Source organism: Pseudoxanthomonas koreensis, from assembly GCF_010093225.1.
Taxonomy (GTDB): Bacteria; Pseudomonadota; Gammaproteobacteria; order Xanthomonadales; family Xanthomonadaceae; genus Pseudoxanthomonas; species Pseudoxanthomonas koreensis.
The window spans coordinates 1-42,719 of sequence record NZ_PDWM01000027.1 but is presented as its reverse complement, the minus strand read 5'-3'; the positions used below and the strand labels follow the sequence as shown (position 1 = coordinate 42,719).

Sequence of the window (42,719 nt, the reverse complement as noted above, 5' to 3'; positions counted from 1 at the left end):
CGCCGCGTGGGTCGTGCGGCGGGTCCGGAAGGGAGTGGAAGAGGGTAGCGCGCCGGCCCGCGGGCGGCCAGCGACGGCCGCGGACCGGCCCTTGCATTTAATTAAACCTGGAATAAATATGCGCCATGGCCCGCGATCCGCAGCCCCCCCGGCGCAGGAAGACCACCGGGGCCGCGACACCCGTCCGCGCCCCGCGGCGCGGCCGCGGCCGGCCCGCCGCCGATGCGCCCGAACTGCGCCCGCGCCTGCTCGATGCGGCGCTGGCCTGCTACGCCGGCAACGGCATCGCCGCGACCTCGCTGCGCGACATCGCGCGCCAGGCAGGGGTTACCCCGGCGCTGCTGCACTACTACTTCGGCGACCGCGCGCAGCTGCTCGACGCGGTGGTCGAGGAGCGCATCCTTCCGGTCATGGCGGGCGTGCATGCGGCGGTGGCCGATGCCGGCGACGATATCGGCGCGCTGGTCGTGGCCTTCGTCGATGGCATGGCCGCGACGATCGCACGCCACCCGTGGCTGCCGCCGCTGTGGGTGCGCGAGGTGGTGAGCGAGGGCGGCGCGCTGCGCGGCCTGCTCAGCGAGCGCATCGCGCCCTCGATCGCACGGCTGGTGGCGCAGCGTTTCGCCGCGGCGCAGGCGCGCGGCGAACTCAATCCGGCGCTCGACCCGCGCCTGCTGATGGTCTCGCTGGTCGGCCTGACCCTGTTTCCCGCGGCCGGCGCGCCGATCTGGCAGAAGCTGTACGACGCGACCGACCTGGGCGTCGACGATCTGCGCAGGCATGCGCTGGCGCTGCTGCACCGTGGACTGGAGTTGCCCCATGCCTGAGCGCAAGCCCTGGATTCCCCTCGTCGCCTGCCTGCTGCTCGGCGCCTGCCGCGCCGACCCGCCGCAGGCGCTGGGCACCCGGGAATGGGACCGGGTGACCCGGCCGGCGCCCGCCGCCGAGCGGATCCTGCGCATCGAGGTGCGCGAAGGCGAGCAGGTCGCCGCCGGCACGCCGCTGCTGCAGCTGGAACCGGCCACCGGCCAGGCCGAACTGGCCGCGCTGCAGGCCCAGGCGCAGCGGAGCGGGCAGGCGCTGCAGGAACTGCGCACCGGTCCGCGCGAAGAGGACATCGCCCAGGCCCGCGCCAACCTGGCCAGCGCCCGCGTCCTGGCCCAGGACGCGCAGACCTACTACGAACGCCTGCGGCCGCTGGGTGATCGCCAACTGGTTGCCGCGGCGGTGGTGGACCGCGCCCGCGCCGACGCCTCCAGCGCCGCCGCGCAGGCGCGCCCGGCCGAGGCCGCGCTGCTGGAGCTGGAGCGCGGCACCCGGGTCGGGCAGGTCGCCCAGGGCGAGGCCGCGCTCGCCGCCGCCCAAGCGCAGGCGCAGGCCCGCGCGGTGACGCTGGACAAGCTCGACGTGGTCGCGCCGCGCGCCGGCCGCGTCGAAAGCCTGCCGTACAAGGCCGGCGACCAGGCCCCGGTCGGTGCGCCGCTGGCGGTGCTGCTGGTCGGCGAGGCGCCGCATGCGCGGGTCTACATCCCCGAGCCGCTGCGTGCCGGGGTACAGGTCGGCCAGCGCGCCACGGTGCGGCTGGGCGCGGACGGCGGGCGCAGCTTCGAGGGGCGGGGACGCATGGTCCGCAGCGAACCGGTGTTCACCCCCTACTACGCGCTGACAGGGAAAGACGCGGCCCGGCTCAGCTACCTGGCCGAGGTGCAGCTGGAAGGCGAGGGCGTGGCGGAACTGCCGGCCGGGCTGCCGCTGCGCGTGGAGTTCGATGGCCAGCGCTGAGCCGCTGCCGGACGGCCGCGATGGCGCGGTGCAGGAGATCGCGATCCGCGCGCGCGGACTGACCCGGCGTTTCGGCGCGCTGGTGGCGGTGGACCATCTCGACCTGCAGGTCCCGCGCCGCCACGTCTACGGTTTCCTCGGGCCGAACGGTTCGGGCAAGTCGACCGCCATCCGCATGCTGTGCGGCCTGCTGACGCCCAGCGAGGGCGAGATCGAGGTACTGGGCCTGCGCGTGCCCGAGCAGGCCGAGGCGCTGCGTGGCCGGATCGGCTACATGACCCAGAAGTTCTCGCTGTTCGAGGACCTGACGGTGCGCGAGAACCTGGAATTCCTCGCCGCCGTCCAGGACCTGCCCGGGCCGCGGGCGCGGCAGCGGATCGACGCGCTGGTCGAGCAGTCCCGCTTCGGCGACCGCCAGCGGCAGCTGGCCGGGACCCTGAGCGGCGGGCAGAAGCAGCGCCTGGCCCTGGCCGGCGCGGTGATCCACGAACCGGAGCTGCTGTTCCTCGACGAGCCGACCAGCGCGGTCGACCCGGAATCGCGGCGCGACTTCTGGGAAAAGCTGTTCGAACTGGCCGACGCCGGCACCACGCTGATGGTGTCCACCCACTACATGGACGAGGCCGAACGCTGCCACCGGCTGGCGATCCTCGACCGCGGCGCGCTGGTGGCCGACGGCTCGCCCGCCGAGCTGACCGGTGCGCTGGCGGGGCGCACGCTGCTGGTCGAGGCGCGCGACCCGCGGCGCGCGAAGCAGGCGCTGTTGGCCGTTCCCGGCGTGGCCAGCGTGGCCCAGATCGGCAACAGCCTGCGCGTGCTGCTGGACCGGGCGGACGCGGCGGCCGATGCCGGCGCGGCGCTGCAGCGGGCCGGCGTGGCCGCTGGCGTGGAGCCGTCCACGCCGAGCCTGGAGGATGTCTTCGTCGCCGCCACGCGTGGCCGCGCAGCCGCCGGGGACGCGGCATGAAGCTGCGCAGGCTGCAGGCGGTCATGCTCAAGGAGCTGCGGCAAATGCGCCGCGACCGGATCACGCTGGCGATGATCGTCGCCATGCCGGTGATGCAGCTGCTGCTGTTCGGCTACGCGATCAACACCACCCTGCGCGACCTGCCGGTGGGCATCGTCGACCAGGCCGGCACCAGCGCCTCGCGCGCGCTGGTGATGGACATGGTCGCCACCACCGTGGTCCGGCCGGCGCGCTTCGAGCAGGCGCCGCAGCAGGCGATGGACGCGATCCGTCGTGGCGAGTACGGCATCGGCATCGTCGTCCCGCCGGACTTCGAGCGCCGCCGCGCCGAAGGCCGCGAGCAGGTCCAGGTGCTGGTCGATGCCAGCGACACCGCGACCCAGGCCGCGGCCGCGCAGCTGGCGCAGGTGCCGGTGGAAGACGCGCCGCGCACGTCGTCCCCGGCCACCCGCGCCCTGTCCCAGGCACCCATCAGCGTGGTCGCCTTCTACAACCCCGAGCGGCGTTCGGCGGTGAGCATCGTGCCGGGCCTGATCGGGGTGATCCTGACCATGACCATGGTCCTGTTCACCGGCGTGTCGATCGTGCGCGAGCGCGAGCGGGGCAACATGGAACTGCTGATCGCCACGCCGGTGAGCAGCACCGAGCTGATGGTGGGGAAGGTGCTGCCCTATGCCGCCATCGGCCTGGTGCAGACCACGATGGTGCTGGGGCTGGGCATGTGGCTGTTCGACGTCCCGCTCAACGGCAGCGTGCTGGATGTGTACCTCGCCGCCGTGCTGCTGATCCTCGCCAACCTGACCCTGGGCCTGCTGATTTCCACCCGCGCCAGGTCGCAGTTCCAGGCCATGCAGATCACCTTCTTCGTGTTCCTGCCCTCGATCCTGCTGTCGGGCTTCATGTTCCCGTTCGCGGGCATGCCGGTGGCGGTCCAGTGGCTGGCCGAGGTGTTGCCGCTGACCCATTTCCTGCGCCTGGTGCGCGGCATCATGCTGCGCGGCGCCAGCCTGTGGGAGCTGTGGCCGGACGTGCTGGCGCTGGTGGCCTTCACCACGGTGATGATGGCCGCGGCGATCCTGCGTTTCCGCAAGCGGCTGGACTGACCTCCGCCGGGGTCAGGCGCCGGCGTCGCTCGTGGCCACCCGTCCGCGCAGCGAATTGGTCAGCGCTTCGGTGATCACCACGTCGACGAACTGGCCGACCAGGCGCGGATGGCCAGCGAAGTTCACCGAGCGCATGTTCTCGGTCTTGCCGGTCAGCTCGTCCGGGTTCTTCCTCGAAGGGCCCTCGACCAGCACCGTCTGCACCGTGCCGACCATCGCCCGCGAAATCGTGGCCGAATGCGCGTTGATGTGCCGCTGCAGCCGCTCCAGCCGCGCGTGCTTGATCGCGTCGGGGGTGTCGTCTTCGAGGTCGGCCGCGGGCGTGCCCGGGCGGCGCGAGTAGATGAAGGAGAACGACTGGTCGAAGCCCACGTCCTCGATCAGCTTCATGGTCTTGTCGAAATCGGCGTCGGTCTCGCCGGGGAAGCCGACGATGAAGTCCGAGCTGATCGAGATATCCGGCCGCACCGCACGCAGCTTGCGGATCTTCTGCTTGAACTCCAGCGCGGTGTAGCCGCGCTTCATCGCCGACAGCACGCGGTCGCTGCCGGCCTGCACCGGCAGGTGCAGGTAGTTGGCCAGCTGCGGCACGTCGCGGTAGGCCTCCACCAGCGAGTCGGAGAACTCCAGCGGGTGCGAGGTGGTGAAGCGGATCCGGCCGATGCCCTCGACCTGGGCGATGGTGCGGATCAGCAGGCCGAGATCGGCGAAGTCCCCGCCTTCGCCCATGGGGCCGCGGTAGGCGTTGACGTTCTGCCCGAGCAGGTTGACCTCGCGCACCCCCTGCGCGGCCAGCTGCGCGACTTCGACCAGCACGTCCTCGAACGGGCGGCTGACCTCGGTGCCGCGGGTGTAGGGCACCACGCAGAACGAGCAGTACTTCGAGCAGCCTTCCATGATCGAGACGAACGCGCTCGGGCCCTCGGCGCGTGGCTCGGGCAGGCGGTCGAACTTCTCGATCTCCGGGAAGCTGATGTCCACCTGCGGCCGGTCCTGCTCGCGGCGGGCGCGGATCAGCTCGGGCAGCCGGTGCAGGGTCTGCGGGCCGAACACCAGGTCCACGTACGGCGCGCGCTTGACGATCGCTTCGCCCTCCTGCGAGGCCACGCAGCCGCCGACGCCGATGATCACCTCGCGGCCGCGGCCCTTCAGCGCCTTCCAGCGGCCGAGCTGGCTGAACACCTTCTCCTGCGCCTTCTCGCGGATCGAGCAGGTGTTGACCAGGACCACGTCCGCCTGCTCGGGGTCGTCGGTCAGCTCCAGGCCCTCGTGCTCGGCCAGCACGTCGGCCATCCGCGCCGAGTCGTACTCGTTCATCTGGCAACCGTGGGTCTTGATGTAGAGCTTGCCCCGGGCCCCCCCGGGGATGGCGCGCGGGGCGGCGCCCGGCAGCGGGACCAGGACGGGGGCAGGGGAGTCGACGGGCGCGATGGCGGCGTCCGGACGGGCGTCCGGCGTGGCGTTCATCCCGGTCATGGCGGTTAATCCAGGCGGGCAGGGGCGCGCATTGTAAGCCCGGATCACCGCGGCGGACGGCCGATCCGTGCCGCCGGGCACGTTTTTCCGCTTGTCGGACAATGGCTTGGCAATAGCTGGGGAAGCCGGGATACTCCGCGCCATGAAGGGGTTGTTGGGGAACGTGGGCGCCATGCTGCTGGCGCTGGCTGCCTTGCCGGCCAGTGCGGGCACGCTGTACCGCTGCGTCGGCGCCGACGGGGTCCCGGCGTACGTGGCCAAGCGCGTGCCCGGCTCGAAGTGCGAGGTCTCCACCCGCTACACCCCGGACCGCAGCCGCCCGCGCACGGCCAAGGTCGCGCCGCCGCCAGTGGCAGCCCCGGTCGCGACCACCGTGGCCACCACCCCGGCCACCGCCCCGGCCACCGACGGGCCTGCGCTGATGACCCCGGCAGTGCACCGCTCCGACGCGATCGCCCCGCCTCCGGTGCCGGCCGCGCGCGCGGCCGCGCCGCGCCGGGTCAGCGGCCAGGTCTATTCGTACATGCAGGACGGCGTGCGCCACTTCAGCAGCCGTCCGCCGACCCGCGGGACGGCCGCCGGACCGGTGCGCACCATCGCCTACAGCTACATCGAGAAGTGCTACGCCTGCGCGGTCAATCCTGGCGTCAGCTTCGCCACCGTCCGCCTCAACACCGTCTCCTACCAGGCCGAGATTGCCGCCGCGGCGCGCGAGTTCGGGGTTGAGGAGGCGGTCGTGCGGGCGATCATCCATGCCGAATCGGCGTTCAACCCCGCCGCGCTGTCGCATGCCGGGGCGCAGGGGCTGATGCAATTGATGCCGGCCACCGCGCGCCGGTTCGGGGTCGCCGACAGCTACGACGCCAGCCAGAACATCCGCGGCGGGGTCCAGTACCTGGCCTGGCTGCTCAAGCGTTTCAACGGTGACCTGACCCTGGCCGCGGCCGGCTACAACGCCGGCGAAGGCGCGGTGGACCGCTACCAGGGCGTGCCCCCGTACAGCGAAACCCAGCGCTACGTGCAGCGGGTCGGCACGCTGGCCGAGCGCTATCGCGGCGTGCAGGCCGCGCGCTGACGCGTGGTCCGGCGCACCGGCGCCATTGTCGGCCCGTTAAGCCATCCGCTACACTTCGGCGTCTTTCGCGGCCGGACCGTCCTCCGACGGGCCCCTGCCGTAGGCAGCCAACGCTACCAGCAGAAGATTTTCGGAGTGCCGGATGGCCAACGATGATGTCCACAAGCCCGTGAATGCGGGCCGACGCCGGTTCCTGACCGCCACCACCGTTGCGGTGGGCGCCGTCGGAGCCGGCTTCGCCGCAGTCCCGTTCATCAAGTCGTGGAACCCCAGCGCCCGGGCCAAGCTCGCCGGCGCCCCGGTCACCGCCGACATCAGCGCCCTGCAGGAAGGCCAGCGCCTGATCCTGGAGTGGCGCGGCCAGCCGATCTGGATCGTCAAGCGCTCCAAGGCCATCCTCGACGCCCTGCCGACCCTGGACGGCCACCTGCGCGACCCGCAGTCGGAGAACCCCGACCAGCAGCCGGCCTACGTGCTGGCCGCCAACCCGGAGCTGCGCTCGCTCAAGCCGGAGATCTCGGTCCTGGTCGGCCTGTGCACCCACCTGGGCTGCTCGCCGGAGATGGCCGCCGAGATCCGCCCCGAGCCGTTCGACCCGGAATGGAAGGGCGGCTACTTCTGCCCCTGCCACAAGTCGCGCTTCGACATGGCCGGGCGCGTGTTCCAGGGCGTGCCGGCGCCGACCAACCTGGTCGTGCCGCCGCACCATTACGCCGACGACAACACGATTGTCGTGGGCGTCGATCCGCAGGGGGCGTAAGCGATGGCGAACATCTTCACCCGCACCGCCACCGGCGCGATGGACTGGGTCAACGCGCGTGCACCGGCGCTCATGCCGATGTACCGCAAGCACATGACCGAGTACTACGCGCCGAAGAACTTCAACATCTGGTACATCTTCGGCGTGCTGTCGATGGTGGTGCTGGTCAACCAGATCGTCACCGGCATCTTCCTGACGATGCACTACAAGCCGAGCGCGGCGGAAGCCTTCGCCTCGGTCGAGTACATCATGCGCGACGTGGAGTGGGGCTGGCTGATCCGCTACATGCACAGCACCGGCGCGTCGATCTTCTTCATCGTCGTCTACCTGCACATGTTCCGCGGCCTGATGTACGGCTCCTACCAGAAGCCGCGCGAGCTGGTGTGGATCCTGGGCATGCTGATCTACCTGGTGCTGATGGCCGAGGCCTTCATGGGCTACGTGCTGCCGTGGGGCCAGATGTCGTTCTGGGGCGCCAAGGTGATCATCTCGCTGTTCGGCGCGGTGCCGGTGATCGGCCAGGGCCTGACCGAGTGGATCATGGGCGACTACCTGCCCTCCGACGCCACCCTTGGCCGGTTCTTCGCCCTGCACGTGATCGCACTGCCGCTGGTGCTGCTGCTGCTGGTGGTGCTGCACCTGGGCGCGCTGCACGAAGTGGGCTCGAACAACCCGGACGGCGTGGAGATCAAGAAGGGGCCGAAGGGCAACCGCTGGTCGCCGACCGCGCCGGCCGACGGCATCCCGTTCCACCCGTACTACACGGTGAAGGACACGTTCTACGTGTTCGCGATGCTGATCATCGCCTCGTTCGTCATCTTCTTCGCCCCGGCGTTCGGCGGCTGGTTCCTCGAGCACGACAACTTCACCGAGGCCAACCGCCTGGTGACGCCCGAGCACATCAAGCCGGTGTGGTACTACACCCCGTTCTACGCGATGTTGCGCGTGGTGCCGGACAAGCTGGGCGGCGTGCTGGTGATGTTCGGCGCGATCATCGTGCTGTTCTTCCTGCCGTGGCTGGACCGCGCCAAGGTCAAGTCCTACCGCTACCGCGGCTGGCTGTCGTGGGTGCTGCTGCTGGCCTTCGCCTTTACCTTCGTGTGGCTGGGCAAGATCGGCGCCGGCCCCGGCACCGATCCGGTGGAGACGGTCATCGGCCGGTTCCTGACCGCCTATTACTTCCTTTTCTTCCTGACCATGCCGCTGTGGACCAAGCTGGACAAGACCAGGCCGGTGCCGGAACGGGTGACGACGCATGACTAAGAAGTGGATTGCCCTGCTGGCCTCCGCCGCCACCGGGCTGCTGTTCTCCGCCGCCGCGCTGGCCGCCTCCGGCGGAAACCTGCTGCAGGCCGGCAACGACCTGTCCGACCAGGCCTCGCTGCAGCGCGGCGCGCAGCTGTACATGAACTACTGCTCCGGCTGCCACTCGTTGAAGTTCCTGCGCTACTCGCGCATGGCCGACGACCTGGGGCTGACCGAGGAAGAGGTGATGTCCAGCCTCAACTTCACCGGCGCCAAGTTCGGCGAGCAGGTCCAGGTGACCATGCGCGATGCCGACGGCACCGAGTGGTTCGGCAAGATGCCGCCGGACCTGAGCCTGATCTCGCGTGTGCGCGGCAGCGACTGGCTGTACACCTACCTCAAGTCGTTCTACCTGGACGAGTCGCGGCCGCTGGGCTGGAACAACCAGCTGTTCCCGAACGTGTCCATGCCCAACCCGCTGTGGGAGCTGCAGGGCCTGCAGCATGCCGAGTTCGGTGAGCCCGACGCGGCCGGCACCCGCCATCCCGAGCGGCTGATGGTCACCTCGGCCGGGCGCCAGTCGGCGGCCGACTTCGACCAGTCGGTGCGCGACATCACCAATTTCCTCGAGTACGCCGGCGAGCCGGCCGCGCTGAAGCGGCAGGCGCTGGGCGTGTGGGTGATCCTGTTCCTGGTCGCGCTGACCTTCCTGGCCTACCTGCTCAAGCAGGAGTACTGGTCGGACGTGCACTGAAGCCGGCGCGTCCTTCGGGGCGCGTGCGTGCCACGGGCCAGGGCCGGGGTCTTCCCGGCCTTGCGCTTTTCCGGCGCGGCCCGGCACACTCGGGGAAATGTGGCGACTGCCGGCGAGGGGCCTGGCAGCGTCGGTACGGCCGGCGGATTCCGGCCGTCTCGGAGGCCTAGATGGCGGCGAGCGTGCGCATGCGCAATACCCTGACGTTGTTCTCCTCGGTCGATGATGTGCTCTGCCACCGGGTGCGCCTGGTCCTCGCGGCCAAGGGTGTCACCTACGACCTGGTCCCGGTGGACGCGCAGAACCCGCCCGAGGACCTGATCCACCTCAACCCGTACCACTCCGTGCCGACCCTGGTCGAGCGTGAGCTGGTGCTGTACGCCGCGTCGGTGGTGAGCGAGTACCTGGACGAGCGCTACCCGCACCCGCCGCTGATGCCGGTGGACCCGCTCTCGCGGGCGAGGCTGCGCCTGGCGATGCTGCGGATCGAGCACGACTGGGTGCCGCAGGTGCAGGCGATCCAGCTGGGCAACCGGCAGCAGGCCGAGGCCGGGCGCAAGCGCCTGAAGGAACTGCTGACCGAATCGCTGCCGCTGTTCCGCGCCAGCAAGTTCTTCCTCAACCCCGAGATGAGCCTGGCCGACTGCGCGATGGCGCCGATCATCTGGCGCCTGCAGGCGCTGGACGTGCCGCTGCCGAAGGACGGCAAGCCGATCGAGGACTACGGCAACCGGATCTTCCGCAACCCGGGGTTCCTGCGCAGCCTCACCGACCAGGAAAGGAAGCTGCGCGAGATGCCGGGCTGACCGGCGTAGACTGGGCGCATGAGCGATGAAGCGCCGCGCATGACCAGCTACCGCCCGTACCTGCTGCGGGCGCTGACCGAGTGGATCAACGACAACGGCATGACCCCGCACATCCTGGTGGATGCGGGCGTGCCGGGCGTGCGCGTGCCGCCCGGGTCGGTGCGCGAGGGCAAGGTCGTGCTCAACATCGCCGACCGCGCCGTGGCCGGGCTGCACATGGACAACGAGTGGATCGGCTTCACCGCCCGCTTCGGCGGCGTCAGCCAGCCGGTCAGCGTGCCGGTGGGCGCGGTGCTGGCGGTGTACGCGCGCGAGACCGGCCAGGGCATGGTCCTGCCCGAGGAAACCGGCGCCCCGCATCCGCAGGAAGGCGACCACGACGAAGCGCCCGGCGCCGAAGGCCACGACGGCCCCGAACCCCCGCCCGCCGGCCCGGCCGACCCCCCGCCCCGCAAGCACCCGCACCTGCGCGTGGTCAAGTAGCGCGCTACGCGCCCGGGTCGCGTCCCTCGAACGGGATCACCCGCGCGCCGGTCGACGGCCCCACGAACGACACCAGCCGGTCCCCGCGCAGGACCAGGCGCCCGACGTGGCGCTCGACCCCGTCGTGCGAATAGTCGAAGCGGAAGCTGCGCTCCAGCCCCAGCCAGCCGTCCTCGCGCCGGTACAGGCGCATGCCGCTGGCGTGCACGCTCTGGTCCAGCCACTGCACGTCGGCCGCGGCACAGGCATCGCGGCCGAGCACTTCGGCGCGTTCGGCGGCCGCGCGCGCGGCGTTCCACCACGCGGCTGCGGCGGCGCCGGCGATCATCAGCAGGATCAGGCTGGGCATGCGCGCACTGTAGCGGATGCCATCGCGGCGGCGCACGCATGCTGCACGGCCGGCACGCCTCCGCGGATCAGTCGTCCTCCGGTGGCTCGGGTGGCACGCCGGTCGGCTGCGTCGGCGCGGGCGCCGGTGCCGGCGTGGCTGTGGGAGGCGGGGCCGGTGCAGCCGCCGCAGGAGCACGCCACGCTGTTGCCGGAGTGGTAGCTGGCGAGGTTGCCGGTGCACTGGACGGCACCTGTACCTGCGGGGCTGCGGCCGGAGGGGCCGGAGCAGCTGGTGCTGCCACTGCCGTCGCGCCCGGCGCCTGCGTGGGCGGCGACGGAAGCGTCGCCGGTGATGCCACCCGGAAGTAGCTGCCCAACTGTGATTGCGGCTTGAGCCTGAGCAGCACGGCCCAGTCGCGGTGGTTGAAGCTGCACGCAGCCGGATCGCCCGGGCGGCAGTACGCCGCTGCCCTGGCGGCGTCCTCCGCGCCGGCGTAAGCCGCCTGTCCGCCGCGATCGTCGGCCGCATAGACCGGCGTGCCCGGCGCCGCCCGTGCCGGCGCGCGCAGCGCCGAGGCCAGCAGCCGGCCATCGCGGTCCAGCGGCAGCTTGCGCATCACCACCGAATTGAGCACGTTGCCGCCGACCAGGTACAGCTTGCCGTCGCCATTGAAGCTGGCGGCGACCACGATCTCGCAGTGCGATTGCGTCGGCATGCGCCCGCCGCCGCCCAATGCCTGGCGCAGGCCTTCCGCGCCGAGGCCCTCGTCGCTCGACCTGAGGAAGCACAGCAGGTCGCCCGGCGCCGGCCGGGACGAGAACGGGTCGGCGTACAGGTAGGGACTGCCCTGCGGATCGCGCCAGGCGCGGGCGATGTAGTCGATGTGTCGCGGCGACCCGCCGAAGCCATACAGCGGCGAGCGCGCCATCACCCATGAGATGAAGGCGGCCGACCACGGGTTGTCGACGATGAAGGCGCGACAGTCGTTGTCCGCGTCGCGGCTGGCGTACGCGTACTGGCAGCTGGATGCGCCCGGGGTGGCGGCCAGCGAGGAAAGCGTGCCGCTCTCGCGCCAGTAGCGCACGACCTGGCGCCAGGCGGGGGTGGAACCATCGGCCAGTCGCGTGCGTTCGGCCTCGGTCACTCCCAGCGAGAGCAGCCGGCCGTCGGTTTCGATGAAGGCGTCATACCACTGCCGGTGTTCCTGGCAGGCGGTGCGGACGATCGCCGCCGCCGTGCGCCCCGCCGCGGCGGCGGCCGCGGAGTTGCACACGTCCGCGGTCGGACCGACCAGGCCCGGCGCCATCTGCGCACGTGCCGGCAGCGGCCACGTCGCGACCGCGACCGCGATGGCAGCGGCAGCCGCGAGCACGAACTTCCGTGGCAGCAGGATCCAGTGGTGGCTTCGCATCGCGTGGCGTCCTTTCCCCGGGCCCGGATCGAGCTTAGCCGCTGCCGGTGCAGGTGGCGTGAGCCCGGCCGCGCAAGCATCGCCGCAGGAACAACGCAGCGCACGGCCCCCTGCGGCCACCATCCGCACCGCCGGCCCTTCTGTAGGAGCCCGCATGAGGGCGACCCGACGCCGTCGGAAGGCACCGTGTCGGCAGGAAACAGCAGGCCCCGGAAGCGCCGCGTTCAAAGCCGCTGCGATGAGCGGCCCGGGGTCGCCCTCATGCGGGCTCCTACAGAGGAGCCGGCGGCGGGCCCAGCTTCATCGACAGGTCGATGGCGCGCACGTGCTTGGTGAGGCCGCCGATGGAGATGAAGTCCACCCCGTCGGCGGCGATCGCGCGCAGCCCGGCCAGGTCCACGCCGCCGGAAACCTCCAGCGGGATGCGGCCGTCGAACGGCGCCGAGCGGGCGATGCGCACCGCTTCCCGGCGCTGCTCCGGATCGAAGTCGTCGATCAGCACGCGGTCGCAGCCGGCGGCCAGCGCCTCGCGCAATTGCTCCAGGGTCTCCACTTCCACGATCAGCGGCAGCGCCGGCTGCGCGGCGCGCGCGCTGGCGATCGCGGCAGCCACCGAGCCGGCGACGCGGACGTGGTTCTCCTTGAGCATCACCGCGTCGTACAGGCCGATGCGGTGGTTGCCGCCGCCGCCGGCGCGCACCGCGTACTTCTGCGCCAGGCGCAGCCCGGGCAGGGTCTTGCGCGTGTCCAGGATCACCGTGCCGGTGCCGCGCACCGCGTCCACGTGCGCGGCGGTGGCGGTGGCGGTGCCGGACAGGGTCTGCAGGAAGTTCAGCGCGGTGCGCTCGGCGCTGACCAGGGCGCGACTGCGGCCCTCGAGCAGGGCCAGCACGGTGCCGGCGGCCACGCGCTGGCCCTCGGCCACGCGCCAGTCGATCTGTACCCCGGGATCGAGCATGTGGTGGCAGGCGTCGAACCACGGCCGGCCGGCGACGACCGCGTCCTCCTTGCACAGCAGGTAGGCGCGTTCGGGCACGTCGGGCAGCAGCGCGGCAGTGACGTCGCCGTTGCCCAGGTCCTCGGCCAGCGCGCGGCGGACGTCGTCCAGCACGCCGGCCGGGTCGGGCGGCACGGGCGCGTTCGCCGCGGCCTCCGGCTTCGGGGCCGGGTGGCGGTCCGGCGCGGGCACGCGGTCGGGCGGGACGGGCAGCGGCATGCCGCCGGCCTCAGGCGGACGGGAAGCCGGCCACCTGCGCGGTGGCCAGCGCTTCCTCGGCCAGCAGCACCGGGATGCCGTCGTCGACCCGGTACACCTGGCGGCGGTCGCGGGTGACCAGCGCCTCGCGCAGCGGCTCGGCCTGCGCGCTGCCATCGGCCCGCTGCACCTGGCCGGCGGAGATGGCGCGGTTCAGCGCTTCCAGGCCGCGCGGTTCGAGCAGCGCCAGCGGCTGGCGGGTGTCGGGCGAGCACAGCAGGTCGAGCAGCTTGCGGTCCATGGCGGGCGGGGCGGGTCGCGGGGAAGGTGGCTAGAATACGGCCTCGCCACCGAGGACGGCCATGCCAGCCCAGCCCAACCCGACCGCAGCCCCCCTGATCGGCGTCGTCATGGGGTCACGCTCCGACTGGGAAACCATGCAGCACGCCGTGCAGAAGCTCGACGCGCTGGGCGTGCCGCACGAGGTCAGGGTGGTGTCCGCGCACCGCACCCCGGACGTGCTGTTCGAATACGCCGCCAGCGCCCGGGCGCGCGGCCTGCGCGCGATCATCGCCGGCGCCGGCGGGGCGGCCCACCTGCCGGGCATGCTCGCGTCCAAGACCGCGCTGCCGGTGCTGGGCGTGCCGGTGCAGAGCAAGGCGCTGAATGGCATGGATTCGCTGCTGTCGATCGTGCAGATGCCGGCCGGGATCCCGGTCGCGACCTTCGCCATCGGCAATGCCGGCGCGGCCAACGCCGGCCTGTTCGCCGCCGCGCTGCTGGCCGCCGACCACCCCGCGATCGCCGCCGCACTGGACGCGTTCCGCCAGCGCCAGAGCGACGACGTCATCGCCCACGACGACCCGCGGCAATGAACGCTGGCATCGCGCCTGCCCGCGCCGCGGGCCCGTACGCAATACACGTGCGCCGGGTGGCGGCATGAACCGCCTCACCGTCGGCATCCTCGGCGGCGGCCAGCTGGCGCGCATGATGGCGCTGTCCGGCGCGCCGCTGGGCCTGCGCTTCCTGGTCATGGACACCGTGGCCGACGCCTGCGCCGGCCAGTTCGCGCCGCTGCTGGTCGGCGACTACCGCGACGAGGCCGCGCTGGGCGAGTTCGCCGCGCGGGTCGACGTGGCTACCTTCGATTTCGAGAACGTGCCGGCCGAGAGCGCCGAATGGCTGTCCGCGCGGGTGCCGGTGTTCCCCAGCCCGCGCGCGCTGGCAGTGGCGCAGGACCGGCTGGCCGAGAAGACCCTGTTCCGCGAGCAGGGCATCCCGGTGCCGGCGTTCGCCGCCATTTCCAGCCGCGAAGAACTGGATGCGGCGCTGGCCACCGTAGGCGTGCCGTGCATCCTCAAGACCCGCCGCCTGGGCTACGACGGCAAGGGCCAGTTCCGGATCCGCGCGCTGGCCGACGCCGACGCGGCCTGGGACGCGCTGGGCGCGCAGGCGGCGACCGTCGGCCTGATCGTCGAGGCCTTCGTCCCGTTCGAGCGCGAGCTCAGCGTGGTCGCCGTGCGCGGCCGCGACGGCGAGTTCCGCACCTGGCCGCTTACGGAGAACTGGCACGTCGACGGCGTGCTCTCGGCCAGCCTGGCGCCGGCGCGCGCCGATGCCGCGCTGGCGGAGACCGCGATCGGTTACGCGCGCCGGCTGGCCGAGCGGCTGGACTACGTCGGCGTGTTCGCGCTGGAGCTGTTCTGCCGCGACGGCGTGCTGCTGGCCAACGAACTGGCGCCGCGCGTGCACAACTCCGGGCACTGGACCATCGAAGGCGCCGAGACTTCGCAGTTCCAGAACCACCTGCGCGCGGTGCTGGGCCTGCCACTGGGCGACACCGGCGCGCTGGGCCATGCCTGCATGCTCAACTGGATCGGTGCGATGCCCGCCGCCGGCGCGGTGCTGGGCGAGCCCGGCGGCCACTGGCACGACTACGGCAAGGAACCGCGCGAAGGACGCAAGGTCGGCCACGCCACCCTGCGTGCCGACGCGCCGCAGGCGCTGGCGACAGCGCTGGAGCAGGTGGGTCGCGCATTGGGCCGCGAAGCCCAGGTCGCCCCGCCCGTGGCCGCATTGCGCGGCGCCTGAGCCCCTTCTGTAGGAGCCCGCATGAGGGCGACCCTGCGTCGGGAACGTGGGGTTCAACGCGTGCCTTCCGGATCGATCGCGTTGAGCGTGGTGCCGGGACAGGGCGTCGGGTCGCCCTCATGCGGGCTCCTACAAAAAAACGCGGGAAGGCAGCCGGCTAGACCAGCCGCTTCCCGGCCGCCTCCCAGTCCACAACCTTCCAGAACGCCTCCAGGTACTCGGCGCGCGCGTCGCGGCGGTCCAGGTAGTAAGCGTGTTCCCACACGTCGCAGGCCAGCAGCGGCACGTCCGCGCCGGTCAGCGGGGTGGCGGCGCCACGGGTGGCGACGATCCCGGGGTTGCCGTCCGGGTGCTGCACCAGCCACACCCAGCCCGAACCGGGCAACGCCAGCGCCATCCGGGTGAACTCCTCGCGGAAGCGGGTGAAGTCGCCGTACTGGCGCGCCAGCAGTTCGGCCAGGCGGCCGCCCGGCTCGCCGCCGCCGCGCGGCGACAGGCAGGTCCAGTAGAAGCCGTGGTTCCAGGCCTGCGCGGCCTGTTCGGCCAGCCGCCCGCGGGCCTGGCGCACCACCTGTTCCAGCGCCAGCTCCTCCAGCCCGGAGCCTTCGAGCAGCCGGTTGGTCTCCTCGACGTAGGCCCGGTGGTGGCTGCCATGGTGCAGCTCCAGGGTCGCGGCGGGGATGTGCGGCTCCAGCGTGGCGTGGGCGTAGGGCAGGGCGGGCAGTTCGATCGGCATGGCTTCGCAGGCAGGGGCGACGGGAGGCGGCCGCGTCGGCGGGGCCGCGCGCAGGGCTACAATTGCGCTTTCAGTCTAGCCGACCCGGGGCCGTGTCCCGGCGTCCAGGAGAGTTGCAGTGGCGGTGATGGAGCGCATCCAGGCCGAGGTCGAGGGCCATCCGATCGTGCTGTTCATGAAGGGCACCCCGGCCTGGCCGATGTGCGGTTTCTCCGCGCGCGCGGTGCAGGCGCTGCAGGCCGCCGGCGCCGAGGCGCTGCACACGGTCAACGTGCTCGAGGAGCCGGAAGTGCGCGCCAACCTGCCGCGCTATTCGAACTGGCCGACCTTCCCGCAGCTGTTCCTGCACGGCGAACTGATCGGCGGCTGCGACATCACCCTGGAGCTGCTGGAGTCCGGCGAGCTGCAGCGCCTGGTCAGCGAAGCGCAGAGCCAGTGAGCCTGCTCGGACTGCCCACCGCCGCGCCGCGCCCGCTGGCCGGCCGCGTGATCCTGCTCGCCGGCGCCCACGGCGGCCTCGGCGCCGCCGCGGCGAAGGCCTGCGCCGCCGCCGGCGCGACCCTGGTCCTGCTCGGCCGCAAGGTGCCGAAGCTCAACCGCGTGTACGACGCCGTCGCCCAGGCCGGCCCGGAGCCGCTGCTGTATCCGCTGGACCTGGAAGGCGCCACGCCCGACGCCTACGCCGAGCTGGCCGAACGCATCCAGGCCGAACTGGGCCGCCTCGACGGCGTGCTCTGCTGCGCCGCCGAGTTCCAGGGGCTCACGCCGCTGGAGCACATGGACCCGGCGGTGTTCGCCCGTGCCCTGCACGTCACCCTGACCGCGCCGTGGTGGCTGGTCCAGGCCTGCCTGCCGCTGCTGCGGCAGGCGCCGGATGCGGCGGTGGTGTTCACCCTCGACGACCCGGCCCGGGTCGGCCAGGCCTACTGGGGCGGCTAGGGCGCGGCCCAGCACGGCCTGCGTGCGCTGGTGGGCATGCTCGCCGCCGAACTGGCCGGCACCTCCGTGCGCGTGGCCGGGCTGCAGCCCGGGCCGATGCGCACGCCGTTGCGCGCCCGCGCCTATGCCGACGACCTGGCCGCGGACCTGCGCGATCCCGATACGTACGCAGGTGCCTGCGTCACCCTGCTGTCGCCGGCCGGCGCGGCGCACCGTGGCAGCGTCTGGGCCCCGTCGCCTGTGGAGGGCATGGCATGACGATCCTCTCCGCCACGCTGCTGCTGTTCCTGATCCTGGACCCGCTCGGCAACGTGCCGGTGTTCCTGAGCGTGCTCAAGCCGCTGTCGCCGCAGCGGCAGCGCGTGGTGATCGCGCGCGAACTGCTGATCGCGCTGGCGGTGCTGATGCTGTTCCTGTGGTGCGGCAAGTTCGCCCTGGAGGCGATGCACCTGCGCCAGGAGTCAGTGTCGATCGCCGGCGGCATCGTCCTGTTCCTGATCGGCATCCGCATGATCTTCCCGCGCCCGGAAGGGCTGATGGGCGAGATCCCCGACGGCGAGCCCTTCATCGTGCCGCTGGCCATCCCGCTGGTCGCCGGCCCCTCCGGCATGGCCGCGGTGATGCTGCTGGGCAGCAAGGAACCGGAGCGGCTGGGCGAGTGGAGCCTGGCCCTGCTGCTGGCCTGGGCGGCCACCGCCGCGATCCTGCTGGCTTCGCCGCTGCTGTACCGGCTGCTGGGCCGACGCGCGCTGGCGGCCGTCGAGCGGCTGATGGGGATGCTGCTGGTGGCCATTTCGGTGCAGATGCTGCTCGATGGCCTCGCCGCGTACCTGACGACGGCGGCATGACCGTTGCGAGTCCGTGGCGGCCGTCCTTCGGCCAATCCAGACGGAAAAGGCAATGGACGTATGGGGTTGCCTTCTGCTGCACCGCAATAGATTTTTGTCACGTCGCCGTCACACTTCGCTCCTAGCATGTTAATCTGGTGTTAACCCCTGTGACCCGCTCGCAGGGAAGCCACCGCCGTCCGCATGGGCTCCCGCCCGATCGCCACTCCAATCCCGAGGCTCTTCCATGACTGATTCCCGTCGACTCCGGATGTCCAAGCTCACCCTGGGCCTGGTCGCCGCACTCGCCGCCGCTCCCGCTTTCGCGCAGAGCACCTCCGCCGGTGTCGGCGGCGTGGTCACCGGTACCAGCGGCCAGCCGGTCGCCGGCGCCGAGGTGACCATCACCCACGTCGAATCGGGCACGGTCAGCCGCGCCACCACCGATGCCAGCGGCCGCTTCAGCGCCCGCGGCCTGCGCGTGGGCGGCCCGTACACCGTCACCATCACCAAGCCGGGCGAAGGCACCAAGACCGAAGAGGGCGTGTTCCTGGGCCTGAACCAGGTCGGCGTGGTCAACGCCACCCTCGGCGGCGACATCGCCACGCTGGAAGGCGTGACCGCGGTCGGCGTCGCCGGCGGCTCGCAGGTGTTCAGCGCGTCCAAGATGGGCGCCGGCACCAACGTCACCCTCGAGCAGATCGAGACGCTGCCGTCGATCAACCGCAATATCCAGGACTTCGTCCGCCTCGACCCGCGCATCAGCCAGTCCGACAAGGCCCGCGGCGAGATCTCGGTGGGCGGCCAGAACCCGCGCTACAACGCGATCCGCATCGACGGCATCAACACCAGCGATACGTTCGGCCTGGAATCGAACAACTTCCCGACGATCCGCCAGCCGGTGTCGATGGATGCCATCGAGGCGATCAACGTCGACATCTCCAACTACGACACCACCATCACCGGCGCCACCGGCGCGGTGATCGACGCGGTCACCAAGTCCGGCACCAACGAGTTCCACGGTTCGGTCTACGGCGTGTACCGCGATGCCGACATGGTCGGCGACAACCCGACCAGCGGCGCGCCGTTCACCGGCTTCAACGACGAGCGGACCTACGGCGCCACCTTCGGCGGCCCGATCCTGAAGGACAAGCTGTTCTTCTTCGTGAACTACGAGAAGTTCGAGCGCGACCGCGCCGCCTCCTCGTTCGGTCCGATCGGTTCTGACGCCACCAACATCGTCAATATCACCCAGGCGCAGATCGACGAGGCCAAGCAGATCGCGCAGGACGTCTACGGCGTGGACATCGGCAGCACCGATGCGCCGAGCAGCACCAAGCAGGAGATCGAGGAGTACGCCGCCAAGATCGACTGGAACATCAGCGAAGACCACCGCCTCTCCGCCCGTTTCTCCAAGCTCGAGCAGGTCGACCCGATCCTCGCCGGTTCCAGCAATACCTCGCTGAGCTTCGACAGCCGCTGGTACTCCATCGTCAAGAACGTCGACACCTCGGTGGTGCAGCTGTTCAGCGACTGGTCCGACAACTTCACCACCGAGTTCAAGATCGGCCGTCGCACCTACGATTCGCTGAGCAACGTCAATGCGCGCCTGCCCGAAGTCAGCATCGGCTTCGGTACGGCCAACGACCCGGACCTGGCGGCGGCGCCGTACCTGAACTTCGGTACCGACCAGTTCCGCCACGGCAACGAGATCCGGACCACCACCGACACCGCGTTCGGCGCGGCGAACTGGTACGTGGGCGACCACACCGTGAAGTTCGGCTTCGACTACGAAGAGAACGACGTCTTCAACCTGTACGCGCAGAACATCTGGGGCAGCTACAGCTTCGCCAACCTGGATGCCTTCCGCAACGGCGAGTACGGCTCGTACACGCTGAACGCGCCGGTGCCGGGCAACAGCATGGATTCGGTCGAGATGCGCTACCGGCACCGCAACACCGGCCTGTTCGTGCAGGACAGCTGGGCGGTCAACTACAACCTGACCCTGCTGTTCGGCCTGCGCGCCGACCTGCCGGACCTGGATGACGTGCCGGTGCACAACCTGCTGGTGCAGGAAGTGTATGGCCTGGACAACCGCAACACCCTCGACAACGCGCTGATCCAGCCGCGCTTCGGCTTCAACTACGCCTTCGACGGCGAGCGCCCGGCCCAGCTGCGCGGTGGCGTGGGCCTGTTCCAGGGTGCCGCGGCCAACGTGTGGGTGGGCAACTCCTACCAGAACACCGGCTTCGGCCTGATCGGCTACAACGCCTTCCCGAGCGGCATCACCGGCGTCAGCCAGGCCAACCGCGAGCTGATCTGGGCCAGCCTGCCGGTGACCATGGATCCGGACAACCCGACTACGCCGGCGCCGGCGGCGGGCTACAGCATGATGGTCAACCTCATGGAGGATGACATCGAGCAGCCTTCGGTGTGGAAGGCCAACCTGGCATTCGACACCGAGCTGCCGTGGCACGGCATCGTCGCGTCCGCCGAGCTGTTGCTGACCAAGGTCAACAACGCGCTGCACTTCGAGCGCCTGGACCTGGGCACCCCGACCTACACCAATGGCGTCGACGGTCGCAACCTGTACTGGCGCAACCTGTACGGCACCGCCAGCGGCACGCGCGCCAACGGTGGCACCTACAACGGGCTCACCATCGCCCAGATCGCCGACACCATCCCCGGCTACGAGAACGTGACCGGCTGGCATGGCGACGGCGTGGTGCTGATGAAGAACACCGACAAGGGTCGCTCGACGCAGTTCACCGTCGGCCTCGACAAGCCCATCGTCGATACCTGGGGCTGGTCGCTGTTCTACACCTACACCAATGCCACCGAGGTCAGCCCGCTGACGTCGTCGCGCGCGATCTCCAACTGGTCGAACAAGGCGATCTTCGATCCCAACGAGGACGTGGCCGCGCAGTCGAACTACGAGATCCGGGATCGCATCCTGGGCACGCTGTCGTTCCGCAAGGCGTTCTTCGGCGACAACTACACCACCTTCTCGGCGATCTACGAAGGCCGTTCGGGCACGCCGGTGAGCTGGCGCTACCTCAACGACATGAACGGCGACGGCTACACCAACGACCTCCTGTACGTGCCCTCCGGCCCCGGCGACGTGCTGTTCAGCGGCGGCGCGGCGATGGAGGCCTCGTTCTTCGAGTGGCTGGGCCGCAATCCCGCCCTGGCGCGCTACCAGGGCCAGGTCGCCGAGCGCAACAGCGATCGCAACCCCTGGGTCAACAACCTCGACATCCGCATCAGCCAGGAACTGCCGGGCTTCTTCAAGGGGCACAAGTCGGAGATCTGGCTGGACGTGATGAACGTGGGCAACCTGATCAACAAGGACTGGGGCCACATCGCGTACCAGACGCCGTACAGCGACATGCGCGCGGTGCGTTTCGTCGGCCTCGACCAGGCCACCGGCAAGTACGTCTACAACTTCGATCCGAACGCGGTGTTCACCCGCTTCCTGACCGTGCCGGAATCGCAGTGGTCGCTGCAGGTGGGCCTCCGCTACAGCTTCTGATCCGGCCGGTCCGGCGGATGCGTCACACGAACGGCCGGGGCAACCCGGCCGTTCGCTTTCCTGGCGCCCGCACGATGCGCCGGGCGCTGCGCTGCGGTAGAGTCGGCGGCCGTTTCCCCGGTTTCGAAAAGGCTCCATGAACGATACGGCCACGACCACCACGCTGCCCGTGCAGGACGCACGCATCTACCCGCGCGGCGGACTGGACGTGCTTTCAAGGACCGAAGTGGCGCGCCTGCGCGACGCTTCCAGCGGTGGCATGCATGACCTGCTGCGCCGCTGCGCGCTGGCGGTGCTGACCAGCGGCAGCGCCAGCGACGACCCGCGCGCGGCACGCGACCTGTACCCGGACTTCGACATCCAGGTCACCCAGCAGGACCGCGGCGTGCGCATCGACCTGGCCAACGCGCCGGGCATGGCCTTCGTCGACGGCGAGATCATCCGCGGCGTGGCCGAACTGCTGTTCGCCACCGTGCGCGACCTGGCCTGGACCGCGATCGAGCTGGGCGAGGACTGCGCCGGCGCCGACCTGGAAAGCTCGGCCGGGATCACCGACTCGGTGTTCGGCCTGCTGCGCAACGCGCGCATCCTGCAGCCCTCGGACCCCAACCTGGTGGTGTGCTGGGGCGGCCACTCGATCTCGCGCGACGAATACATCTACACCAAGCAGGTCGGCTACGAGCTGGGCCTGCGCGGGCTGGACATCTGCACCGGCTGCGGCCCGGGCGCGATGAAGGGGCCGATGAAGGGCGCGACGATCGCCCACGCCAAGCAGCGCAAGCACCGCACCCGCTACATCGGCATCACCGAGCCGGGGATCATCGCCGCCGAATCGCCGAACCCGATCGTCAACCACCTGGTGATCATGCCGGACATCGAGAAGCGGCTGGAGGCGTTCGTGCGCCTGGGCCACGGCATCATCGTCTTCCCCGGCGGCGTCGGCACCGCCGAGGAGATCCTGTACCTGCTCGGCATCCTGCTGCGCGAGGAGAACGCCGGGCTGGCGTTCCCGCTGATCCTCACCGGCCCGACCATCGCCGCGCCGTACTTCGAGCAGATCGACCGCTTCCTGCGCCTGACCCTGGGCGAAGCGGCGACCTCGCGCTACGAGATCGTGATCGGCGACCCGGCCGCGGTGGCGAAGAAGATGGGCGCCGGCATCCGCAAGGTGCGCGAGGCGCGCATCGCGCACAAGGACTCGTTCTACTTCAACTGGGGCGTGGACATCCCGCTGGAGTACCAGCGCCCGTTCGTGCCCAGCCACGAAGCGATGGCCGCGCTGGACCTGCACCACGGCCGCCCGCCGTCGGCGCTGGCCGCCGACCTGCGCCGCGCGTTCTCCGGGATCGTGGCCGGCAACGTCAAGGAGGACGGCATGCGCCGGATCGAGCAGCACGGCCCGTTCGAGATCCACGGCGCCCCGGACATGATGCAGGCGCTGGATGGGCTGCTGCGGGCGTTCGTGGAGCAGCGGCGGATGAAGATCGCGGGCGAGTACCGGCCGTGTTACCGGGTGGTGGCCTGAGTCCCGCTCGACGGTACCCCTCCGCCCCTCCGGCCGGATCGACCGTTCGTCCCGGGGCCGCTTGCGCCGCGCCCCGGCCGGGCTAGGCTGCGAGGCATCACGCTGGGGAACAACCGCATGTCGCCCGAACGCCAGACTGGCTTCACCCTGGTCGAGCTGATGATCACCATCGCCGTGCTGGCGATCCTGCTCGGCCTGGCCCTGCCCAGCTTCCAGGGCAGCCTGCGCTCGAACCGGGTGGCCACCACCAGCAACGAAGTGCTGGCCTCGATGTCGCTGGCCAGGACCGAAGCCATTCGTGGCATTGGCCGCGCCGGGGTGTGTCCCAGCGCGTCCGGAACGGCGTGCGTGGCCAATACCGACTGGGCCGCGGGCTGGGTCGTCTGGCATGAGGTCCCGGCGGCCGGCGGACCGGTGTTCACCGTGGTGAAGGTCATCCAGCCCAAGCAGCGGACCACGGTCACCGGGCCGGCGGACGGAATCGTGTTCACCGCGCAGGGTCGCGCGCAGGCAGGCGCCACCCAGGTCGGCGTCGCCCCGTCCGATGCCGCCGCCCCGGCGCGCTGCATCCGGGTCGGGGTCACCGGGCAGTCGCGGATCGAGCAGGGGGCGTGTTCATGAATCGACGTTGCTACCGGCTGGGACGCGGTCACGCCGCCGGCTTCAGCCTGATCGAGGTGATGGTCGCCGTGCTGGTGCTGGGTCTGGGCCTGCTCGGCTTCGCCCTGCTGCAGACGATGAGCGTGCGCTTCACCCAGAGTGCCAACCAGCGCACCCAGGCCACCAACCTGGCTTACGACATGCTCGACCAGATGCGGGCCAACCGGATCGCGGCCGGGCAGTACGTCGGCGCCTACAACGCGGCCACGGCCGGGGCCGGCTGCCTGCCCAACGCGCAGGTGTCGGCCGGTGCCTACAAGAGCGTCTGGGAATGCCGCATGGGCAAGGCCCTGGGCGCAGGTGCCACCGCGACCGTCCAGTTCGCCAACGGCGTCGCCACGGTGTCCATCACCTGGGGCGACGAGCGCTGGAACGACGCCGATGGCGATGGCACGGTCAGTGCCGCCGAGGGCAACCGCACATTCGCCACGGTGACGCGCCTGTGAACATGACATCCCGCCGCCATAGCCAGGGTTTGTCGCTGATCGAGCTGATGATCGCGCTGCTGATCGGCACCATCCTCCTGCTCGGAGTGGTGCAGGTGTTCGGCGCCTCGCGCACGGCCTACCAGTTGTCCGAGGGCATGTCGCGCACCCAGGAGAACGCACGCTTCGCCCTGGATTACCTGCAGCGCGACATCCGCATGGCCGGCCACTTCGGCTGCGTCAACGACCAGGCGCGCAACCAGAGTGCCGGCGGACTGGTCTCGCATTTCACCGTCAACGGGCCGGCCGATTTCGGCTTCTCCGTGCGCGGCTACGACGACGCCACCCCTCCCGGCATCGTGCTGGCGCCGGCGCGCGTGGCCGGAACCGACGCGATCGTTTTGCGTTACCTGGGAGGCGATGGCGTTCCGGTCACGGCCATCGACGCCGCGGGCCGGACCATCGACATCAATCCGGCGCGCTGGGCCTCGCTCACCGTCGCCGGGACGCCAGACCCGGTCCTGTTCGGCGTGGGCGATTGCGCCTATGCCGACGTGTTCGAAGCCACGGCCACCAGTGCCGCGGCCGGCCGCGTCACCGCGCCGGCGACCGTGGACCTGGGGCGGTATTCGGCCAGTGCCGATGGCGGTCCGACCATGCTGTACCGTGCCGAGGCGCTGGTCTACTACATCGGCCTGGGCGCCGGTGGCCAGCCGTCGTTGTGGCGTGCCCGCATCAATGCCAATGGCACCACCGCCAGCGAAGAGCTGGTGGAGGGCATCGAGAACCTGCAGTTCCGCTACGGCATCGACCGCAACGCGGCCCCGGCGCTCCCCAGCGGCTATATCGCCACCCAGGGCACGGCCACCGACGTCGGCGCGACTGCGGACCGCTGGCTCCGGATCGGCCAGGTGCAGGTTGGCCTGCTCGCTTCCAGCCCGAACCGCGCCGCGTCCGTGCAGGCCAGCCAGATCACGCCGATGCTGCTGGGCGAGGCCCAGGCGCCGGCGGCCGACGGGCGCTATCGCGCCGTGTACGAATCCACCATCGCTTTGCGCAACCGTCTCTACGGGAACTGACCGCCATGCATCCGAAGCCCAAGTCCCATGGATTCCGGCCCGGCTCGGGGCGTCCTTCGCGCCAGGGCGGTGCGGCGCTGTACGTGGCGCTGATGATCCTGGTCCTGCTGGCCCTGATCGGCATCGTTGGCATGCAGGTGGCCGGATTGCAGGAGCGCATGGCTGCCAACTACCTGGCGACCAACGTGGCATTCCAGACCGCTGAAGCCGACGTGCGCCTGCGCGAGTGCTTCATCGAGGGCGTGGTCAACCGCGATGGTTTGTGCGCCGCGGGTACTGCGCCTATCCAGCAAACCTGCGATGACGGCTTCGACCCCAGCGACTGGGCTGCGGGCCTGTCCACTTTGGTGCCGCAGGCAAACTGGGTCAGCATCCGCGAGATCGGCCAGTGCATTTCCGGCAATGCCGGCATGGACATGGGTGTCCGACCGGTCACCGAGGATCCCAACCGGATCTTCCAGGTCACCACCTACGCCACCAATCCTGCGGCCACCGCCAATGCGGCGGTCGACACCATCTTCCGACCCTGAGGAGCCAGTCATGGCATCCCGTCGCACCCGACTCATCACCGTCTCTGCCGCGGTCGCCGCACTTGCGGGCGGCTATGGCCTGTATCTGGCTTCGGCACAGGTGACGCCGCCGGAACTGGCGCAGGCGCCGATGAACATCACCAACGTGATCCCGCCGGCGTTCATCATGGCGGTGGACAACTCGGGGTCGATGAGCACCGACGAGACGTTGTTCAGGACGCCGACCGGCCCTGGCTATCTGCACAATACCAACCGCAGTTTTTTCGACACGTCGACGGGAAGCCTGCGCCAGTCCGGTGGGACCAGTATCACCAAGCATATGGATGGCGGTTACAACGCTGATTTCTACGGTGCCCTGCGCAACCCAGCCTACAACCGGGCTTTTTTCAACCCGCATTCGACCTACCTGCCGTGGCGCACATCGACCGGCACGCTGGAGGCTGACTCTCCGACGAATGCGGCAAGTGAGGATCCGCGAGGCTCGGGGAAGGGGGCTGCAAACCCGTTCACTACGTACGATTTCACCACCTACCTGGCTACAACCGAGAACTGGCCGAATGGAAAGGTGATTCCGGAAGGAACCTGGGTCTACAACGACAGTACCTGCACCCGCGCGCCGGGCAGCAGCACGACAGAATACAAATGGATTCAATATGCGACCGAAAAGGCGCTGACGGCCGATTGCAACAATGTCCAGTTCCGCTACTACCCGGCACGGGTGTACCTGGACACGGACGCCACGCCGCCGCCTGGTTTTGATATCAGCAAGCGCGTGCTGGTCAAGGGAGCGGGTCCGCTGGGTGCGGACATGTACCGCTACGACTACGTGGCGTCGAATTTCACCACCGGCGGCGCGGCGGCGGTGCAGAACTTCGCCAACTGGTGGACATATTACGGCAACCGCAACCGCGCGATGATCGCCGCAATGACGCACTCGGTGTCGGATTTCACCAAGATGCGGATCGGCTATTTCCAGATCAATACGCCGCCGGCGTCACAAGGCGATGCCAATGATGCGAATGTCACGATGCGTGACATGGGTGTCCAGGGGGACCGCGACGAACTCTACAAGGCGATGCGCAACCTCAATGCGTCAGGCAACACGCCAACGCGGCGCGCTACCGCCCGCCTGGTCAGGCAGTTCATGCGTACCGATGCCAATGCGCCGATCAAGCTGCAGTGCCAGAAGAATGGCGGCATGCTGTTCACCGACGGCTACACGAACGATATCGATTCTTCCGGCTACTGGAACGTGGGCGACGTCGATGGCGCGTTGCAGGAGCCCTACGGTGGCGGTGTCGCATCGTCGAACACCATCGCCGACTACGCGATGTACGGCTACAACACCAACCTGCGCACGGACCTGACCGCCGGCATGGTGCCAGTGCCGCAGGCTTGCTCGGGATCGCCTCCCAACGGCATGGACTGCAACAAGAACCTGCACATGAACTTCTACGGCGTCACCTTGGGTGCACGCGGTACGGTGTTCGACGTGGACATGCCGGCGACCAACGACCCCTATGCCAATCCGCCGGCGTGGGGCGCGACCGGAACCATGAATACCAACCCGGCGAACGTCGACGACATCTGGCACGCGGCGCTGAACTCGCGTGGCGAGTTCATCAACGCCGCTTCGCCTGCCGACATCACCGAAGCGATGCGCCGCATCCTGGCTTCCGTGAACGAAGGCGCCACCCCGTCCGGCACGCTGGGCGTCACCGGCGCGCGCGTGGGTGCCGGATCGCTGATCGTCGAGCCCCGCTACGAATCCACCAACAACGGCACCGACTGGTACAGCAAGCTGGATGCCATCAAGGTCAGCAGCGATCCGATCACCGGCGAGGTGACCCTGGTGAATGCCTGGGAGGCCAGTGCGCGGATCGAGGCGCAGGGCGCAGCCGCAAGGACCATCCGCCACGGCGTGACCACCACCAGCGAAGTGCCGGCGGTGGTGGATTTCAACGCCGCCAACCTGACCCTTGCCAGCCTGTGTTCGGCTGCGGATCCGCTCAGGACCGTGGCCTGCAGCACCGCCTCGATCTCGGCCCTGGCCGGCGGCGGCATGAACATCAACCGCGCCGTCGCCTACCTGCGTGGCAGTCGCACCGATGAGGGGATATTGCGCACCCGCACCTCGATCCTTGGCGACATCGTCAATTCCTCGCCTGTGGTTACCGTGCCCACCGACGACTACGGCTACAGGACTCTTGGCGGGACCCTGGGTTCGACCTACGCGGACTATCTCACCAGCAAGGCGACCACGGCCCGTCCGCTGGTGCTGTTCGGGGCCAACGACGGCATGTTCCACGTCGTGGATGGCCGCGACAGCGGCAGTGGCGGCCAGGAGGACTTCGCCTACATCCCGGCCACGGCCCTGGGGCACATGGGCAACCTGTTGTTCCCGTACGTCGCCGCGGACAAGAACAACCAGAAGTTCGAACATCGCTACTTCGTCGACGGGCCGGTGACCGTTTCCGACGCTTTCATCGGCGGGAGCTGGAAGACGGTTGCCGTGGGTACCTCGGGGGCGGGTGGTCGCAGTGTGTTCGCGCTGGATATCACCAATCCGTCGGCGATCACCGTGTTGTGGGAGATCAACGACCGCATCGCCAGCAAGCCGGCCATCACCAACAACATCGGCTATGTGCTCGGCAAGCCGGTGATCGTGCCGTTCAAGAACACCGCGGGGACGGTGACCTGGAAGGCCATCTTCGGCAACGGCTACAACAGCACCAGCCAGCAGGCCAGCCTGTTCGTGGTCGACCTGGCCACGGGTAGCACCACCACCATCGTCGCATCCGAGACCCCGGTGCCTGCCTACAATGGCTTGGGCAATGTGTCGGTGGTGGATCTCAAGCGGCGCAACGCCGGTAACACCGCCTGGATCAACGGCGGTGACGGCTATGCCGACACGGTGTATTCAGCCGACCAGAATGGCGCGGTGTGGAAGTTCGACCTGCTGACCAACGCGGTGGCGCTGGGCGGAAGCCCGCTGTTCGCGGCCACCAACGCTGGCGGACAGCGCCAGTCGATCACCGGTGGCCTGACCGTGGCCAGGGGTCCTGGCGGCGGCGTGATGGTCTACTTCGGCACCGGAAGCTTTGCGTTCACCGGTGACCCGCTCGATCAGGGCATCCAGTCCATGTACGGCGTGCTCGACAAGGACGTGGCGGGTGCCGGGCGTGGCCAGTTGCTGCAACAGACGGTCGGGGTCGACGCGGGTAGTTTCCGCGAGACGAGCAACAACTTGATGACGGCCGGCAAGTCGGGCTGGTACATCGACCTGCCTGCGGGTGAGCGTTTTGTCGGCTATCCCAGGATCGAAAGCGGGATGGTGTTTTTCCCCACCTACGAACCGTCGGTGGCCCAGGCCTCGGACTGCTCCGTGGCGGGCAAGAACTGGCTCTACGGCCTGAACACCCTGAGCGGTGGCGCGGCGATGACCTACGTGCGCATGGGTTCCCCGACCGGCCCGCAACCGGCCTCGGCCACCGGCGCGGTGGCGCTGAACACGGGCGGTACTGCACCGGTCAAGGACGTGGCGGTGTTGACCACGCCGCGGGTGGGGCCGCTGGCGGCGGGCGCAAGCCAGGCTGAGATCGATGCGGCGCTGGGTGCGCAGTGCTCGATGGTGGTGCGGGTGGCCGGTGCGCCGCCGATGTACCTGCCGCGGCCGTGCGGCAGGCAGTCCTGGAGGCAGGTGCGATGAACCGGAGGGGGCACATGGACAGCGCGATTACCTTGAGCGGGAACGCCAGGCGCGTGGCTGGGGGTTTCACCCTGATCGAACTGATGATCGTGGTGGCGGTCGTGGCGATCCTCGCCTCGATCGCGGTGCCCTCCTACCAGGAGCAGATCCGCAAGTCGCGGCGTGCACAGGCCAAGGCCGACATCGTCGAGTACATGCAGATGGCCGAGCGCTACTTCACGGTCAACAACACCTATGTCGGCTTCGCCCTGCCCGTGGCGGTTTCCCCGCGCGAGGCCGGGGCGACGCCACGCTACGATCTGGCTGCCAGCACCCAGACCGCCACGGCGCTGGTGCTGACCGCCACCGCGCGGCCGTCGCAGGCCAGTGACCGTTGCGGCAACCTGTCGGTCAGCAACACCGGCCTGAAGACCGAAAGCGGGACGGCGACGCTGGCCGAATGCTGGTGAGCGGGCCGCGACACAACCGCCGGAAATAGAAGAAAGGCCGCGATTGCTCGCGGCCTTTCCGTATATGGCGCCCGAAGTTGGACTCGAACCAACGACCCCCTGATTAACAGCAAGCCGGCCATTATGCCGCAACCTGTTGTTTGGCCAAGGGTTCCCGGCGCAGTCATCATATAAGTGATTGTTTTCATTGCCAAATAGCCCCAAATGGGTGCAGCATTGGTGCTCAATGGCACCAAGCCATTGGGGCACACCGGCGGGTTGCTGGCGGGTTTTCTAGAATGGCCGGGACCGGCTGGGTGTGCGACAGCCACCTAGCGGAGACCCTGCGCAATGTCCAAGCAAGCCCCTCAGCAGCGCCAGTTCGCCTTCACGGCCAAGGCGCTGGCCGCCCTGCCGCCCGACCCGCAGCGCGACTACCTAGTGCGCGACGCCCAAACGCCGGGGCTGGCCCTGTGCGTCACCAAGGGCGGGCATAAGTCGTTCCGGTTCTGCTACACGGCGGACGAGCTAGACAAGCACGGCAAGCGAATCCAGAAACGGAAGGACATCGGCATCACCTTTCAGCCCAGCTACGGCAGCCTAGAAGCTGCGCGGGCCAAGGTGGTGATGCTCCAGGGCGAGTTGCAGCAGCAACGCGTGACCGAGCAGCCGGTGCGGGTGCTGTCCCCACGTGAGCAGCGGCAGCAGGCCGAGGCCGAGCGCATTGCCGCCGAGCGCGAAGCCGCCAAGCACGCCGACATGGGGCAGCTGACCACGCGGTACATGGAAGAGCACGCCAAGCTGCACAAGCGCAGCTGGAAAGAGGACGAGCGACGCATCAACAACTGGCTTATCCCGTGGGTGGGCACACGCAAGGCGAAAGACCTGACCCGAGAGGAGATCAAGGCGGAGCTAAGGGCCATCGCCACCGGCGACCGCAAGCACGGCATACCGCCGCGTGCTGCCGAGGCCAACGCCCGCACCGCGTTGATCGGCAAGATCTATTCGTTTGCGGTGGACGCCGAGCTGATCCCGTACAACAGCAACCCGGCTGTGCGTCTGCCCAGGTGGAAGGTGCCGCCACGCGACCGCGCTTTGCAGACTGGCCGAGAGTTCCGGGTGTTCTGGCGGCTGACGGACCCGGATGGCTACCTAACAAGGCCACGCCCCGAAGGGCGGCAGCGGTACGCATGGCGGCATCCGCATCTAGACGGTGATATGGCGCAGGTGCTTCGCCTTATCGCCATGACGGGCTGCCGCATCCAAGAGATAACGGCGCTGCGCTGGCGCGAAGTCGATCTAGATGAGGGGCATATCGTGCTGCCCGTCGCCCGCGTCAAGAACAAGCGGGAACACATGCTGCCCCTGATTGAGCCGGCCGTTGCGCTGCTGCGGCAGCTTAAGGAAACCAGCGGTGGCGGCAAGTTCGTGTTCCCCGGAGCCAACAAGGGCGGCAGCTTGGACTATCACCGCATCGATCGGCGGCTCAACGCTATCTCGGCCGAGCTACTGCCACGCATCGGCATGGAGAAGTTCACACCCCACGATCTGCGCCGCACTGTGGAAACCGGCATGGCTGCTGCGCGCGTGCCAAAGGAGTACCGCGACCGCGTGTTAAACCACGTGGACAGCAGCGTAGGTGGCAAGAACTACAACAAATGGGACTACATCGACGAGAAGCGCGAAGCGCTGCAGAAGTGGTGGGCGCGGTTTGAAACGCTGCGGGATGCACCGCTGGCGCCGCCGCAGCCTAGCAACGTAGTGCCCATGAAGCGGAGGGCCAAGGCATGACTACCAAGCAACGGGCGTTGGAGGCATTGGAGGTCGCGGAGCGTGATCTGGCGGATTACGCCGACCAGATTGCTGGACCGGATTGGCACGACCATATGACTGCCGAACAGGTTGTGCTGGCGGCCGCAGAAGGTGCTGGCGACAAGCCGTGGTGGCTGCTGCTGAAGGCGCTCGAAGGAGTGTTGCGGCTGGATGCTGCGGAGACTGAAGACCCAAAGCAGCGGGAGCAACTGGAGCAAGACGCTGCCGAGCTAAGCAAGTATGTCGCCAAAGCGGTGCAGGCCATGCGGAAGTTCTCTGCCAAGCCGGTGTCAAAGCTTGAAGCTCTGAACGATATTGAGCGGCGGCTTCACGTGGACCAATACAGCCGGCTGAAGCGCCTAGCTGATAACGGCCATGGCTCAGAGTTGATCTATCGTTTCGATGGGGATGACAAGGCTGGTCAGTACAAGCGCGATGCAGTGCGGGTGCTGCTGCGCTATTGGGCAGCGCAAGCTGCCGCACAAGGCAACGCGGCGAGCGCAAGCGCGCTGCGGAGAATTGCAGCTATACGTACAGCCAAGCTCGACGGAGCCCTTGCGCCGGAGCGCGTCAAACTTGCGGATGCGCAGCAAAAGACTAATCCCGGCCAGTGGAAGACTGATCCAGCGCAAGACTGGTACCGCAACGTATGGCTACGCTTTCGCGGCGATTTCGAGCGAGAGAACGCTGGCAGCTATGCCACACAGAGCAAACTAGAGAATGCAGCGCGGGCGGAGTTCGCCGCTATACACCACATGGACCGGCGCACGCTGAAGGATCGAATTGACAATGGCATGGTGTCATTGGGCTTGAAGGCCCGCCGGGGTAAGCGCGCCTAGCTAGCGGCAGGCCGCTGGCGGGTTTTTGGGCGCAGCCAGAAAGCAGGCTTCGCTCGCAGTCCTGCTTTTTCTAGGCTCCTCCTACGACGAGCCACCTTGCATTAGGTTTTGTGGCGATTACTTAGGGCGCGCAAGTGTGCGCGTCGCGCGCCGCAGCCCCACCCGACGATGAGTCTCGCACCACAAATGGTGGTGTATTCACAACTCATCGGAGGATGGTATGTCTATCGACGATCTTGATCAGAAGCCTCTGCTGCACGACTACATGTCGCAGCAGGAAGTTGCCGAGCAGCTCGGCGTCACCGTCGAAACCCTGCGCCGCTGGCGCGTGCATGGCGCGGGACCACGCTGGTTCCGCTTCGGCCTCGGCATGCGGCTGATGTACAACCGCCAGGACGTAAAGGACTGGATCGAGCAGCAGCGCGAAGCTGCCCAGCCGAGTGCAGAAATCCGTGGGCGCGCCCAATGGGCGTCCGACGAAACGGTTCCGCAGGTAGCCGACCGCGTCTCGAACAGGAACAAAGCCCGCTGGACCGGGGAGATGGCCGCGCCGTCGCGCAGGAAGTCGCGGGGTCACGACTGATGAGCCACTTCCGCCCACCGTATCCCTACGGACACGACAAGCAATTCGCGTACTCAAGGGGCTGGCAAACCGTTCCCCACTCGCGTCGGTTCACGCTGGAGGAGCTGCGAATCGGTCGGCCCGCTACGCCGCCGGACAGCATGCGGCAGGCGCTGAAGGAAATCGAAGATGACGCGAATCGGCCGCACCTGCACCGCGCGCAGTACTTCCGCAAGTGGCACTACGGCGAATACCTGCCCATGGCAATCGTTGCGCACCCGTTCAGCCCGGAGTTCGAGGGCTGGATGCACCACGAGTCATCGCTGCCGTTCGAGAGCCATGCGGCTTGGGCAGCAACGCACGGATTGATCGCCACTCGGCTGCCGCATAGCTGGCTAAACGTAGTCGGCATCGGCGTCATGTACATGCGCCCCCACACCGAGATCGAAGACGCGGAGTACCGATGAGCACGCAACGAAACAAGGCGGGAATCCGCGCGGTGAGGGATGACAGTGGCGAGCCGAAAGCCACCCCGCCAAAGCGCCGCAGCCGTGCCACTGCTGGCAAGGCGGGCGATCTGAAGGCGGCAATGCTGACCAAGCTGGCAGAGTCAGCCCTGACGGCTGACGACGCTCGCGCGCTGGGGCTACTGCCATGCACCGCGCAGGACGCAGCGGCGCTCGACCTCTCCAAGCACTTCGCGGGCTTCAAGATTCCGTACTTCGATCTCGACGGCCAGCAGACGGAGTTCTACCGCTACCGCTATTTGGAATCGACCAAGACGGGCTTCGCTGCGCTCACTAACGCCAAGTCCCAGCGGTATGCCCAGCCTGCGGGCAGCATGAACGAGCTTTACCTGCCGCCGCTGGCCACGGGCACAACCTGGCGAACCATCGCTGACAACCCTGCCATTCCGCTCGTTATCACTGAGGGCGAATTGAAGGCTGCCTGTGCTACCAAGAAGGGCTTCCCGACAGTGGGCCTTGGCGGAGTGTGGAACTTCAAATCGAAGGACGCGCCACTACTGCCCATGTTCGAGCAGTTCGCGTGGGACGGGCGAACCGTGCATATCTGCTACGACAGTGATGCCGTGACCAATCCCAAGGTAAAGAAGGCGGAGAGCGCCCTTGCGCGGGAACTGGCGTTGCTGGGTGCGCGGCCTTACATCGTGCGCCTGCCGTTTGTAGAACGCGACGGAAGCAAGAAGACCGGACTGGATGACTACCTTGTGGGGCAGGGTTCCAAGTCGTTCAAGAACCTGCTGGAAGAGGCTGCCGAATGGCAGCACGACGACGCTAGCCCTTTCAGCGACCTAGGCAACGCCTACCGTGTGCAGCGCAGCTTTAGCGACTGTCTCGCCTACGCGCCCGGTATGGAATGGCTAGTGTGGGACGGCGTGCGCTGGCACCCGTCGAATCTCGCAGCACAGAAGATGCTCTATGACTTGGGCCGCATCATCCGCGAGGAAGCTGCCGCCACCGAGGACCGCGACAAGGCCGACGCACTGTGGAAGCACGCGCATAAGTCGGAGAACGCCGGCAAGATTGACGCCGCGCTAAAGCTGGCCGCACCGCTGTTGGAGCGGCGCGCTGACTCGTTCGACTCCGATCCTTACCTGCTCGGCTGCAACAACGGCGCCGTGGACCTGCGCACGGGCAAGCTGACGCCGGCGAACCCGGAACTGCTTATCACCAAGACCACGGGACACGACTACGACGCAGAGGCGGGCTGCCCTACGTGGATGGCGTTCCTGCATCGCATCTTCCGCGGCCATCCTGAAATGGTGCCTTTCATGCAGCAGCTTGCGGGCTACTGGCTGACAGGCCTGACCGATCCGCCCTATTTGGCGGTGTTGTATGGCGGTGGCGAGAACGGCAAGACCTCGCTGGTAGAGGCATTGCAGTACGTGCTTGGCGACTACGCCGACAGCGCGCCGCGCGGACTGCTCATGACCAAGAGCGCAAAGAACAACTCCGAGACGGAGCTAGCCAAGTTGCAGGGCAAGCGATTCGTGACCACTGCGGAGACGAACGAGGGTGGGCGGCTGGACGAGGAACTGGTGAAGGCGATGACCGGCGGCGACCAGATTGCAGCGCGCAGGCTCTACGGCCATCCCTTCACCTTCAGCCCCACGCACAAGCTAGCGCTCACCACCAACCACAAGCCCATCGTGCGTGGCACAGACAGCGGCATTTGGCGGCGTCTGCTGCTGATTCCCTTCGAAGAGTCCATCCCCAAGAGCGAGCAAGACCCAAAGCTGCGGAACAAGCTGCGCGCTGAGGCACAGGGCATTCTCGCGTGGGCGGTGGCTGGCGCACGGCGGTTCCTGACCGACAGCAAGATCAAACTGCCGCAGGTCATCGTGGAAGCGACGAAGGAATACCGCACGGAGAGCGACGTGATCGGCATGTTCCTTGAAGAAATGTGCGTCGTTGACAGGAAGGGAACCGTGTTGTCTGGCGCGCTGTACATGGCCTACGAGGGATGGGCCGAAACGAATGGCGAGCATGTGCTGTCGCGCCGCGCGCTCACGTCGCGGTTGCAGGATCGCGGCTTTGCACCGACCAAGGTTGGCAAGAACGGCGACCGCGCATGGCGCGGCCTGACGCTGCGCAACGGCAGCAAGTTCTAGGCGCTAGCGGGGCCTGCTGGCACGTGCCCAGGCTCCGCAGGCGTCCGCCAGCGGGCCGCGCTGGCCTTGGGTGCCACCACCCACCAGTGCAGGGAGCAAACGGGCCAGCCGGAGCGGCTGCGGGCAGTCTTCCAGCGCAATTGCGCAATAAAAACAGGCGGGCGCAAGCGGGCGCAGGCGGGCGCAACGGGGGTGACATTGCGCCCGCCACCAAACCCTATGTTTTTAGCTCTCTTACAGACTAATTTTTACTTGGCGGGCGTAGCGGGCGGAAGAAAAGTGGTTTGAAATTGAAATGGGTGTTCTCCTAAGGGAGAAGTGCCAAATTAGCGCCGCTGCGCCCGCCAGCGCCCGCCAGCCAACCCCGCACTTGCAACCGTGCAATTGCACCTTAGGGATGGTTTGGTGGCGACTATCCGCGAAACCCTAGCGAAGTAGCTGCGCGCGTCGCACCTTCGACGCCGGTCGGCACACAAAACCCGCCAGCAACCCGCCTGCTAACGCCCCGGCACTCAGCGGGCGGCCTTGCGGCCGTTTGGCGGGCGTAGCGGGCGCAAAACAGGGGCGCGGCACACCACTAGCACGCTCGCAGCGCGCGCTCGCGCGTGGCAGCCACCCGGCTGACTTTGGCGTCCGGGCCGGCCAAATGGCCCCACCAGCGGAGCACCTAATTGCTGAGTTCCCGGCATCCGAACAGACGGCACAGGGGCGGCGCGCAACCTTCTGCGTCGCGCGCCGTTTGCCTTGTGCACCGTTGTGGCGCAATCCCACCCGGCCCTAGGAGGGCACCACAATGCCTGCACAGCAACGCAACAACACCATCCGCCGCGAACCATTTCACGACGTAAGCGAAGCCCTGTTCAAGGAGAACTTCGCGGCGCATGGAACGAAGCCCGCCGATCAACTGCTAGGCAACTGCTACGACATTCGCGTCAATGCCGTGCAGCAGTGCATGGACCTGGTCAACAGCACGCGCCGGGTGTACGCCAACCCAACGCTCAACTCTGTGCAGCAGGACATCGAAGTCGGCAAGCTGCTGAAGCCTCGCGTGACTGAGCGCGTCAATGGCTTCAATGCGCTGCACCAGCGCGTTATGGAGCGGCGCGGCGAAGTGACCCGCGAGATCGACAGCAAGCTGCGGCCCACCACCAGCTACGAGGCATCCCTCGACTCTGAAATTCGCGCGTACCTGCGCAGCCTTCCCGACGAACAGCGCTTCGCCGCGATTGCCGACGCCCTGAAGAGCGACCACGCAGTCCCTCTCTACAAGGCAATCGCCAGCGCACCGGCATTCCTTAGCGGCTTGCACCCGGCTCGTCAGTTGCAGTTGCGGCAGGAGTGCCTGGGAATCGTAGCCCCCGAGTACGTGGGACTGGAAGCGGGCTTGGAGGCTGAGGCCGCGCGGCTCAAGCACGCGGCGCAAAGCGTGGAACGCATCTTCGGTGAGCGGTTCGACTTCGGCCGCGTGGACGAGCTGACCAAGCTGGCGCAGGGCACCGTCTAGGTTTCAAGCGTTGTAGGGCAGCGCCCCCGGCGTCTATGGCTCCTCTGGCCGGTGGGGACGCCGGGGGCTGCTGTCATTCGTCGTAGTCTGGCCCCGGAGGAGGCGCAATGGCCTCCTCAAATTCATCCATACGACGCTTGAACTCTCGGTCCATGATGCGCACAAGCAGGTTCACAAGAAACCGGCTGCAGGTCGCAACGGACTCGGGCGGGCAAGTGGCAGGACTGGCGGTTAGCTGGCCATGGGCGAAGGCGTGTCGCACTCCACCCGCTAGATAAAAGAGGTTGCAGGTGTTTCCGGCGAGGAATTCGTCGAACTGCCGTGTGTAGTTCCGCTGATCCAAGTGCGAACGGACAGCAGAAAAGAACTCTTGGCTTCCATTGAGCGCGCGTAGCCTGCCGAGTGCAGTGTCGCGTTCGCTTTCCGTCAATAGCGTGCTTGTGTGTCGAATCTCGGTGCCTATGCAGCGCAGGAAGTGCTCGAAGGCTGAATAGGTCAGCAGCAACCGAATGAGTGTGCTGTAACCATCGCGTGTCGGTGCGGACAGGTGATCAAACTCTGCACGGTTGAAACTCTTGGCGGCGCGATAGCGGGCCGCAAATCGGTTGACTCCACCACCATCGACAGCAAACCCTAGCGAACGGGCACCAACATGGGAGACGTAGTGATCGAAGCACTCCCAGCCCGGCGGGAAATTCTCGGTACCGGTTGGAAGCGATCGACTCATTCCGCCTTCTCATACTCCGCAAGGTCTTCGCGCCAAGTCGCTAGCGGGTTCGCGTCCCCATTCGTGACACGGTTCATAAATGTGCTGTACCAAAGGGCACGTAGGTGGACCCCTTCGCATTCTCCCTCAAGCGCAGACGGTAGCCCTAGTGCTTTTCGATACGTGTCTTCCTGCCATGCGAACATGGCCGCCACGAATGGGCGGTACCAGTCTTCCTCTCCCTTTGGAGCATGGTCGTTGTACGCAAAGCGGACGGACTGGAAAACGTTGCCCCACGCCCAAAGTTGGCGATTTCGGAAGACGATGAAGTTCCATATTTCGTCCGGATCATTGCCATGTGGCAATTCGCGGAGCGCTTCTCGGAGACCTTCGTCTTTCGCGGCAAGCATCATGTAGTGCTGCTTGAGTTCGCCGGTAATACCCGGCATGCCTCTGAACCCTGTTGTATCTTCGGCAGGCGGTGGTTCAAGCACGAGTACACCAAATTGTGCGTACTCGATCACGCACTCGGCTAAGAAACCCCTATTTGCCAACCAGGGAGTGTCACTGCTAGCAATCTCGATGACCTTCTGCATCATCAAAGTCGCTTGTCCGTCGATCAGCTCGCGCGAGAAGTCTTGCGTGATTGCCTTGTTGCTGGACCAACTGTCTTGTATGGCAATCCGGGCAATCTGAATCGCTGGGAGCTTGCCTAACTCTTTCGCTACCGACCGCTGTTGCGCCCAGTTCTTGATCGCTTGGAACATTGAGTACCCCCTCTTTATCGCGACAACTGTTGCTGGCGTAGCTTCTCGCTCTCTTCCGCCTGCCGGCTCAGCTCTCTCTTCCATTGGTTAGTGACCGACATTTCGTTCGGCACACATGGGTCTAGCTTGGGAAGGAGCGCGATCAGAAGACTGGCGACGACCCCGGGGACAGCGGTTGCGGGGTCATCTCCCATCTGCGCGCGGGCAAGGGCGTCGTGCCAGCGCAAGTTTCGCTCTTCCTCTAGACGCTTGCGCTCGTCATCAAGCATTTGATCCCGCAGTACCCACGGGTCGCAATTCGCTGTGGCGTATTCGAATGCGTCGCAGGCTGCACGGTAGATGTTGTGAGCCTCAGCGAGCGCGAGCGCCGCCTTGCTCCGATCCCTGTCTGATTTCGCCGCCATCCATTCGTGGGTGGCATTCACTAACCGCAGACCTGCGAACTCTTTGGCCCGGTGTACCTGTCCGCGCTCTTCAAGACCAAACATGTGCATGACGCCCCCTACGTCCTGACTAAGACCAAGCCTAACGCATGGCTCACAGGTCGTGGGCCGCACGACACTACCCAGCTTGCCATCGACAGCCGACCCGCCCCAGCGTCGCAGGGCACCTGCGCAGCCCTTGGCCCTAGGCCACCCCAGAGCCGCCACCACGCACGGTCAGCAGCGGACGCCCAGCGGAGCCGCCTGCATGCCCCGTGCCAAGGCCGCAGCCCCGGGGGTTGCGCCATTTGCGCCCCTTGGCGGGTTGTGGGCGGGTTTTGCGCTAGCGCGGCTAGGCGGCAGTGCCACAAAAGAACAGGCCCCGCATCGCTGCGGGGCCTGTTTTTAAGCTCTTTTGTCTGGCGCCCGAAGTTGGACTCGAACCAACGACCCCCTGATTAACAGTCAAGTGCTCTAACCGGCTGAGCTATTCGGGCGGGGGCGCGTATTGTAGGGGCAGGAGCCTGCCACGGGCAAGGCACAGCACTATCCTGCCCAGTCAGGTAGGCGTGCACCGGACCGCTCACGAAGGGCAGGCCCCTTGCACGCGCCGGCTGCGCGCCCGCCCCACGTTGTTGACGATTACCTCGCCCTGCAGGGCGGCACCGGCGCAGATCCGCAGGGTCAGGTTGGTCCCGCCGCTGCGGCCGCTGGGCTGGTAACGCACCCGCAGGCGGCCGGCGCTGCCCAGGATCCTGACCGGTCCGTCCGCCGGCCGGTGTTCCTCGCGAAGGATGTCTGCCCGCGAGCGTGGCTGGTCGCTGCGCAGGGGGTCGTGGTAGGCCAGCCAGCCCGCGCTCCAGTCCGGATCGCTGCGGCAGCGGCCGTCGCCCCGGGACGGGCATACGGTCACTGGGATTTGCCGGCTGATGGCGGGGTTGCGCGCCTGGGCCAGTTGGCCGACCAGCAGGGGCATGGTGCTGGACGCCCGCTGGCGGCGCAGCGTGTCCTGGAAGCCGGGCAGGGCCAGGCCGGTGAGTATCGCGGCGATCGCCACGACAGACAGCAGCTCGACCAGGCTGAATCCGTGGGCATGTCCCGGCGCATCCTTGCGCATGGGCGAAATCCTTTTCGCTCGGGGGATTCAGGATCGGCAGGAGGGCGGGGCGATGGTATCGGCCGTGTGCAGGTGCGCCCTGTAGGAATAGGTCCTGGCTGTTGTAGGAGCCCACTTCAGGGGGCGACCCGGGGGCGTCGGGGGTGCTGCGGTCAACGCATGGTTTCCGGAGGCATGCGTTGAACGAGCAGGTATTCCGGCGGTGTCGGGTCGCCCCCTGAAGTGGGCTCCTACAAGGGGGGGATGCCTGCGGCAGGTACGGGGTCTGTACGGCGGGGTTGTCTATACTGGCCAGTCCCCCTGAACACGGTCCGCACCGCGCATGAGCGAGCGTTTCGAACTGGTGTCGCCATACGCGCCGGCGGGCGACCAGCCGCAGGCCATCGCCAAGCTGATCGAGGGTTTCGATGCCGGACTGGCGAAGCAGGTGCTGCTGGGCGTCACCGGTTCGGGCAAGACCTACACCATCGCCAACGTGGTCCAGGCGGTGCAGAAGCCGACCCTGGTGATGGCGCCGAACAAGACCCTGGCCGCGCAGCTGTACGGCGAGTTCAAGGCGTTCTTCCCGAACAACGCGGTCGAGTACTTCGTCAGCTACTATGACTACTACCAGCCGGAAGCCTACATCCCCTCGACCGACACGTTCATCGACAAGGACAGCTCGATCAACGACCACATCGAGCAGATGCGCCTGGCCGCGACCAAGGCGCTGCTGTCGCGCCCGGACGCGCTGGTGGTGGGCACGGTCTCGGCGATCTACGGCCTGGGCGCTCCGGAGGACTACCTGTCGCTGCGCCTGATCCTGTCGCGCGGCGAGCGCATCGACCAGCGCGAGCTGCTGCGCCACCTGACCCAGCTGCAGTACACCCGCAACGAGTACGAGCTGCAGCGCGGCACCTTCCGCGTGCGCGGCGAGGTGGTGGACGTGCACCCGGCCGAAAGCGACGCCGAGGCGGTGCGGATCGAGCTGTTCGACGGCGAGATCGAGAACATCGCGCTGTTCGACCCGCTCACCGGCGAGGTGCTGCGCAAGCTGCCGCGCTACACGATCTATCCGAAGACCCACTACGCGACCACCCGCGATCGGGTGCTGGCCGCGATCGAGACGATCAAGGTCGAGCTCAAGGAGAGGCTGGAGCTGCTGTACGCGCAGAACAAACTGGTCGAGGCGCAGCGCCTGGCCCAGCGCACCCAGTTCGACCTGGAGATGATGGCCGAGGTCGGCTACTGCTCGGGCATCGAGAACTACTCGCGGCACCTCACCGGCAAGGCGCCGGGCGAGCCGCCGCCGACCTTGTTCGACTACCTGCCGGCTGACGCGCTGCTGGTGGTGGACGAGTCGCACGTGACCATTCCGCAGATCGGCGCGATGTACAAGGGCGACCGTTCGCGCAAGGAGACGCTGGTGGAGTTCGGCTTCCGCCTGCCGTCGGCGCTGGACAACCGGCCGTTGAAGTTCGAGGAATGGGAGGCGCGCGCGCCGCGCTCGATCTACGTCTCGGCCACGCCCGGCCCGTACGAGAAGCGCGAGGCGGCCGACCAGGTGGTGGAGCTGGTGGTGCGCCCGACCGGCCTGGTGGACCCGAAGGTGGAGATCCGTCCGGTCGCCACCCAGGTCGACGATCTCATGAGCGAGATCAACAAGCGCGTGGCCGACGGCGACCGGGTGCTGGTCACCACCCTGACCAAGCGCATGGCCGAGAACCTCACCGACTACCTGTCCGAGCACGGGATCAAGGTGCGCTACCTGCACTCGGACGTGGAGACGGTGGAGCGGGTGGAGATCATCCGCGACCTGCGCCTGGGCAAGTTCGACGTGCTGGTCGGCATCAACCTGCTGCGCGAGGGCCTGGACATGCCCGAGGTTTCGCTGGTGGCGATCCTGGACGCGGACAAGGAAGGTTTCCTGCGCTCGACCGGTTCGCTGATCCAGACCATCGGCCGCGCCGCGCGCAACCTGCGCGGCACGGCGATCCTGTACGCGGACAGGGTGACGAAATCGATGGAGGCGGCGATCGAGGAGACCAGCCGCCGCCGCGAGAAGCAGGAGGAGTACAACGCCGCCCACGGCATCGTGCCGCGGCAGGTGGTGCGGCCGATCATGGACGTGATGGAGGGCGCGCGTGCCGAGCCGGGCGAGTCGAAGGCCGGCAAGGCCGGGCGCGGCAAGGCCGCGGCGCGCCAGGTGGCCGAGCAGGCTGGCGACTATGCGGTGATGGATCCGATCCAGGCGGCGCGGAAGATCCAGGAGCTGGAGCAGCGCATGTACCAGCACGCCCGCGACCTGGAATTCGAGGACGCGGCGCGGGTGCGCGACCAGATCCGCCGGCTGAAGGAAGCCAGCCTGGCCGGCTGATCCCCGTGTAGGAGCAACTGTCTTCAGGCCATCTCCTCGCGCCAGGGGGTGTTGTCCCGCGCCATGGCGTTGAGCCGGGTGAGCAGGACCCGCATGCAGGCCACCAGGGCGACCTTGGCGCACTTGCCCCGCT

39 protein-coding genes, 1 tRNA gene and 2 pseudogenes are annotated in these 42,719 nt (G+C 68.0%); 30 read left to right on the top strand and 12 right to left on the bottom strand.

Going from position 1 to position 42,719, the window contains the following annotated elements; translation table 11 throughout:
• Nucleotides 1-125: 125 nt before the first annotated feature.
• Genes CSC64_RS09540 through CSC64_RS09525 form a run of 4 tightly spaced genes read left to right on the top strand, consistent with a single transcriptional unit; the run spans nucleotide 126 to nucleotide 3,852 of the window.
• Nucleotides 126-827 (top strand): TetR/AcrR family transcriptional regulator, encoded by a 702-nt coding sequence (locus tag CSC64_RS09540; RefSeq protein WP_162435085.1) that lies wholly within the window; start codon nucleotides 126-128, stop codon nucleotides 825-827.
• Nucleotides 820-1,782 (top strand): HlyD family secretion protein, encoded by a 963-nt coding sequence (locus CSC64_RS09535; RefSeq protein WP_162435084.1) that lies wholly within the window; start codon nucleotides 820-822, stop codon nucleotides 1,780-1,782. The genes CSC64_RS09540 and CSC64_RS09535 overlap by 8 nt, the downstream gene beginning before the upstream one ends.
• Nucleotides 1,783-1,825: 43 nt before the next feature.
• Nucleotides 1,826-2,749 (top strand): ABC transporter ATP-binding protein, encoded by a 924-nt coding sequence (locus CSC64_RS09530; protein ID WP_162435090.1) that lies wholly within the window; start codon nucleotides 1,826-1,828, stop codon nucleotides 2,747-2,749.
• Nucleotides 2,746-3,852 carry an ABC transporter permease gene (locus tag CSC64_RS09525; protein WP_162435083.1) on the top strand — a complete coding sequence of 369 codons (1,107 nt, stop codon included), beginning with the start codon at nucleotides 2,746-2,748 and terminating at the stop codon, nucleotides 3,850-3,852. Before CSC64_RS09530 ends, CSC64_RS09525 begins: the two co-directional genes overlap by 4 nt.
• Nucleotides 3,853-3,864: 12 nt before the next feature.
• Here the strand turns inward: CSC64_RS09525 and miaB are convergent, their stop codons facing one another.
• Nucleotides 3,865-5,319, bottom strand: a complete 1,455-nt coding sequence (gene miaB, locus CSC64_RS09520) for a tRNA (N6-isopentenyl adenosine(37)-C2)-methylthiotransferase MiaB (RefSeq protein WP_162435089.1) — start codon at nucleotides 5,317-5,319, stop codon at nucleotides 3,865-3,867.
• Between the two features lie 151 nt (nucleotides 5,320-5,470).
• Between miaB and CSC64_RS09515 the strand changes: the two genes are divergently transcribed.
• From CSC64_RS09515 to CSC64_RS09490, 6 genes are all read left to right on the top strand, one after another.
• The gene (locus tag CSC64_RS09515; protein ID WP_162435082.1) at nucleotides 5,471-6,403 is read left to right on the top strand and encodes a lytic transglycosylase domain-containing protein; all 933 of its coding nucleotides are present in this window, start codon (nucleotides 5,471-5,473) and stop codon (nucleotides 6,401-6,403) included.
• Between the two features lie 142 nt (nucleotides 6,404-6,545).
• Nucleotides 6,546-7,163: a ubiquinol-cytochrome c reductase iron-sulfur subunit gene (petA, locus tag CSC64_RS09510; RefSeq protein WP_162435081.1), complete on the top strand. Its 618-nt coding sequence runs from the start codon at nucleotides 6,546-6,548 to the stop codon at nucleotides 7,161-7,163.
• 3 nt (nucleotides 7,164-7,166) lie between these two features.
• Nucleotides 7,167-8,426 carry a cytochrome b gene (locus CSC64_RS09505; protein ID WP_162435080.1) on the top strand — a complete coding sequence of 420 codons (1,260 nt, stop codon included), beginning with the start codon at nucleotides 7,167-7,169 and terminating at the stop codon, nucleotides 8,424-8,426.
• Entirely contained in the window at nucleotides 8,419-9,162 is a 744-nt protein-coding gene (locus CSC64_RS09500) for a cytochrome c1 (RefSeq protein ID WP_162435079.1), read from the top strand. The genes CSC64_RS09505 and CSC64_RS09500 overlap by 8 nt, the downstream gene beginning before the upstream one ends.
• 170 nt (nucleotides 9,163-9,332) lie before the next feature.
• Nucleotides 9,333-9,968 (top strand): glutathione S-transferase N-terminal domain-containing protein, encoded by a 636-nt coding sequence (locus CSC64_RS09495; RefSeq protein ID WP_162435078.1) that lies wholly within the window; start codon nucleotides 9,333-9,335, stop codon nucleotides 9,966-9,968.
• Nucleotides 9,969-9,986: 18 nt separating this feature from the next.
• The gene (locus CSC64_RS09490) at nucleotides 9,987-10,451 is read left to right on the top strand and encodes a ClpXP protease specificity-enhancing factor (protein ID WP_162435077.1); all 465 of its coding nucleotides are present in this window, start codon (nucleotides 9,987-9,989) and stop codon (nucleotides 10,449-10,451) included.
• A 4-nt stretch (nucleotides 10,452-10,455) separates the two neighbouring features.
• Here the strand turns inward: CSC64_RS09490 and CSC64_RS09485 are convergent, their stop codons facing one another.
• The 4 genes from CSC64_RS09485 to CSC64_RS09470 all read right to left on the bottom strand — a co-directional run bounded on the left by CSC64_RS09485 (nucleotide 10,456) and on the right by CSC64_RS09470 (nucleotide 13,689).
• The gene (locus CSC64_RS09485; RefSeq protein ID WP_162435076.1) at nucleotides 10,456-10,800 is read right to left on the bottom strand and encodes a DUF3301 domain-containing protein; all 345 of its coding nucleotides are present in this window, start codon (nucleotides 10,798-10,800) and stop codon (nucleotides 10,456-10,458) included.
• A gap of 67 nt (nucleotides 10,801-10,867) precedes the next feature.
• A complete protein-coding gene (locus CSC64_RS09480; RefSeq protein ID WP_162435075.1) occupies nucleotides 10,868-12,193 on the bottom strand; it encodes a DUF2272 domain-containing protein in 1,326 nt (441 codons plus the stop codon).
• 271 nt (nucleotides 12,194-12,464) lie between these two features.
• Complete coding sequence (gene nadC / locus CSC64_RS09475) at nucleotides 12,465-13,409, bottom strand: carboxylating nicotinate-nucleotide diphosphorylase (RefSeq protein ID WP_162435074.1); 945 nt, start codon at nucleotides 13,407-13,409, stop codon at nucleotides 12,465-12,467.
• A 10-nt stretch (nucleotides 13,410-13,419) separates the two neighbouring features.
• A complete protein-coding gene (locus CSC64_RS09470) occupies nucleotides 13,420-13,689 on the bottom strand; it encodes a Trm112 family protein (protein WP_162435073.1) in 270 nt (89 codons plus the stop codon).
• 61 nt (nucleotides 13,690-13,750) lie between these two features.
• Between CSC64_RS09470 and purE the strand changes: the two genes are divergently transcribed.
• Together purE and CSC64_RS09460 are read left to right on the top strand one after the other, a co-directional pair.
• Nucleotides 13,751-14,263 carry a 5-(carboxyamino)imidazole ribonucleotide mutase gene (gene purE / locus CSC64_RS09465; RefSeq protein WP_162435072.1) on the top strand — a complete coding sequence of 171 codons (513 nt, stop codon included), beginning with the start codon at nucleotides 13,751-13,753 and terminating at the stop codon, nucleotides 14,261-14,263.
• A gap of 64 nt (nucleotides 14,264-14,327) precedes the next feature.
• Nucleotides 14,328-15,479: a 5-(carboxyamino)imidazole ribonucleotide synthase gene (locus CSC64_RS09460; RefSeq protein ID WP_162435071.1), complete on the top strand. Its 1,152-nt coding sequence runs from the start codon at nucleotides 14,328-14,330 to the stop codon at nucleotides 15,477-15,479.
• Between the two features lie 157 nt (nucleotides 15,480-15,636).
• Here the strand turns inward: CSC64_RS09460 and CSC64_RS09455 are convergent, their stop codons facing one another.
• Complete coding sequence (locus CSC64_RS09455) at nucleotides 15,637-16,215, bottom strand: superoxide dismutase (protein WP_162435070.1); 579 nt, start codon at nucleotides 16,213-16,215, stop codon at nucleotides 15,637-15,639.
• A gap of 118 nt (nucleotides 16,216-16,333) precedes the next feature.
• Here CSC64_RS09455 and grxD point away from each other — a divergent pair, with 118 nt between their 5' ends.
• The 17 genes and pseudogenes from grxD to CSC64_RS13955 all read left to right on the top strand — a co-directional run bounded on the left by grxD (nucleotide 16,334) and on the right by CSC64_RS13955 (nucleotide 37,218).
• Nucleotides 16,334-16,654: a Grx4 family monothiol glutaredoxin gene (gene grxD / locus CSC64_RS09450; RefSeq protein WP_162435069.1), complete on the top strand. Its 321-nt coding sequence runs from the start codon at nucleotides 16,334-16,336 to the stop codon at nucleotides 16,652-16,654.
• Nucleotides 16,655-16,656: 2 nt separating this feature from the next.
• Nucleotides 16,657-17,412: pseudogene (locus CSC64_RS09445) on the top strand (SDR family NAD(P)-dependent oxidoreductase).
• Nucleotides 17,409-18,002 (top strand): YhgN family NAAT transporter, encoded by a 594-nt coding sequence (locus CSC64_RS09440; RefSeq protein WP_162435068.1) that lies wholly within the window; start codon nucleotides 17,409-17,411, stop codon nucleotides 18,000-18,002. Before CSC64_RS09445 ends, CSC64_RS09440 begins: the two are co-directional and overlap by 4 nt.
• A 250-nt stretch (nucleotides 18,003-18,252) precedes the next feature.
• Nucleotides 18,253-21,513 (top strand): TonB-dependent receptor, encoded by a 3,261-nt coding sequence (locus CSC64_RS09435; RefSeq protein WP_238389920.1) that lies wholly within the window; start codon nucleotides 18,253-18,255, stop codon nucleotides 21,511-21,513.
• Between the two features lie 136 nt (nucleotides 21,514-21,649).
• Nucleotides 21,650-23,038: a nucleotide 5'-monophosphate nucleosidase PpnN gene (gene ppnN / locus CSC64_RS09430; protein ID WP_162435066.1), complete on the top strand. Its 1,389-nt coding sequence runs from the start codon at nucleotides 21,650-21,652 to the stop codon at nucleotides 23,036-23,038.
• A 117-nt stretch (nucleotides 23,039-23,155) separates the two neighbouring features.
• Nucleotides 23,156-23,659, top strand: a complete 504-nt coding sequence (locus tag CSC64_RS09425; RefSeq protein ID WP_162435088.1) for a GspH/FimT family pseudopilin — start codon at nucleotides 23,156-23,158, stop codon at nucleotides 23,657-23,659.
• Entirely contained in the window at nucleotides 23,656-24,144 is a 489-nt protein-coding gene (pilV, locus tag CSC64_RS09420; protein ID WP_162435065.1) for a type IV pilus modification protein PilV, read from the top strand. The genes CSC64_RS09425 and pilV overlap by 4 nt, the downstream gene beginning before the upstream one ends.
• A 2-nt stretch (nucleotides 24,145-24,146) precedes the next feature.
• Nucleotides 24,147-25,202, top strand: coding sequence for a PilW family protein (locus tag CSC64_RS09415; RefSeq protein WP_162435064.1), 1,056 nt, complete (start codon nucleotides 24,147-24,149; stop codon nucleotides 25,200-25,202).
• A gap of 5 nt (nucleotides 25,203-25,207) precedes the next feature.
• Nucleotides 25,208-25,732 (top strand): pilus assembly PilX family protein, encoded by a 525-nt coding sequence (locus CSC64_RS09410; protein ID WP_162435063.1) that lies wholly within the window; start codon nucleotides 25,208-25,210, stop codon nucleotides 25,730-25,732.
• 10 nt (nucleotides 25,733-25,742) lie between these two features.
• On the top strand, nucleotides 25,743-29,441 hold the full coding sequence (locus tag CSC64_RS09405; RefSeq protein WP_162435062.1) for a pilus assembly protein: 3,699 nt from the start codon (nucleotides 25,743-25,745) through the stop codon (nucleotides 29,439-29,441).
• 14 nt (nucleotides 29,442-29,455) lie between these two features.
• Complete coding sequence (locus CSC64_RS09400; protein WP_162435061.1) at nucleotides 29,456-29,890, top strand: type IV pilin protein; 435 nt, start codon at nucleotides 29,456-29,458, stop codon at nucleotides 29,888-29,890.
• Nucleotides 29,891-30,220: 330 nt separating this feature from the next.
• Nucleotides 30,221-31,660 (top strand): tyrosine-type recombinase/integrase, encoded by a 1,440-nt coding sequence (locus CSC64_RS13960; RefSeq protein ID WP_238389916.1) that lies wholly within the window; start codon nucleotides 30,221-30,223, stop codon nucleotides 31,658-31,660.
• Nucleotides 31,657-32,520 carry a hypothetical protein gene (locus tag CSC64_RS09385; protein WP_162435060.1) on the top strand — a complete coding sequence of 288 codons (864 nt, stop codon included), beginning with the start codon at nucleotides 31,657-31,659 and terminating at the stop codon, nucleotides 32,518-32,520. Before CSC64_RS13960 ends, CSC64_RS09385 begins: the two co-directional genes overlap by 4 nt.
• Nucleotides 32,521-32,740: 220 nt before the next feature.
• Nucleotides 32,741-33,103 carry a helix-turn-helix domain-containing protein gene (locus tag CSC64_RS09380; protein ID WP_202922349.1) on the top strand — a complete coding sequence of 121 codons (363 nt, stop codon included), beginning with the start codon at nucleotides 32,741-32,743 and terminating at the stop codon, nucleotides 33,101-33,103.
• A complete protein-coding gene (locus CSC64_RS09375; RefSeq protein WP_162435059.1) occupies nucleotides 33,103-33,549 on the top strand; it encodes a hypothetical protein in 447 nt (148 codons plus the stop codon). The genes CSC64_RS09380 and CSC64_RS09375 overlap by 1 nt, the downstream gene beginning before the upstream one ends.
• Complete coding sequence (locus CSC64_RS09370) at nucleotides 33,546-35,714, top strand: phage/plasmid primase, P4 family (RefSeq protein WP_162435058.1); 2,169 nt, start codon at nucleotides 33,546-33,548, stop codon at nucleotides 35,712-35,714. The genes CSC64_RS09375 and CSC64_RS09370 overlap by 4 nt, the downstream gene beginning before the upstream one ends.
• 793 nt (nucleotides 35,715-36,507) lie before the next feature.
• Entirely contained in the window at nucleotides 36,508-37,218 is a 711-nt protein-coding gene (locus CSC64_RS13955) for a hypothetical protein (RefSeq protein ID WP_238389911.1), read from the top strand.
• Between the two features lie 73 nt (nucleotides 37,219-37,291).
• Here CSC64_RS13955 and CSC64_RS09360 read toward each other — a convergent pair whose 3' ends face one another.
• The 5 genes from CSC64_RS09360 to CSC64_RS09340 all read right to left on the bottom strand — a co-directional run bounded on the left by CSC64_RS09360 (nucleotide 37,292) and on the right by CSC64_RS09340 (nucleotide 40,230).
• A complete protein-coding gene (locus CSC64_RS09360) occupies nucleotides 37,292-37,945 on the bottom strand; it encodes a hypothetical protein (RefSeq protein ID WP_162435057.1) in 654 nt (217 codons plus the stop codon).
• Nucleotides 37,942-38,691 carry a hypothetical protein gene (locus CSC64_RS09355; protein ID WP_162435056.1) on the bottom strand — a complete coding sequence of 250 codons (750 nt, stop codon included), beginning with the start codon at nucleotides 38,689-38,691 and terminating at the stop codon, nucleotides 37,942-37,944. The genes CSC64_RS09360 and CSC64_RS09355 overlap by 4 nt, the downstream gene beginning before the upstream one ends.
• 14 nt (nucleotides 38,692-38,705) lie before the next feature.
• A complete protein-coding gene (locus CSC64_RS09350) occupies nucleotides 38,706-39,185 on the bottom strand; it encodes a hypothetical protein (protein ID WP_162435055.1) in 480 nt (159 codons plus the stop codon).
• A gap of 348 nt (nucleotides 39,186-39,533) precedes the next feature.
• A tRNA-Asn gene (locus tag CSC64_RS09345) sits at nucleotides 39,534-39,610 on the bottom strand.
• 86 nt (nucleotides 39,611-39,696) lie between these two features.
• Nucleotides 39,697-40,230, bottom strand: a complete 534-nt coding sequence (locus CSC64_RS09340) for a GspH/FimT family pseudopilin (protein ID WP_162435054.1) — start codon at nucleotides 40,228-40,230, stop codon at nucleotides 39,697-39,699.
• 322 nt (nucleotides 40,231-40,552) lie between these two features.
• Between CSC64_RS09340 and uvrB the strand changes: the two genes are divergently transcribed.
• Nucleotides 40,553-42,586 carry an excinuclease ABC subunit UvrB gene (gene uvrB / locus CSC64_RS09335; RefSeq protein ID WP_162435053.1) on the top strand — a complete coding sequence of 678 codons (2,034 nt, stop codon included), beginning with the start codon at nucleotides 40,553-40,555 and terminating at the stop codon, nucleotides 42,584-42,586.
• A 23-nt stretch (nucleotides 42,587-42,609) separates the two neighbouring features.
• Here uvrB and CSC64_RS09330 read toward each other — a convergent pair.
• Nucleotides 42,610-42,719, bottom strand: a pseudogene (locus CSC64_RS09330) (IS110 family transposase); the annotation flags it as partial.

Bases quoted from the DNA above. Each gene is read 5' to 3' on its own strand.
- uvrB (WP_162435053.1), top strand. From the start codon at position 40,553: ATGAGCGAGCGTTTCGAACTGGTGTCGCCATACGCGCCGGCGGGCGAC.
- CSC64_RS09515 (WP_162435082.1), top strand. From the start codon at position 5,471: ATGAAGGGGTTGTTGGGGAACGTGGGCGCCATGCTGCTGGCGCTGGCT.
- CSC64_RS09490 (WP_162435077.1), top strand. From the start codon at position 9,987: ATGAGCGATGAAGCGCCGCGCATGACCAGCTACCGCCCGTACCTGCTG.
- CSC64_RS09370 (WP_162435058.1), top strand. From the start codon at position 33,546: ATGAGCACGCAACGAAACAAGGCGGGAATCCGCGCGGTGAGGGATGAC.
- CSC64_RS09470 (WP_162435073.1), bottom strand. From the start codon at position 13,689: ATGGACCGCAAGCTGCTCGACCTGCTGTGCTCGCCCGACACCCGCCAG.
- CSC64_RS09400 (WP_162435061.1), top strand. From the start codon at position 29,456: ATGGACAGCGCGATTACCTTGAGCGGGAACGCCAGGCGCGTGGCTGGG.
- CSC64_RS09460 (WP_162435071.1), top strand. From the start codon at position 14,328: ATGAACCGCCTCACCGTCGGCATCCTCGGCGGCGGCCAGCTGGCGCGC.
- CSC64_RS09350 (WP_162435055.1), bottom strand. From the start codon at position 39,185: ATGCACATGTTTGGTCTTGAAGAGCGCGGACAGGTACACCGGGCCAAA.
- CSC64_RS09425 (WP_162435088.1), top strand. From the start codon at position 23,156: ATGTCGCCCGAACGCCAGACTGGCTTCACCCTGGTCGAGCTGATGATC.
- CSC64_RS09405 (WP_162435062.1), top strand. From the start codon at position 25,743: ATGGCATCCCGTCGCACCCGACTCATCACCGTCTCTGCCGCGGTCGCC.
- ppnN (WP_162435066.1), top strand. From the start codon at position 21,650: ATGAACGATACGGCCACGACCACCACGCTGCCCGTGCAGGACGCACGC.
- CSC64_RS09375 (WP_162435059.1), top strand. From the start codon at position 33,103: ATGAGCCACTTCCGCCCACCGTATCCCTACGGACACGACAAGCAATTC.
- CSC64_RS09380 (WP_202922349.1), top strand. From the start codon at position 32,741: ATGTCTATCGACGATCTTGATCAGAAGCCTCTGCTGCACGACTACATG.
- CSC64_RS09360 (WP_162435057.1), bottom strand. From the start codon at position 37,945: ATGAGTCGATCGCTTCCAACCGGTACCGAGAATTTCCCGCCGGGCTGG.
- CSC64_RS09340 (WP_162435054.1), bottom strand. From the start codon at position 40,230: ATGCGCAAGGATGCGCCGGGACATGCCCACGGATTCAGCCTGGTCGAG.
- CSC64_RS09505 (WP_162435080.1), top strand. From the start codon at position 7,167: ATGGCGAACATCTTCACCCGCACCGCCACCGGCGCGATGGACTGGGTC.
- pilV (WP_162435065.1), top strand. From the start codon at position 23,656: ATGAATCGACGTTGCTACCGGCTGGGACGCGGTCACGCCGCCGGCTTC.
- purE (WP_162435072.1), top strand. From the start codon at position 13,751: ATGCCAGCCCAGCCCAACCCGACCGCAGCCCCCCTGATCGGCGTCGTC.
- CSC64_RS09385 (WP_162435060.1), top strand. From the start codon at position 31,657: ATGACTACCAAGCAACGGGCGTTGGAGGCATTGGAGGTCGCGGAGCGT.
- CSC64_RS09500 (WP_162435079.1), top strand. From the start codon at position 8,419: ATGACTAAGAAGTGGATTGCCCTGCTGGCCTCCGCCGCCACCGGGCTG.
- petA (WP_162435081.1), top strand. From the start codon at position 6,546: ATGGCCAACGATGATGTCCACAAGCCCGTGAATGCGGGCCGACGCCGG.
- CSC64_RS09440 (WP_162435068.1), top strand. From the start codon at position 17,409: ATGACGATCCTCTCCGCCACGCTGCTGCTGTTCCTGATCCTGGACCCG.
- miaB (WP_162435089.1), bottom strand. From the start codon at position 5,319: ATGAACGCCACGCCGGACGCCCGTCCGGACGCCGCCATCGCGCCCGTC.
- CSC64_RS13960 (WP_238389916.1), top strand. From the start codon at position 30,221: ATGTCCAAGCAAGCCCCTCAGCAGCGCCAGTTCGCCTTCACGGCCAAG.
- CSC64_RS09485 (WP_162435076.1), bottom strand. From the start codon at position 10,800: ATGCCCAGCCTGATCCTGCTGATGATCGCCGGCGCCGCCGCAGCCGCG.
- CSC64_RS09455 (WP_162435070.1), bottom strand. From the start codon at position 16,215: ATGCCGATCGAACTGCCCGCCCTGCCCTACGCCCACGCCACGCTGGAG.
- CSC64_RS09435 (WP_238389920.1), top strand. From the start codon at position 18,253: ATGTCCAAGCTCACCCTGGGCCTGGTCGCCGCACTCGCCGCCGCTCCC.
- CSC64_RS09415 (WP_162435064.1), top strand. From the start codon at position 24,147: ATGACATCCCGCCGCCATAGCCAGGGTTTGTCGCTGATCGAGCTGATG.
- CSC64_RS09495 (WP_162435078.1), top strand. From the start codon at position 9,333: ATGGCGGCGAGCGTGCGCATGCGCAATACCCTGACGTTGTTCTCCTCG.
- CSC64_RS09540 (WP_162435085.1), top strand. From the start codon at position 126: ATGGCCCGCGATCCGCAGCCCCCCCGGCGCAGGAAGACCACCGGGGCC.
- CSC64_RS09410 (WP_162435063.1), top strand. From the start codon at position 25,208: ATGCATCCGAAGCCCAAGTCCCATGGATTCCGGCCCGGCTCGGGGCGT.
- CSC64_RS09355 (WP_162435056.1), bottom strand. From the start codon at position 38,691: ATGTTCCAAGCGATCAAGAACTGGGCGCAACAGCGGTCGGTAGCGAAA.
- CSC64_RS09525 (WP_162435083.1), top strand. From the start codon at position 2,746: ATGAAGCTGCGCAGGCTGCAGGCGGTCATGCTCAAGGAGCTGCGGCAA.
- CSC64_RS13955 (WP_238389911.1), top strand. From the start codon at position 36,508: ATGCCTGCACAGCAACGCAACAACACCATCCGCCGCGAACCATTTCAC.
- nadC (WP_162435074.1), bottom strand. From the start codon at position 13,409: ATGCCGCTGCCCGTCCCGCCCGACCGCGTGCCCGCGCCGGACCGCCAC.
- CSC64_RS09535 (WP_162435084.1), top strand. From the start codon at position 820: ATGCCTGAGCGCAAGCCCTGGATTCCCCTCGTCGCCTGCCTGCTGCTC.
- CSC64_RS09480 (WP_162435075.1), bottom strand. From the start codon at position 12,193: ATGCGAAGCCACCACTGGATCCTGCTGCCACGGAAGTTCGTGCTCGCG.